This window comes from uncultured Zoogloea sp., from assembly GCF_937894855.1.
In the GTDB taxonomy this organism is placed as follows: Bacteria; Pseudomonadota; Gammaproteobacteria; order Burkholderiales; family Rhodocyclaceae; genus Zoogloea; species Zoogloea oryzae.
In genome coordinates, this window is the sequence record NZ_CALAYQ010000009.1 from 1 (window position 1) to 41750 (window position 41750).

60 protein-coding genes and 1 pseudogene are annotated in these 41750 nt (G+C 67.9%); 44 read left to right on the forward strand and 17 right to left on the reverse strand.

What is annotated here, in order from left to right; all coding sequences use genetic code 11:
• Positions 1–74 precede the first annotated feature (74 nt).
• The 13 genes from Q0672_RS00390 to Q0672_RS00450 all read left to right on the forward strand — a co-directional run bounded on the left by Q0672_RS00390 (position 75) and on the right by Q0672_RS00450 (position 9054).
• Positions 75–518, forward strand: a complete 444-nt coding sequence (locus Q0672_RS00390) for a hypothetical protein (RefSeq protein WP_298618631.1) — start codon at positions 75–77, stop codon at positions 516–518.
• On the forward strand, positions 518–2221 hold the full coding sequence (locus Q0672_RS00395; protein ID WP_298618633.1) for a terminase TerL endonuclease subunit: 1704 nt from the start codon (positions 518–520) through the stop codon (positions 2219–2221). The genes Q0672_RS00390 and Q0672_RS00395 overlap by 1 nt, the downstream gene beginning before the upstream one ends.
• Positions 2222–3502: a phage portal protein gene (locus tag Q0672_RS00400; protein ID WP_298618635.1), complete on the forward strand. Its 1281-nt coding sequence runs from the start codon at positions 2222–2224 to the stop codon at positions 3500–3502.
• Positions 3480–4343 (forward strand): head maturation protease, ClpP-related, encoded by an 864-nt coding sequence (locus tag Q0672_RS00405; protein WP_298618637.1) that lies wholly within the window; start codon positions 3480–3482, stop codon positions 4341–4343. Before Q0672_RS00400 ends, Q0672_RS00405 begins: the two co-directional genes overlap by 23 nt.
• A 12-nt stretch (positions 4344–4355) precedes the next feature.
• A complete protein-coding gene (locus Q0672_RS00410) occupies positions 4356–5678 on the forward strand; it encodes a phage major capsid protein (protein ID WP_298618639.1) in 1323 nt (440 codons plus the stop codon).
• Between the two features lie 76 nt (positions 5679–5754).
• Complete coding sequence (locus tag Q0672_RS00415; protein WP_298618642.1) at positions 5755–6144, forward strand: hypothetical protein; 390 nt, start codon at positions 5755–5757, stop codon at positions 6142–6144.
• Positions 6145–6151: 7 nt separating this feature from the next.
• Entirely contained in the window at positions 6152–6685 is a 534-nt protein-coding gene (locus Q0672_RS00420; protein WP_298618644.1) for a hypothetical protein, read from the forward strand.
• A 19-nt stretch (positions 6686–6704) separates the two neighbouring features.
• Positions 6705–6950: a hypothetical protein gene (locus Q0672_RS00425; RefSeq protein ID WP_298618646.1), complete on the forward strand. Its 246-nt coding sequence runs from the start codon at positions 6705–6707 to the stop codon at positions 6948–6950.
• 8 nt (positions 6951–6958) lie between these two features.
• The gene (locus Q0672_RS00430) at positions 6959–7300 is read left to right on the forward strand and encodes a phage head closure protein (RefSeq protein ID WP_298618648.1); all 342 of its coding nucleotides are present in this window, start codon (positions 6959–6961) and stop codon (positions 7298–7300) included.
• On the forward strand, positions 7297–7818 hold the full coding sequence (locus tag Q0672_RS00435) for a hypothetical protein (protein WP_298618650.1): 522 nt from the start codon (positions 7297–7299) through the stop codon (positions 7816–7818). Before Q0672_RS00430 ends, Q0672_RS00435 begins: the two co-directional genes overlap by 4 nt.
• Positions 7818–8234: a DUF3168 domain-containing protein gene (locus tag Q0672_RS00440; RefSeq protein ID WP_298618652.1), complete on the forward strand. Its 417-nt coding sequence runs from the start codon at positions 7818–7820 to the stop codon at positions 8232–8234. The genes Q0672_RS00435 and Q0672_RS00440 overlap by 1 nt, the downstream gene beginning before the upstream one ends.
• Positions 8231–8674, forward strand: a complete 444-nt coding sequence (locus Q0672_RS00445; RefSeq protein WP_298618654.1) for a phage tail tube protein — start codon at positions 8231–8233, stop codon at positions 8672–8674. The genes Q0672_RS00440 and Q0672_RS00445 overlap by 4 nt, the downstream gene beginning before the upstream one ends.
• Entirely contained in the window at positions 8674–9054 is a 381-nt protein-coding gene (locus Q0672_RS00450; protein WP_298618656.1) for a hypothetical protein, read from the forward strand. Before Q0672_RS00445 ends, Q0672_RS00450 begins: the two co-directional genes overlap by 1 nt.
• On the opposite strand, the gene Q0672_RS00455 is transcribed toward Q0672_RS00450, so the two are convergent.
• On the reverse strand, positions 9051–9275 hold the full coding sequence (locus Q0672_RS00455) for a hypothetical protein (RefSeq protein WP_298618658.1): 225 nt from the start codon (positions 9273–9275) through the stop codon (positions 9051–9053). The genes Q0672_RS00450 and Q0672_RS00455 overlap by 4 nt on opposite strands.
• Before the next feature lie 184 nt (positions 9276–9459).
• On the opposite strand from Q0672_RS00455, the gene Q0672_RS00460 reads away from it, so the two are divergent.
• The 16 genes from Q0672_RS00460 (at position 9460) to Q0672_RS00535 (ending at position 26475) form a co-directional block, all read left to right on the forward strand.
• A complete protein-coding gene (locus Q0672_RS00460; RefSeq protein WP_298618660.1) occupies positions 9460–11880 on the forward strand; it encodes a phage tail tape measure protein in 2421 nt (806 codons plus the stop codon).
• Between the two features lie 90 nt (positions 11881–11970).
• Positions 11971–12240 carry a hypothetical protein gene (locus Q0672_RS00465; RefSeq protein ID WP_298618662.1) on the forward strand — a complete coding sequence of 90 codons (270 nt, stop codon included), beginning with the start codon at positions 11971–11973 and terminating at the stop codon, positions 12238–12240.
• Positions 12241–12690, forward strand: a complete 450-nt coding sequence (locus Q0672_RS00470; RefSeq protein WP_298618664.1) for a hypothetical protein — start codon at positions 12241–12243, stop codon at positions 12688–12690.
• Complete coding sequence (locus Q0672_RS00475; RefSeq protein WP_298618666.1) at positions 12687–13097, forward strand: NlpC/P60 family protein; 411 nt, start codon at positions 12687–12689, stop codon at positions 13095–13097. The genes Q0672_RS00470 and Q0672_RS00475 overlap by 4 nt, the downstream gene beginning before the upstream one ends.
• On the forward strand, positions 13094–16855 hold the full coding sequence (locus Q0672_RS00480; RefSeq protein ID WP_298618668.1) for a host specificity factor TipJ family phage tail protein: 3762 nt from the start codon (positions 13094–13096) through the stop codon (positions 16853–16855). Before Q0672_RS00475 ends, Q0672_RS00480 begins: the two co-directional genes overlap by 4 nt.
• The gene (locus tag Q0672_RS00485; RefSeq protein WP_298618670.1) at positions 16852–17712 is read left to right on the forward strand and encodes a pyocin knob domain-containing protein; all 861 of its coding nucleotides are present in this window, start codon (positions 16852–16854) and stop codon (positions 17710–17712) included. The genes Q0672_RS00480 and Q0672_RS00485 overlap by 4 nt, the downstream gene beginning before the upstream one ends.
• Positions 17709–18020, forward strand: coding sequence for a hypothetical protein (locus tag Q0672_RS00490; RefSeq protein WP_298618672.1), 312 nt, complete (start codon positions 17709–17711; stop codon positions 18018–18020). Before Q0672_RS00485 ends, Q0672_RS00490 begins: the two co-directional genes overlap by 4 nt.
• Positions 18021–18033: 13 nt before the next feature.
• Entirely contained in the window at positions 18034–18234 is a 201-nt protein-coding gene (locus tag Q0672_RS00495; RefSeq protein ID WP_298618674.1) for a hypothetical protein, read from the forward strand.
• Positions 18227–18631, forward strand: a complete 405-nt coding sequence (locus Q0672_RS00500) for a hypothetical protein (RefSeq protein ID WP_298618676.1) — start codon at positions 18227–18229, stop codon at positions 18629–18631. Before Q0672_RS00495 ends, Q0672_RS00500 begins: the two co-directional genes overlap by 8 nt.
• Complete coding sequence (locus Q0672_RS00505; protein ID WP_298618678.1) at positions 18628–19836, forward strand: hypothetical protein; 1209 nt, start codon at positions 18628–18630, stop codon at positions 19834–19836. Before Q0672_RS00500 ends, Q0672_RS00505 begins: the two co-directional genes overlap by 4 nt.
• Positions 19837–19838: 2 nt before the next feature.
• Positions 19839–20471 (forward strand): hypothetical protein, encoded by a 633-nt coding sequence (locus tag Q0672_RS00510; protein ID WP_298618680.1) that lies wholly within the window; start codon positions 19839–19841, stop codon positions 20469–20471.
• On the forward strand, positions 20471–20962 hold the full coding sequence (locus tag Q0672_RS00515) for a hypothetical protein (RefSeq protein ID WP_298618682.1): 492 nt from the start codon (positions 20471–20473) through the stop codon (positions 20960–20962). Before Q0672_RS00510 ends, Q0672_RS00515 begins: the two co-directional genes overlap by 1 nt.
• Positions 20962–24888, forward strand: coding sequence for a hypothetical protein (locus Q0672_RS00520; RefSeq protein WP_298618684.1), 3927 nt, complete (start codon positions 20962–20964; stop codon positions 24886–24888). Before Q0672_RS00515 ends, Q0672_RS00520 begins: the two co-directional genes overlap by 1 nt.
• Positions 24889–24995: 107 nt before the next feature.
• Positions 24996–25292, forward strand: coding sequence for a hypothetical protein (locus tag Q0672_RS00525; protein ID WP_298618686.1), 297 nt, complete (start codon positions 24996–24998; stop codon positions 25290–25292).
• Complete coding sequence (locus Q0672_RS00530; protein WP_298618688.1) at positions 25289–26032, forward strand: glycoside hydrolase family 19 protein; 744 nt, start codon at positions 25289–25291, stop codon at positions 26030–26032. The genes Q0672_RS00525 and Q0672_RS00530 overlap by 4 nt, the downstream gene beginning before the upstream one ends.
• Positions 26029–26475 carry a hypothetical protein gene (locus Q0672_RS00535; protein ID WP_298618690.1) on the forward strand — a complete coding sequence of 149 codons (447 nt, stop codon included), beginning with the start codon at positions 26029–26031 and terminating at the stop codon, positions 26473–26475. The genes Q0672_RS00530 and Q0672_RS00535 overlap by 4 nt, the downstream gene beginning before the upstream one ends.
• Positions 26476–26798: 323 nt before the next feature.
• On the opposite strand, the gene Q0672_RS00540 is transcribed toward Q0672_RS00535, so the two are convergent.
• From Q0672_RS00540 to Q0672_RS00545, 3 genes and pseudogenes are all read right to left on the reverse strand, one after another.
• Entirely contained in the window at positions 26799–27851 is a 1053-nt protein-coding gene (locus tag Q0672_RS00540) for a site-specific integrase (RefSeq protein ID WP_298618692.1), read from the reverse strand.
• A 17-nt stretch (positions 27852–27868) separates the two neighbouring features.
• Positions 27869–28033: pseudogene (locus tag Q0672_RS23465) on the reverse strand (helix-turn-helix domain-containing protein); the annotation flags it as partial.
• A 153-nt stretch (positions 28034–28186) separates the two neighbouring features.
• Entirely contained in the window at positions 28187–28612 is a 426-nt protein-coding gene (locus tag Q0672_RS00545) for a DUF4326 domain-containing protein (protein ID WP_298618694.1), read from the reverse strand.
• Between the two features lie 30 nt (positions 28613–28642).
• Here Q0672_RS00545 and Q0672_RS00550 point away from each other — a divergent pair, with 30 nt between their 5' ends.
• Positions 28643–28810, forward strand: coding sequence for a hypothetical protein (locus Q0672_RS00550; protein WP_298618696.1), 168 nt, complete (start codon positions 28643–28645; stop codon positions 28808–28810).
• Positions 28807–29025, forward strand: a complete 219-nt coding sequence (locus tag Q0672_RS00555) for a helix-turn-helix domain-containing protein (RefSeq protein WP_298618698.1) — start codon at positions 28807–28809, stop codon at positions 29023–29025. The genes Q0672_RS00550 and Q0672_RS00555 overlap by 4 nt, the downstream gene beginning before the upstream one ends.
• Positions 29026–29078: 53 nt before the next feature.
• Here Q0672_RS00555 and Q0672_RS00560 read toward each other — a convergent pair whose 3' ends face one another.
• From Q0672_RS00560 to Q0672_RS00610, 11 genes are all read right to left on the reverse strand, one after another.
• Complete coding sequence (locus tag Q0672_RS00560) at positions 29079–29315, reverse strand: hypothetical protein (RefSeq protein ID WP_298618700.1); 237 nt, start codon at positions 29313–29315, stop codon at positions 29079–29081.
• Entirely contained in the window at positions 29312–29596 is a 285-nt protein-coding gene (locus Q0672_RS00565; RefSeq protein ID WP_298618702.1) for a hypothetical protein, read from the reverse strand. Before Q0672_RS00565 ends, Q0672_RS00560 begins: the two co-directional genes overlap by 4 nt.
• Positions 29596–29892, reverse strand: a complete 297-nt coding sequence (locus Q0672_RS00570) for a hypothetical protein (protein WP_298618704.1) — start codon at positions 29890–29892, stop codon at positions 29596–29598. The genes Q0672_RS00565 and Q0672_RS00570 overlap by 1 nt, the downstream gene beginning before the upstream one ends.
• Positions 29886–30116: a hypothetical protein gene (locus Q0672_RS00575; RefSeq protein WP_298618706.1), complete on the reverse strand. Its 231-nt coding sequence runs from the start codon at positions 30114–30116 to the stop codon at positions 29886–29888. Before Q0672_RS00575 ends, Q0672_RS00570 begins: the two co-directional genes overlap by 7 nt.
• A gap of 103 nt (positions 30117–30219) precedes the next feature.
• Complete coding sequence (locus Q0672_RS00580) at positions 30220–30417, reverse strand: hypothetical protein (RefSeq protein WP_298618708.1); 198 nt, start codon at positions 30415–30417, stop codon at positions 30220–30222.
• A gap of 177 nt (positions 30418–30594) precedes the next feature.
• The gene (locus tag Q0672_RS00585) at positions 30595–30906 is read right to left on the reverse strand and encodes a hypothetical protein (RefSeq protein ID WP_298618710.1); all 312 of its coding nucleotides are present in this window, start codon (positions 30904–30906) and stop codon (positions 30595–30597) included.
• Positions 30893–31126, reverse strand: a complete 234-nt coding sequence (locus Q0672_RS00590; protein ID WP_298618712.1) for a hypothetical protein — start codon at positions 31124–31126, stop codon at positions 30893–30895. Before Q0672_RS00590 ends, Q0672_RS00585 begins: the two co-directional genes overlap by 14 nt.
• The gene (locus Q0672_RS00595) at positions 31123–31356 is read right to left on the reverse strand and encodes a hypothetical protein (RefSeq protein WP_298618714.1); all 234 of its coding nucleotides are present in this window, start codon (positions 31354–31356) and stop codon (positions 31123–31125) included. Before Q0672_RS00595 ends, Q0672_RS00590 begins: the two co-directional genes overlap by 4 nt.
• Positions 31357–31652: 296 nt before the next feature.
• The gene (locus Q0672_RS00600; protein ID WP_298618716.1) at positions 31653–31991 is read right to left on the reverse strand and encodes a hypothetical protein; all 339 of its coding nucleotides are present in this window, start codon (positions 31989–31991) and stop codon (positions 31653–31655) included.
• Positions 31966–32409 carry a Panacea domain-containing protein gene (locus Q0672_RS00605; protein ID WP_298618718.1) on the reverse strand — a complete coding sequence of 148 codons (444 nt, stop codon included), beginning with the start codon at positions 32407–32409 and terminating at the stop codon, positions 31966–31968. The genes Q0672_RS00600 and Q0672_RS00605 overlap by 26 nt, the downstream gene beginning before the upstream one ends.
• Before the next feature lie 82 nt (positions 32410–32491).
• Positions 32492–32887: a type II toxin-antitoxin system HicB family antitoxin gene (locus tag Q0672_RS00610; RefSeq protein WP_298618720.1), complete on the reverse strand. Its 396-nt coding sequence runs from the start codon at positions 32885–32887 to the stop codon at positions 32492–32494.
• 170 nt (positions 32888–33057) lie between these two features.
• Between Q0672_RS00610 and Q0672_RS00615 the strand changes: the two genes are divergently transcribed.
• Positions 33058–33702, forward strand: a complete 645-nt coding sequence (locus Q0672_RS00615; RefSeq protein WP_298618722.1) for a hypothetical protein — start codon at positions 33058–33060, stop codon at positions 33700–33702.
• Here Q0672_RS00615 and Q0672_RS00620 read toward each other — a convergent pair.
• A complete protein-coding gene (locus Q0672_RS00620; protein WP_298618724.1) occupies positions 33660–34052 on the reverse strand; it encodes a hypothetical protein in 393 nt (130 codons plus the stop codon). The genes Q0672_RS00615 and Q0672_RS00620 overlap by 43 nt on opposite strands.
• Before the next feature lie 75 nt (positions 34053–34127).
• On the opposite strand from Q0672_RS00620, the gene Q0672_RS00625 reads away from it, so the two are divergent.
• On the forward strand, positions 34128–34316 hold the full coding sequence (locus tag Q0672_RS00625) for a helix-turn-helix transcriptional regulator (RefSeq protein ID WP_298618726.1): 189 nt from the start codon (positions 34128–34130) through the stop codon (positions 34314–34316).
• A complete protein-coding gene (locus Q0672_RS00630; protein ID WP_298618728.1) occupies positions 34313–34543 on the forward strand; it encodes a hypothetical protein in 231 nt (76 codons plus the stop codon). Before Q0672_RS00625 ends, Q0672_RS00630 begins: the two co-directional genes overlap by 4 nt.
• A gap of 77 nt (positions 34544–34620) precedes the next feature.
• On the opposite strand, the gene Q0672_RS00635 is transcribed toward Q0672_RS00630, so the two are convergent.
• Positions 34621–34842 (reverse strand): hypothetical protein, encoded by a 222-nt coding sequence (locus Q0672_RS00635; protein WP_298618730.1) that lies wholly within the window; start codon positions 34840–34842, stop codon positions 34621–34623.
• Positions 34843–35300: 458 nt separating this feature from the next.
• Here Q0672_RS00635 and Q0672_RS00640 point away from each other — a divergent pair, with 458 nt between their 5' ends.
• The 10 genes from Q0672_RS00640 to Q0672_RS00685 all read left to right on the forward strand — a co-directional run bounded on the left by Q0672_RS00640 (position 35301) and on the right by Q0672_RS00685 (position 41641).
• The gene (locus Q0672_RS00640; RefSeq protein ID WP_298618731.1) at positions 35301–36602 is read left to right on the forward strand and encodes a DUF6378 domain-containing protein; all 1302 of its coding nucleotides are present in this window, start codon (positions 35301–35303) and stop codon (positions 36600–36602) included.
• A complete protein-coding gene (locus Q0672_RS00645; RefSeq protein ID WP_298618733.1) occupies positions 36599–36799 on the forward strand; it encodes a hypothetical protein in 201 nt (66 codons plus the stop codon). Before Q0672_RS00640 ends, Q0672_RS00645 begins: the two co-directional genes overlap by 4 nt.
• Positions 36796–37041 carry a hypothetical protein gene (locus tag Q0672_RS00650; RefSeq protein ID WP_298618735.1) on the forward strand — a complete coding sequence of 82 codons (246 nt, stop codon included), beginning with the start codon at positions 36796–36798 and terminating at the stop codon, positions 37039–37041. The genes Q0672_RS00645 and Q0672_RS00650 overlap by 4 nt, the downstream gene beginning before the upstream one ends.
• Positions 37042–37044: 3 nt before the next feature.
• A complete protein-coding gene (locus Q0672_RS00655; protein ID WP_298618737.1) occupies positions 37045–37569 on the forward strand; it encodes a DUF2312 domain-containing protein in 525 nt (174 codons plus the stop codon).
• A complete protein-coding gene (locus Q0672_RS00660; RefSeq protein ID WP_298618739.1) occupies positions 37569–38258 on the forward strand; it encodes a hypothetical protein in 690 nt (229 codons plus the stop codon). Before Q0672_RS00655 ends, Q0672_RS00660 begins: the two co-directional genes overlap by 1 nt.
• Positions 38258–38557: a hypothetical protein gene (locus tag Q0672_RS00665; RefSeq protein WP_298618741.1), complete on the forward strand. Its 300-nt coding sequence runs from the start codon at positions 38258–38260 to the stop codon at positions 38555–38557. The genes Q0672_RS00660 and Q0672_RS00665 overlap by 1 nt, the downstream gene beginning before the upstream one ends.
• A 4-nt stretch (positions 38558–38561) precedes the next feature.
• Complete coding sequence (locus tag Q0672_RS00670; protein ID WP_298618743.1) at positions 38562–39167, forward strand: hypothetical protein; 606 nt, start codon at positions 38562–38564, stop codon at positions 39165–39167.
• A 229-nt stretch (positions 39168–39396) separates the two neighbouring features.
• A complete protein-coding gene (locus Q0672_RS00675; protein ID WP_298618745.1) occupies positions 39397–39972 on the forward strand; it encodes a hypothetical protein in 576 nt (191 codons plus the stop codon).
• Complete coding sequence (locus tag Q0672_RS00680; protein ID WP_298618747.1) at positions 39969–40649, forward strand: transcription termination/antitermination NusG family protein; 681 nt, start codon at positions 39969–39971, stop codon at positions 40647–40649. Before Q0672_RS00675 ends, Q0672_RS00680 begins: the two co-directional genes overlap by 4 nt.
• A gap of 245 nt (positions 40650–40894) precedes the next feature.
• Positions 40895–41641: an AAA family ATPase gene (locus tag Q0672_RS00685; protein ID WP_298618749.1), complete on the forward strand. Its 747-nt coding sequence runs from the start codon at positions 40895–40897 to the stop codon at positions 41639–41641.
• Positions 41642–41750 lie beyond the last annotated feature (109 nt).

A 41750-nucleotide genomic window follows, 5' to 3' on the forward strand; every position in this document is an offset into this window, starting at 1 on the left:
CGGGGGGCGCACCAAAAGTCTGAAATCGTGGCTGCCGACGTCACCGGCGCTCATCTCACGCGGAGAATTTTTTCTTGGGGGACGAGATTCCGGAGCTTGATCTGCTGGGGGAGCCGTATCGGGAGCCCGCCGATCCGCGCGGGCGGCCGAAACATCGGGTCACGAGAGAAAAGCGTAAGGATGTCAGTGCCTTGCGCGCGGCTGGTCTGTCGCGGGACGATATCGCCCTGGTGCTCGGGGTGTCGAAGCCGACGCTGGCGAAGTATTATTTCGCCGAGCTGAACGAAGGCGTCGCGCAGGAGCGCGCGCGGGCGCTGCTCTGGCTGCGGGCGAGCGCCGAGGGCGGCAATGTCTCGGCGCAGAAAGCCTGGATCAGGGTGCTGGCCGATGGTCAGGGCGCGCCGGCGGTGCCGCGGGAGATCGATCCGGACCTCGAGCTCGGCAAGAAGGAGAAGGCGCTGCGCGACGCGAAGGCGGCCGATCAGGGATCGGCCTGGGGCGAGCTGGTCAGGCACTGATGCTGGACGGCGACGGCTGGGACTTCGCCTCGCCCGACTGGGAGGCGCGGCTGCGGGACGGGCGGTCCCTGGTGCCGGACCTGCCGCTCGATGAGGTCGAGGCGGCGCGGGCGATCGCGATCTTCAACCGCCTGCGGCTGCCCGACGTGCCGGGCAAGCCGGCGATGGCCGAGGCGGCGGGCGACTGGTTCCGCGATATCGTCGGGTCGGTCTTCGGCTCGATCGACGCGCGCGGCCGCCGGCGGGTGCGCGAGATATTCGGCCTGGTGCCGAAGAAGAACAACAAGACCACGGGCGGCGCCGCCGTCATGCTGACCGCCCTCCTGATGAACGAGCGGCCGCGCGCCGAGTTCCTGCTGGTCGGGCCGACGCAGGACATCGCCGACCTCGCCTTCCAGCAGGTGAGCGGCATGATCGAGGCCGATCCGGACGGCTATCTCGGGAAACGGTTCAAGGTGCAGGAGCATCTGAAGACCATCCGGGACCTGCTGAACGGCGCGTTCCTCAGGATCAAGACCTTCGACATGAAGGTGATGACCGGGTCGAAGCCGGTCGGGATCCTGATCGACGAGCTGCATGTGATGTCGCTCCTGTCCTATGCCAGCCGGGTCATGGGCCAGATGCGCGGTGGCCTGCTGGCCAATCCCGAGGGCTTCCTGATCGTCATCACCACCCAGAGCGACCAGCCGCCGGCCGGTGTGTTCCGGGCCGAGCTGCAATATGCCCGGGCGGTGCGCGACGGGCGGATCAAGGACTCGCGCCTGCTGCCGATCCTCTACGAGTTTCCGGAGGCGATGCAGACGGCGCCGGACGCGCCGTGGCGCGATCCGAAGAACTGGTCGATGGTCAACCCGAACCTCGGGCTGTCGATCGATCTCGAGACGCTGACCGCCGACTATCGCGACGCCCGGGACAAGGGCGCCGAGGAGGAGCGCCGCTGGGCGTCGCAGCATCTGAATGTCGAGATCGGCCTCGCCCTGCATTCCGAACGCTGGCGCGGAGCAGACTACTGGCTGGGCGCGGCCGAGGCCGGGCTGACGCTCGAGGCGCTGCTCGAGCGGTCGGAGGTGGTCACCGTCGGGATCGATGGTGGCGGCCTGGATGATCTGCTCGGGATCGCAGTGCTCGGACGATGCCGGGTAACCAAGCGGTGGCTTCTGTGGTGTCACGCCTGGTGCCAGGCCGACGTGCTGGAACTTCGCAAGGACATCGCCGAGCGGCTGCGAGACTTCGAGGCCTCCGGCGATCTGACGTTGTGCCACGAGGTGACCGACGATGTGATCGGTGTCGCCGAGATCGTCGAGAGGATCAAGATCGCCGGCCTTCTGCCGGAGAAATACGCGGTCGGGTTCGACCCGATCGGCGTCGCCGCCATGGTCGACGAGCTGGCGGGCCGGGGCATCGGCGGGGACCAGGTCTCGTCGGTGATCCAGGGCTTTCGATTGTCCGGGTCGGTCTGGGGCGCGGAGCGGAAGCTGAAGGACGGCACGCTGATGCATTGCGGTCAGCCGCTGATGGCATGGTGCGTCGGCAATGCGAAGGCCGAGCAGAGAGGGAACGCGGTGCTGATCACGAAGGAAACGGCGGGCAAGGCGAAGATCGACCCCCTGGTGGCCGCGTTCAACGCCATCAGCCTGATGAGCCGGAACCCGGAAGCGGTCGGACTGTCGGTTTATGACAGCCGGGGGATCCTGGCACTCTAAATGGCCAACAAGAAGCGCAAGGGCGCCAGATCAGCAAAGGCCAGCGCGAGTTCGGGCAGCTTGGATCTGACCAGCATGACGCCGGAGCTAGTCGCGGAGTTCCTGAGGCTCGGCGGGACCATGCAGACCGCGTCCGGCGCGGCGGTAACCGAGACCTCGGCGATGCGGGTCGCCGCGGCGTGGCGGTGCATCAACATCATCTCCGGCACGGTCGGGTCGCTGCCCATGGATCTGATCCGGCGCGAGGGCGAGCGCATCCGGCGGCCGGCGGTCGGCCACCCCCTGCGTCGCCTGCTGACGGTCAAGCCTAACCCGTGGCAGACACCCAGCGAGTTCCGGCGGATGCTGCAGGCGCACCTGCTGCTGCGCGGAAACGGATATGCGATGAAAATCAGGGTCGGCCGGGATGTGGCCGGTCTGATCCCGATCCTTCCCAACCGGGTCGAGGTTGAGCAGCGGTCCGAGGATCTGAGCCTGAGATACAAGGTCTCCCGATCGGACGGCTCGAAGTTGACACTTGGACAGGCCGACATGCTGCATTTGCGGGGCATGTCGCTCGACGGAGTCCGGGGCCTGTCGGTGCTCAACCACATGCGCGAGAGCATCGGCCTCGCGCTGCAGGGCGAGGCCGCCGGCGCGCATCTGATGCGGAACGGCCAGTTCGTCAGGGGCGTTCTGAAACACCCGAACAAGCTCAGCCAGGAAGCTCGGGCCTTTCTGAAGGATTCTCTGGCAGAACACAGCGGGCCAACCGGATCAGGAGGAACCCTGGTTCTCGAGGAAGGGATGGACTACAGCCCCGTCAGCCTGTCACCGACCGACCTGCAGTTCCTCGAGCAGCGCGATTTCCAGCGTTACGACATTGCCATGTTCTTCGGGGTCCCGCCCCACATGCTCGGGGCGACCGAAAAGGAGACGAGCTGGGGATCCGGAATCGAGCAGCAGGGTATCGGGTTCGTGACCTACACACTGAACGACTGGCTGGTGACCTGGCAGGAGGCCCTGAAGCGCGACTTGATCCACGAGAGCGAGTGGGACGTGCTCGATTTCAGGTTCAACACCCAGGCGCTTCTGAAGGGCGACACTAAGGCCCAGTGGGACGCCTTCACGCGCGGGCGGCAGTGGGGCGTCTACAGCGCCAACGACGTCCGCGAGAAGCTGGACCTGAATCCACGAGACGACGAGGCCGGCGACGAATACGCCGCGCCGCCAAACCAGACGCTCGCCCCGCCTCCCGCGGCGCCAGAAGGAGACCCGGATGACCCTGCGCGAACTGCCTGACGCCCGCGCGGCCTCGCGACCCAAGGGGTACGACTGGGACTCGCCGCCGGTGGCGCTGACCGAATGGGTGGAGCGGCCGATGGCGGCTGAGGCCGACGATCCGAATACCGTGTCGATCTATGGTGTGATCGGAGAGGATTTCTGGTCCGGGGAGGGATTCACCGCCAAGCGCATGGCAGCCGCGCTGCGGTTGATCGGCAAGAACGCGGTCACGGTCAACGTAAATTCCCCCGGCGGCGACATGTTCGAAGGAATGGCGATCTACAATCTGCTGCGCGAACATCGCGCCGAGGTAACGGTCAAGATCATGGGGATCGCGGCCTCGGCGGCGTCGGTCATCGCGATGGCCGGTGACCAGGTGCTGATGGGCACGGGTTCGATGATGATGATCCATAATGCTTGGGGGCTCGTCGTCGGCAACCGCCACGACTACCTCGACGCGGCCGAAGTGTTCGGGCAATTCGACGCGTCGATGGCCGACATCTACGCGGCCCGCACCGGCATGGATGCGAAGGATGTGCTGGCAATGCTCGACGGTCCTTCCAAGGCGTCGGACGGGACGTTCATGTCGGCGGCCGAGGCGATCGAAAAGGGGTTCGCCGACGCGACGTTCGAAGCCGCCAGCTCCGAGGCGGCGAAGGCCGCCGGTGGCCCCTCGGACCTGATCGCCCGGCGCCGCCTCGAGGCAAAGCTGGCGACCGCCGGCATGGGGCGCCGGGAGCGCTTCGACCTGATCAACGCAATTTCGTCGGGCCCGCGCGATGCAACCCGACCCGCCGAGCGCGATGCAGGCGATCTGACCGCCGACCTGATGTCGGCAATCACAACGCTTCGATCCTAGAAAGGACCGATCATGAAGATGCTCACCCCGGCGGCGTTCAAGCCCGCGCGCGGGATCGCGACCGTGCGCGCGGACGCGACAGACCCGAAGGCCGTTCTGGCCGAACTGCAGAAGGCCTGGACCGAGTTCCAGGCGAAGAACGACGCAAGGCTCGCGGCGGTCGAAAAGGGTCGCGCGGACGCGGTATCGACCGAAGAGGTCGATCGGATCAACGCGGCGCTCACCGAGATGCAGGGAAAGCTGACGGATGTCGCGACGCGCGCCGCCGGCGCGTTGCTTGGCGGTGGCGACGGCGCCGTCACCGACATCTCGATGGCGCAGGCCTTCGGCCGCGAACGCGGCCAGGACGTCGGTATCGAGGAGTATCAAGCCTATCGTTCCGCGCTCAACACCTACATGCGCCGGGGCGGCAACACGCCACGCGAAGCGCTGGCGGCGATGTCCGTCGGCTCCGATCCGGACGGCGGCTTCGCAGTCACGCCGGACACCTCCGGTCGGATCGTGAAGAAGCTGTTCGAGACTTCGCCGATGCGACAGGTAGCGTCGGTCGACACGATCGGAACGGACCGCCTGGAGGGTTTCAACGATCTCGGTGAGGGCACAGCCGGCTGGGTCGGCGAGACCGCGCCCCGCCCCGCCACGGGCACGCCGCAGCTCGGCAAGTGGGATATCCCGGTGCACGAGCTCTACGCCTTCCCGCAGGCCACCCAGAAGGTCCTCGACGACGCGATGTTCGATATCGAGGCCTGGCTCGCCGCGAAAACGTCGGACAAGTTCATCCGGACCGAGAACGCCGCGTTTCTGAATGGCGACGGCGCGCTGAAACCGCGCGGACTCCTGACCTACCCCACGGCGTTGACGGCGGACGCGACCCGGGCCTGGGGCATCTTCCAGCACGTCCTCACCGGCACGGATGCCAGTTTCGGCGCGACGAACGGCAGCGACAAGCTGATCGACCTCGTCTATTCCGTGAAGGCGGGATACCGCGCGGGCGCGAATTTCATGGCAGCGCGGTCGACGGTCGCCGAAGTCCGGAAGTTGAAGGATGGGCAGGGCAACTACATCTGGGCGCCTTCGCTGCAGGCGTTGTCCGGCGGCACGATCCTCGGCTTCAACATCGTCGAGGCCGAGGACATGCCGGTGATCGCCGCGGACAGCCTTTCGCTGGCGTTCGGAGATTTCAGCGAGGCGTACCAGATCGTCGATCGCGTCGGCATCCGCGTTCTGCGGGATCCGCTGACCAACAAGCCCTATGTCGGGTTCTATACCACGAAGCGGGTCGGCGGCGACGCGATCAACTTCGAAGCGGTGAAGTTCCTCAAGTTCGGCGACTAAGCCGATCGCCTCGACCCCGGCGGGATGATCCGCCGGGCCTTCCCCATTCCATTAGGACATACAGGAGACGCGCGGGATGCGTGACCTTTACTCCAATCTGGGCGTCGTGTCGGCGGTCGTTCCGCAGGTGCTGGCGGCGACCGACACGTCGGCGGCGATCGATCTGCGGGGCTTCGACAGCATGGTCGGGCTCGTCAATACCGGCGCGATCGGCGGCGCCGGCGACTATACTCTGAAGCTGCAGCATTCCGACACGACCACCTCCGGCGACTTCGTGGACGTGACGTCGTCGAACGGCTTGATCGGCACGCTGCCCGCGTCGCTGGCCGCGTCGACCGCCTACAAGTTCGGCTATAGTGGCGGCAAGCGGTACGTCCGGACGGTCACCACCAAGAACGGCGGGACGTCGATCGCCGTGTCGGTACAGATCGCCAAGGGCAAAGCCTCCCAGAGGCCGGTGGCCTGATCCTGACATGCCCACGCCCATCCTGGTCACTTCGCCGGCGACATCACCGCTGTCGCTGGCGGAGGCAAAGCAATACTGCAACGTCGCCCTTTCTCACGACGACCAGCTGATCGAGGACCTGATCCTGGGTGCCGTGTCGCGCCTGGACGGCTGGGGCGGTCTGCTCGGCCGCGCCCTCGAGGCGCAGACCTGGGAGCTGATGATGGATGGGCTGCCGGCGACGATCCGGCTGCCGCTCGGCCCGGCGGTGAGCGTGGAGAGCATCGTCTACATCGACGTCGCCGGCGACGAGCAAACCATCGGCCCGGACGATTTCGTGCTGGCAGCGGACAGGATTGTGCCAGCGCCCGGCGTTGCTTGGCCTCCGACCAGGGCAATGCCCGGCGCCGCGCGCGTGCGCTGGGTCGCAGGCAATGGGTGTCCGCCGGGAATCAAGGACGTGATCCGCCGGATGGTCCGGCACGAATACGACCACCGCGATGCCATGGACGAGAAGATCGTCGTCGCCCAGATCACGCCGTGGCGCCGGATTGCCGTCTGATCGGTAGGAGAAATTTCACATGGCCCCCAACTTCCTGTCCTCGTCGACCGCCCTGGTCTACGTCCCCGTCACCAAGGCCGACGCTGCTTTGCCCGGCGGGCCTTGCCGCGCGCTTCTCGTCGGGACGGCCGGCACCGCGAACCTCAGGCAGGTCGATGGCACGGATCGTGCCAATGTCCCGTTGCAGCAGGGGTTCAATCCCTTGGCCGCTTCGCAGGTCCGGCTCGGCGGTACGGCCTCCGATATCTGGGCGATTTACGACTGAGGTCCGCCATGCCCTCTCGTATTCTCGAGGCCGGTGACCTCGACCGTCTCGTCACGATCGAGCGCTTCAGCGCGACGGTCGACGCCTTCGGTGGCGAGGTGAAAGCCTGGTCGCCGCTGGCGACGATCAGCGCTCAAGTTCGGCCTGTCAGCGACGGGGAGCGCTGGCGCGCCGGCGAGCTCGGCGCCGAGGCGACGGTCCGGTTCCGAATTCGCTGGGGCCTTGGGGTCACCGTCTTCGATCGCGTAGTCTGGGAGGGGCGCGCACACACGATCAGCGCCGTCAAGGAACTCGGCCGCCAGGAAGGTCAGGAGATCACCGCCGCCGCCCGGGTCGACGCGGCGCCATGAAGGTCCAGCTGGAAGGATGGCGGGAGACCGAGGCGGCGCTGGCCGATCTCGGCAAGAGCCTCGGCAAGAGCGTGCTGCGGCGGGTCGGCATCCGCGCTCTGGGCCCCATGGCCGAGGATGCGCGGGCCAAGGCGCCGAACGATCCGGAGACTCCCGAGAGCATCGCCGGGACGATAATCGTTACAACGCGCCGGCCGGCGGGGGCGAAGAGCGCCGCCGCCCGTGCCTACGCCGCCACGATCGGCGCCGGCGGCGGCGTCGCCGCCGCGCGCGCCGCGGCCAAGGGCGCCGGGGCGGGCGCCGTCGAGGTCTTCATGGGGCCGAACCGCGACCCGAAGGCGGTCCAGCAGGAGTTCGGCAATTCGCGTCACGGGCCGCAGCCCTTCATGCGGCCGGCGTTCGCCGCGGGTGCCGAGGGTGCGCTCGACGCCGTGGCCACCGATCTCGGCGCCGAGATCGAGAAGACCGCGCGGCGGCGGGCGGCGCGGCTCGCCAGGGCGGCGGCGAAGGCCGGGTGATGGAGGAGGATCTGCGGAGCCTGCTGCTCGCCGCGCCCGGCGTCGCGGCGCTGGCCGGGGCGCGAGTGAGCTGGGGCGGACGGCCGCAGGGCGAGGGTTTTCCGGCGGTGCTGCTGCATCTGGTTTCCGAGCGCCGGGGTCATGGCCTGGCCGGGCCGGAGGCACTGGCCGATGCACGGGTGCAGGTCGATTGCTGGGCGCTGGTCTATCGCGAGGCGAAGGCGCTCGGCCGCGCCGTGTCGGCCGCGCTCGACGGCTATGCGGGGATTGTCGGGGCGACCCGCTTTCAGGGCGTCTTCCAGGAGAATGGCCGCGACACCAGCGAGGTGCGCGCGGCGGACGGCGGCGACGTGGTGGAACAGCTGTTCCGGACGTCGCTCGATTTCAGGGTCAGGCATCAGCAGGAGGAGCCGTGAGCAACCAGATCATTTCCTATGGCGCGGGCGTCGAGCGATCGACGAACGGCACCACCGGCTGGGCGGACATTCCGGAGGCGAAGGGCGTGGCCGTGCCCTCGACCACGCAGGAATATCCCGAGGTCACCAGTCTCGACAGTCCGAACGGGTTCCGCGAATATATCAAGGGCCTGAAGGACGCCGGCGAGATCGAGCTCGAATGCGGCTATACCGCCGCCGGCTACGAGCAGCAGGTGGCCGACAACGCCGCCGCCGGCGCGATCTATTATCGCGTCACGCTGAAACCCGCGCCGAACCAGTCGAGCGGCGACATCTTCGCGTTTCGCGGCTTTCCGACGCCTGCCCTCGTCGACAACGGCATCGGCGAGCCCCTGGGCATGAACGTGCGCATCCGGATCACCGGCGATGTAACCTGGACCAAGGGCGCGGCGGCGGCCTGATGGATAGTCTCCAGAAAGAGGGGGAGGACCCGGCGAGCGGCGTCCTGTTTACCGCGCTCGGCCGTGACTACCGGCTGCGCTTCGGGTTCGCGGCGATGCGGGCATATCCCCGGCTGCCAGGCGCGACCGGCGAGGGGTTCCTCGCCGCCGTTCGGGAGCTCCGGAAAATCGAAGAGGATCCCGACGGGTTCGACCGGGTGCATCGGCTGTTCCTCGCCGGACTGTCGCCGACGCCCGCGCCCGAGGCGGTGGATGAGATCATCGACGCGCTCGGGATCGTGCCGGCGGTGGCGCTGCTCGGCCGCGCGATCCGCGCGGCGTTGCCGGAAAGCAAGGCGGGGGATTCCGAGGCGGGAGACGGCGCCTCGGGGGAACCCTAGGCGTCGAGCCGGATGATCCGGACGCCGGCGGCGATCCGGACATCGATGGCTGGCTGCGCGGCTGGCTCGGCGCCGGGCTCGGTTTCGCGGAATTCTGGGCGCGCACGCCGCGTGAGGCCGAGCTGATCCTGGAGGCGGCGCTGACGCGTGCCCGTTCCGCGCATGACCGGGCGCGGGCGATCGCGCACGAGACGGCGCAGCTGATCGCCTTCGCAGTGCATTCGCCGCGCAAAATGCCTGCCTTCCGACCGTCTGAACCGGCTGGCTCCGGGGGAGGCGCGCGACCCTCGCCGAGAGCCGCCGGTTCCGGCGGGTCGAGCGCCGCCGACGACGCCCGGGTGCGGGCATTCTTCATCGGGCTGGCCCTGAGCGGCCAGTCGTCCGACCAGCAACAGGAGTAGAGCCATGTCCTCGGCAGTCGTCGGTGCGTTGCGCGTCGTGCTCGGCATCGATACCGCCGCGTTCAGCCAGGGCCTCGACGGCGCGACTGCCAAGTTGAAGGTCGCCGGGCGCGACCTCGGCCGGCTTGGCAGTGAGTTGTCGTTGAAGGTTACCGCGCCGCTGACCCTGGCTGGGGGCCTGATCCTGAATACCGCCGGCCAGTTTGAGGCGGCGATGAACCGGATCGGCGCCGCGACCGGCGCCGGTGCCGGTGACATGGCGGCGTTCGAAAAGCTGGCGCGTGACCTCGGGAAAAGCACGACCTTCTCCGCCGGCGAGGCGGCGGAAGCGATCGAAATGCTGGCCAAGAACGGCGTGTCGACCGCCGACATCCTTGGCGGGGCGCTGACCGCTTCGCTCGACCTCGCGGCCGCCTCCGGTTCCGACCTCGCCTCCGCCGCCGATCTTTCCACCGATGTGATGCTTAACTTCGGCAAGGGTGCCGCCGACCTCGGCTCCGTGGTCGACGGCGTCTCTGGTGTGCTGCTGGCCTCGAAGTTCGGCTTCGACGACTATCGCCTGGCACTGGCACAAGCCGGCGGCGTCGCCGGCGGCCTCGGCGTCACGCTCGAGGATTTCAACGCGGTGATCGCCGCGACCAGCGCGCGGTTCGCCAGCGGCTCGGACGCCGGCACCAGCTTCAAGACCTTCCTGCAGCGGCTGGTCCCGACTTCGAAGGCGGCCGCCGCCGCGATGGACCGGCTCGGCCTCGAATTCTTCGACGCCTCCGGCGGCTTGAAGCCGATGGCAGACGTGGCCGAGGAGCTGCGCACCGCGCTCGGCAATCTGAGCGACGAGGCGAAGTCCGAGGCGCTGACCGACATTTTCGGCACGGACGCCATGCGCACCGCGATCGGCCTGATGGAGGCCGGCGCGAAAGGGGTGGCCGAGCTCGACGCGGCGATCGGCTCGGCGGACGCGGCCGAGCAGGCAGCGGCACGCACCAAGGGCTGGGCCGGGGCGATGGAGCAACTGGGCGGGGCGATCGACGAGCTGGCGCTGGCGGTCGCCGACGCCGGCCTGATCGACATGGCGACCGATCTGGCGCGAGGAGTGACCGACCTTATCGACTCGGTATCGGAGGCCGATCCGGCGCTGCTGCGCTTCGGCGTCGCCGCCGGCGCCTGCGCCGCGGCGATTGGGCCGCTGCTGGTGGCAGCCGGCCTGGTGGCCACCGGCATCGCCGCGGTGGCCAGTCCGGTTGGCCTCGCCGTCACAGCGATCGCCGCGCTGACCGCCGCGGGTATCGCGCTTTACCAGAACTGGGATCTGGTCGCGGAGAAATTTCCCGTCGTCGCGGGCGCGGTCGAGGGATTCGGGCGCGCGATGGGCGTCGTTGCGTCCGGCATGGGTGAGCAGCTGGTGCTGAGCGCCCAGGCGCTAAGCCAGACGCTGCGAGGCGACTTCGCCGGCGCTCTCGACTCGGTCGGTCAGCAGGCGATCGCTTTCGGTACGACGGTGCTCAACCTCGCCGACGTAGCATTTCCGGGCGCTCGGGCGGCGGCGGAGGCCTTTGCTTCGGATATCGGGACGCGGTTGGTCGAAGGTGTCGACGCGGCGATCGCCGCCTTCGGCGAGCTCGACGCCTATCTAGCCGGGGTACGCGAGCAGCTGCTCCAGGCTGGCCGGCAGATGATTGACGGGCTGCTTCAGGGGTTAGTGGAGAAGTGGGAAAACGTGAAAGCGTGGTTCGGATCGCTGGCCGAGAGCATTCCGGGCTGGATCCGCGATCCGCTTGGCATTCATTCACCGTCAACCGTCTTCGCCGAGATCGGCCAGAATATCATGCAGGGCCTGGTTGCCGGCCTCGATGCTGGCCGGGTGGGTGTCTCTTCGCAGCTGACGTCCGTGGCCGACGGCATCCCCGGGGTGTTCCAGCAGGTCGGACAGGCCGCCGCTGGCCAGTTCTCCGGCCTCGTCGACGCGCTCGTCGACGGCTCGGCTCGCGGCGGCGACGCGCTGCGCGGCCTCGAGGAGGATCTGAAGCGCCTGGTCCTCAACAAGGCGTTCAACAGCGTGCTGGGCAGCCTGTTCGGCCAGACGGGCTATTTCCCGATCCCCGGATTCGCGGCGGGAACGCGGTCGGCGCCGGGCGGTCTCGCACTGGTCGGCGAGCGGGGGCCCGAGCTCGTCAACCTGCCGCGCGGATCGCAGGTCATTCCCAATCACGCGCTCGGCGGGCTGGGTGGCGGGGCTGCGAAAGTGGAAGTCATCATCCACAACGCGCCGGCCGGAACGCAGGTCGAGGAAAAGACCGGGCCGGGCGGCACGCGCCAGATCGAGATTTTCCTGCGGGATCAGGTCCGGAACATGATCGGCCAGGGCGCCCTCGATGGCGCCATGCGCGACAATTTCGGCGTCGGCCGGCGGCCGAGAGGCGTCTGACCGACGATGCCGTCGTTCCCGATCTCACGCGCCCCCCTTTATGGGAGCTACCAGCGCGGCGGGCTGAAGCCGAGCGTGGCTCGCACGGCCATGGAAGTCGGGCCCCCGAAGGTCCGGCGGCGGTCGAGCCGCGCGACGCGGAGCCTGTCCGCGAGATACGCGATCACCAACGCCGAAGCCGCGACGTTCGAAACCTGGGTGCGCGTGCACATCGGCCTGGGGGCGGAGCTCTTCGACTGGCCCGATCCGATCACCGACGCGGTCCGGACCGTCCGGTTCGCCGAGGATGGCGGGTTCGCCATGGCGCAGCTCGCCCCCGGATGGATCGAGCTGAGCATCAATATCGAGGAATGGTCGTAGATGGACCGCGCGCGCCTCTATGCGACCGAGATCGACGATGCCTACATCGCGCTGTTCACGCTGCGCGGGGATGGCACCACGGTGCGGGTGACCGACTGGGACGCCGACGTGGTCAGTCGGGGTATCACATACCGCGCGCAAGCGTTCGCGGTGACCCTGCCCGAGGCGAGCGATGCCAGCCCTCCCCGGGCGCGCATCCGGATCGACAATGCGTCGCTGATGTTCGTCGAGGCGATCCGGTCGGTCAACGAGGTGCTGACCGCGACGCTGGCGATCGTGCCGGTCAGCGACCCCGACCAGGTCGACCTCGGCCCGTTCGATTTCGAATGCCGTGTCGCGCGGTATGACGGCGCGGTCGTCGAGATGGACCTGACCTACGAGCCGATCCTCGACATGGCCGTTCCGCACCATCTGTTCACGCCGGGCAATTTTCCGGGGCTTTTCCGATGATCTCCGCGCCTATTCCGGCTTGGGTGGCGGACTATCTGGGGCTGCCGTTCCGCGAGCTCGGCCGGGATCGGGACGGCCTCGACTGCTGGGGTCTCTATCGGCTCGTCCGGGGCGAGCGGTGGGGCGAGTGGCTGGACGGCTACGACGGGTGCTACGGCACGGCCGCCGGCCGCGAGGAGCATGCGGGCGTGATCCGCGGGCACATTGGGTTCGCGCAGGTCGTCGAGCCCGGCTCGGAGATTCCGGGCGACGGGGTGTTCCTGCGGACCGCCGGGGTGGTCTGCCACATAGGGATGGTGGTCGGCGGCGGGATGATGCTGCACACCCGTGTCGGCCTCGGCGCGGCCGTCGAATCCTATCGCGCCGGATCATGGGCCCGGCGGGTCGAGGCCTTTCGCCGGCCATGATCCAGGTAGGCTCCGCCGAGGTCCTCCGCCCGCTCGAGGGCGCCGTCCACCTGATCGGCCGCCCGCATCCGCTGCGGAGCGACATCGCCGAGCATCACCTGCCGGCCGGCTTGTCGATCGCCGAGATGCTCGCCGTGGCGATCCCGGACGCCGGAGCCCGTCGCTACGTCAATGTCTATATCGCCGGCGCCCCGGTGCCCGCCGAATGGCACGAGCGCGTGCGGCCGAAGCCAGGATCGCGCGTTGAATTCCGGGCCTGGGTGCAAGGCGGCGACACGTTCCGGACGCTGCTCTCCATCGCCGTTCTGGTCGTCGCGGCCTGGGCCGGTCCCGCCGCCGCCTTGGCCTTTGGCATGACCGGCACGGCCGCGACGCTGGCCGCCGGCCTGATCACCGCCGGCGCCTCGATCGTCGGCTCGCTGCTCGTCAATGCCATCGCCCCGCCGCCGGCGCCAGGCCGTGACGCGCTGGGGGCGCGCGGGCGGCAGGAGCTGCTGCCCGGGATCCGCGGATCGCAGAACCGCGCCGATCCGTATGGGCCGATCCCCCTGATCCTCGGCCGGCACCTGGTCGTGCCGCTGCTCGGCGCCGAGCATTATGTCGAGCGGAGCGGCGACGAGCAGTACCTGCGCAGCCTGTTCGTCGTGGGGTACGGGCCGCTGACGATCGCCGACATCAAGATCGGCGATACGCCGATCGACGAGTACGACGATATCGAGATCGAGATCCGCGAGGGATGGGACCACGATGATCCGATCACGCTCTATCCCGGACAGGTGTTCCAGGAGGACCTGAGCATCGAGCTGCCGAAGAGCGCGGGGTGGCAGTCGCGCAGGACGGCGCCGGACATCGACGAGGTCTATGTCGACACCGTGGCGCCGAACGGCGTCGGCCGTCTGACCGGGAGGTATGGCTGGGTCGTTCGCAAGATCAAGTTTCAGACGATGTTCCGACGGGTGGGGACAACCGCCTGGTTCGACGGCGGGATCATCGTCTACGAGGAGCGCTTGCCCCGGACCCGCCGCCGGTCGCGCCGGATCAAGTTCCCGGCACGGGGGCAGTACGAGGTTCGCATCCGGCGCGTGAGCGGCGATGCCGAAGAGGACCCCGAGCACACGGTGCAGTTCCTGGACCTTGTCGTCTGGGCGTCGCTGCGGAGCATCCGAAACGACCCGCCTGTCGGCATGCGCGGTCTCGCGATGATCGCCGTCCGGATCCGGGCCACCGACCAGCTGAGCAACGTGATCGACGATCTCAACTGCGTTGCGACATCGCTGATCCCGGACTGGAACGGGTCGGAGTGGGTCACGCGCGCCACGCGCAACCCGGCCTCGATCTATCGGCACCTGCTGCGCGGTCCGCACCTGAAGCGGCGGATTTCCCTGTCGCGCCTCGATCTGCCGAGCCTGCAAGCCTGGCATACGGAAAACCGCCAGGCGGATCGGCGCTGCGACGCGGTGATCCAGGGCCAGCGAACGCTCTTCGACGCGCTGAAGGACGTCGCGGCCGCCGGCCGCGCTGCGTTTCTGATGAAGGATGGGCTCTACAGCATCAAGCGCGACATCGCGCAGGATGTGCCGGTGCAGATGCTGACTCCACGCAACATCATCAGCCTGGCCGGCGAGCGGACCTTTCCTGACCCGCCGGACGCGTTCCGCGTGCAATTCGTCTCGGCCGCCGCCGGCTACCAGCCCGACGAGCTGATCGTTTACGCCGACGGCAAGAACAAGGGAAACGCCGCGACCTTCGACCGCCTCGATCTCTGGGGAGTCACGGAGGCCGATCAGGCATTCCGGGACGCGCGATATCACATGGCCGTCGCAAAGCTGCGGCCGGAGCGGCTGACCGTGCGCATGGATATGGAACACCTTGTCGCGCGGCCCGGCGACATGGTGCGTGTCGCGCACGACGTGATGCTCGTCGGTCTTGTCCAGGGGCGCATCGTTTCGCGCGAGATCGACGGCGGGCAGTGCGTTTCGATCGAGCTCGACGAGGACTGCCTGATGGAGACTGGCAAGGAATATTCGGTCTTCATCCGCAGGTCGGCGGGCGTTTCCAACCTGGAAGTCAGTCGGCTGCTCGTGACGGTGCCAGGCATTCGCCGCTCTCTCGTCTTCCGCACACCGATCGGTTCCGGCGAGATACCATTTCCGGATGACCTCGTTGCGTTCGGAGAGGCGGGAAGGACTGTCACCGACTGGATTGTCAACACTGTCGATCCCGACGAAGACCTGCATGCGACGCTGATCCTGGTCCCCCACGCTCCGGCGGTGCATTCGGCGGATACCGGGAGAATCCCCGACTATCAGCCGCGCACCACGGTGCCGGTCTGGATGCGCCAGCCGTCGGCGCCGGCCATCGCCGACATTCAGGCGGCCGACGCCGCGCTCGAGCGTTTGCCGAATGGCGATCTGATGCCGCGGATCATTGCCACTCTGCGGCTGCGGGAAGGGTCGAGGGAGCCGCCGATCGCCCGGCTGATCGCCCAGGTGCGGCGGGCGGCGGGTGGCGCCTGGGACGACGACGGCGTGACCGTCGAGGGGCTGCGCCGCGTGGTGGTCCGCGAGGTTGAGCCGGGCGACCGGTACGACATGCGGTTCAGGGTAGTCTCCGAATACGGCCGTGCCAGTCGCTGGGTTGAGGCGAGTTCGATTTCCGTGGTCGGGGCAACCGATCGTCCGGCGGAGATGTCCGACCTTAGCATCGAGATCACCGGCGGGAATGCCACGCTCTCGTGGCTCGAACCGCCGGACATCGATGTGTCGTACTACCTGGTGCGCCATTCCAAGGTGGAGAGCGGAGCGCTATGGGCCACGGCGCAGAACGTCCGGCGGGTGCCGGCCCCGGCGACGAGCGTCGAGGTGCCGCTGAGGGTCGGAACCTATCTGGTCAAGTCGGTCGATCATCAGGGTCGCACCAGCGAAATCGCCGCGGCCGTGACAACCACCATCCCGCGCGTGCGGGGTCTCAATTTCATTTTCGATCTGGAGGCCGATCCGGAATTCGCCGGCGTTCGGTCGAACACCGTCGTGGATAGCGGCCTTGGTGGGTTGAGGCTCCGCAAGACGGATGGCGCGGAATTCTACGTGGCGGTCCAGAGTTTCGCACCCGTGCATATTCAGGCGGGAGTTCCGCTGCTGATCCAGCGAACGCCGTCCACCTTCGAGGCGACTGGCCAGTGGGAGTCGGCCGCGTACATCGACCTCGGCGGCCGCTTTACCTGCCGGGTCAGCGCCGAGGTCGAGATCAACGCGGCACGGATCGACGACGATGTCTTCGCCTGGACCGACGTCTTCGCCGTCGAGGATGTCTATGGCGGTGTCGAGGATGGTGTCGCGGTCCGCGCCTATCTGCAGACCACGAACTCAAATCCGGCCGGCAGCCCCACCTGGAGCGCCTGGCGGGAGTTCGCGGTCGGTGATTACACCGCGCGAGCCTTCCGATTTCGCCTCGAGCTCGTCTCGACGAGTCCCGGTGCGACACCGGTCGTCCGCGCGGCGCGCTTTGTCGTCGATATGCCGGATCGCGTCTACAGCAAGAGGCTGACGGTGCCGGCGGCCGGCCGGCGCGTCGATTTCGACCCGGGGTTCTACGCGCGGCCCGACGTTGGCCTGACGATCCAGGACGGCGCCGCCGGAGACCGCCCGATCTACACGGCCGACAGAGACGGCATTGATATCCAGATCCGAAATTCCGCCGGCGCCGGGGTCGAGCGCGTCGTGGAGATTTTGGCCAGAGCCTATGGGGAACGCGAATGAGCCATCCGGCCAACCTGATCCGGTCGTCCTCGCCGCTCGCGGGCGCAGCCATGGTCAATGGCATCAACGACTGGCTGACTGCCCTGAAGTCGTCCTGGCAGGGGGCGTCGGCGCCGCCGAATCCCGTCGAGGGTCAGCTTTGGCTCGACACTGGCGCCTCGGCCTATGGGACACGGTTGAGGGTGCGGATCGACGGGTTGTGGCGGGTTCTGACCAGCGATATCGGTCCCGTGGTTCAGGATTTCGACGATGAGATCACCGATGGATTCCGTCGCTGGTCGAGCGGCGCGCTGAACGCGCCGGCGGCCGGCAACGGCTCCCTGATCGTCGCCGCCCGCGCCAACGCGGTCACGCAGATCGCCTTCGTCCAGAGCTCCGCCGAGGCGGACCTGATCTCGATCAGGGTCTCGCTCAACGCCGAGGGCACGTCCTGGAAGCCTTGGCGGCGCGTTTTCACGCAGCGCGACATTGTCGGTGACGTCTCCATGGCGGGCGGGGTCCCCGGCGGCGCGATAATCGAGAGCGGCGTCCTGTCGAGCGGCGAGTATGTGCGCCTGGCCGATGGCACGCAGAAGTGCTGGGGGCCGATGACGCTCAACCGCCTCGATGTCGCGACGCTCGGTGGCACCTGGGTGTTCCCGCGGCCGTTCGCGAATTCGATCTGGCGCGGATCGGCGCTGTTGCGGCTGGTCAGCGCCGCGCCTGCCGTCTCGATGCTCGGCACGCTGAGGATCAGCGCCAGCCCGACGCCAACCGAGATGTCCCTGGAACTGGTCAGGATCGCGGGGATGACGAACTTCGGGGCAGGAGACACCGCGACGTGCCACGTCAAGGCGGTCGGGAGATGGGTCGCATGATCCTCGATTTTACTTGCGTCCGGCGAGACGAGCAGCTGCGCATCGAGGTGAGCGGCGACATCCTGCTGCTCAACGGCGCGCGGCTGGATTTCGGACCACTTCCCGAGGGCGGAATGCTGCCCAGGGATGCGATCGCCAGCGAATGGATCGGATCCGGGGCACGCCGGGAACAGGGGCACGTCCGGGTCACAGTGGTGTTGCCATGTGGGCCGGAGGCGCCGGCCGAGCGACGTTTCGCGAAAACAATGACCATCACCGACGATGGCCCGGTCGCCCTGCCGCCCTATGGCGACGCTGAGATCGTCTAGAGGACCCCAACATATGCTGAACTGGAGCCTGCTGCGCACCCCGGAGGGTGAGCGCCGCGAAGACGCGCGTGCACTCGCGCGGGCGTATCTCGATGCCACGGATTGGTATGTCACGCGGGCGGTCGATCCGTCAGATGGCCGACCGCTGCCCGAGGATGTGATCGATCGTCGGCGGGCGGCGCGTACCGTCCTGAACGGAGGCACGGATGCCTGATCCAAACCCGCTCGGGCCGAAGCCGGCGCGCGAATGGACGCCGGGCCTGCAGCTCATCGTCTACGACCCGGAGGACGAGGGGAACGCCGAGCTGGACAAGGTCGAGCTCGATGCCCAGGCGGGCGCGCGCATCGCGGAGGTCCTCGACGCCGCGCTGGAAACCGACGTCTGGCGCACGGGCGGTGGCGACTTCGGCGAAGCCGCCGCCCTGGCCCTCTCCGCGCTTCAGCCCGACAGCGTCGGCGGCGCGGCGTTCGAGAACGCCGAGGCCTATGTCCGCGTCGGCGTGCTGCCTGCGCTCTTCGCGCGGATCGCGGTGCTGGAGACCCTGCTCGGGGCCGGCGGAATAATCACCTTTGAGCCAGGCGTTTTCGAAAGCGGGGTATTCGTCGAATGACCATAGTCAAGCGCACATCCAAAGGCAGTCCGCTGACTGCTCTGGAGTACGATGGGAACCTCGACCATTTTACCGACGCGGTCGCGGGGCGCGCGCCGCTCGCGCATACCCATCCGATCAGCGACGTAACCGGGCTGGCAACGGCGCTGGCGGGGAAAGCGGAAGCGGCCGGGACCACGGCGGCGCTGGCGGGGAAGCTCGGCGCGGCTCCGGCGGCGATCGTCGGCGGCATCACAGCGGCAGGTGCCGACCCCGCCGCCGCGCCGGCGCTCGCCGACAGTCTTGTTGCAATCATCCTCGACGAAGGAAGTCACGAGGATCCGGCCGCGTCCGTCGCACGGGCGAACGCCATTCTGAACAAGGCGTCGGCCGATGCACCCGAGGTGCCCAACCTGGCGGTCTTCGCGACAGACGAGGACGGTGAGTTCGTAGGGCTGACGTCGAGCGGTCTCTTTGCGCGGCTGGCGCCTCTGATCGGCTCCGCGTCGTCGTGGAAGGGGAGTGTTCGGGCCGCGACGACCGCCAACGGAACCTTGGCCTCCGCCTACGCGGCCGGCCAGACGGTCGACGGTGTCGTGCTCGCCGTCGACGACGACATCCTGATCAAGAACCAGACCAGCGGGGTGGAGCGAGGGATCTACAGGGTCAATGCGAGCGGTGCCCCGACGCGGCGTCCTGACGCGGATACGGGCGTCGCGCTGCTTGGCGCGACCGTTGTCGTGCGCGAAGGCACCGTCAACGCCGATACCATCTGGGCCTGCTCTACCAACGGTCCGATCACAATCGGCGCGACCTCTCTGGACTTCATTCAGTTTGGCGCCATCGCTGCGGATGCGGCGGATGTCTGGGCCGGTAGCGCGTCCAACAAATGGATCAGTCCGGACGTGAGCCGCGCCTCTCAGGCGCCGATCAGCGTTTCGGACGCTGCAACGATCACCCTGAACCTGGCCGCTGGTATCAATTTCGAGGTGGGGGCGCTGACCGCGACGCGGGTTCTCGCCTTCTCGAACTACACCGGCAAGGCGGGGCGAAGCGGGCATATCGTGGTCCTGCAGAATGGCACGGGGGGCTGGGGCCTGACGGCCGGGACAGACGTTCTGCCGTCCGACGCCACGGCAGGGGTCATAGCCCTGAACGATGGGGCCAATGAGCGCACCGTGATCCCGTACCTCGTGACATCTGGCAACAAAGTATTGCTCGGCTGACCATGAGCTTCTGGTTCAAGAAACCGCCCAGGCCGCGAATAATCGCCGCCAGTCCGGAAGGTGCGTCCAGCACTCCGACGCTCACCACCTACAAGGCCAAGGATATGATCCTGGGCATTGGCATCCGATCCGGCACCGCCAGCGCGCCGACAATTCCGTCTGGCGTGGGGTACACGGCGATCAACGCCGGGCTCGGCGCGGATTCGATGGGCACCGCCTGGGCCCATCGGCAGTGTACCTCGGACGGCGCCGATGGCGGCCTCGGCAGCTGGACCAACGCACACGGCGCGTATCTCGTGTCGATCCGCAACGTCGATTGGAAGCATCCGATCGGGACGATCACCGGCCCAGCGGCGAACGCGTCCAATGCGAACATCACCCATGGCGCCTGTGCTCCTGCGAACCGCAACAGCGCGATTATTTCCGGCGCCGCGGTTACTTCTGGCGCGGCCCCCGGACTCCGCGCCGATGCGACGCTGCTCAAAGAAAATGTCAGTGCGACGCCAAGGATGCGGTGGGGGCGCTCGACGGTCATCCCGGTGAAGTCGTGGGCGGCGCAGGTGGTCGGAAACGACGGCGCGACCGCCGCCGCCGCCCATCATTTCGCAGTCGAGATCAGAGGACGGAGACGATGATGTATGTGCAGCTCGTCGGCGAGGCATGGGTTCCGGCGCGGCATCCATATCAGGATGCCGAAGGCAACAAGTACGACAAGATCGACCAGTTGAACGAAAAGCCGGGTCGATTGGCAGCGGCGGGCATCCATCCGGCGGCTTTCGAAACCCCGGACGATGAGGACGTGACGGCATGGGACACGGGCACCCTCGCGGCCGGAACGGTGACCTTCCGGCCAGTGGAGAGCCTCCCTAGGGAGCCTGACGTGAGTGTCGATCAGATGGCGCGGGCGCTTCAGAAAACGAGCCTGCCCGAGGCCATCGCCGCGCTCGAGGCGGCATCGCCCGGATTGCTCGCGGCCGCTCTCATGCTGCGGCTGCTTGGTCTCTCGGAGGCGACCGCGATGCTCAGCGATCTTGGGGCGGTCGATGTTCCCGCGGCCGCGCAGATCCGGCAGGTCGCGGTCGCCGAGAAGGCCGCCGACGCGCCGCCGGTCAAGGGGACCCGCTGATGCCGATGGTCTTTCGCACGGTCTCCGGCGCCAAGGCGATCAAATGCGCCGACGGTTTCGTCAGTTTTCCGCCCGCCCAGGCTGAGCTCAATGGGCCCGTCCCCGTTGTTCCTCCAGCGCTGACCGGGACCGGCAAGATCGGCGCGGCCGTGGTCGTGACGCCCGGCACGTACGACAATACCGCCGGGGCGACGACGGTCGTAACCGATATCATGCGAGGCGAAGTCGTCTACATCGCCGCCGTCGGCGGCAGCTTCACACCCGGTGCTGACGTCGATCGCGCGACCCTGTGGGTTCGCGACAGCGCGACAAGGGACGGAATCACCCGGCGATATCCCGGGAATTCCCTCGGGGTCACGCGGGTCGCACCGGTCTGGACCTCGTCGATCGGGCCTCGGAGCTATGCTCAGAATGACGGAATAAAGGTCATCGACCTGACCGGCTATGTCACCGGACAGGTGGACGCCTGGACGCTGCTCGGAGCGCCGCCCGCTACGATCGATCTGTCGGACGGCCAGCTCTACATTTCAACCGGCACCGTCCAAACCGGGCTGTTGATCGCAGTCCGCGCCGCCAACTCGGGCGGACATGCCGATGGCGATTTTCTCCTGACGGTCGCGATCGCTGCGCCGGCTCTCTCCGGGGTAGCCCTTGCTGCGCAGTCCTATGTCCAGGGCAGCAATCCGCAGCCGGTCGACGTCTCGGTGGCTTTCACCCCCGGCCCCTGGACGTTCTCACTCGTCTCTCCACCGGCCGGCGTGACGATCAGCGGCCAATTGGTGGCCACGAGCACGCTCGCCCTGCTCTCGAGCTCGACGGTCACAGTCCGGGCAACGAACGCCGCCAGCGCCCACATCGATGCCACATTCTCGGTGGCCGTGGTTTCAAGCGCGGGAGCGGCGCCGGCTGCCTCGGGAACTCCGATCCCGAACCGATTGAACATGATCCGCGGCGCCGGCGCCCTCGTGGCCCCCGCGACCGATGTGCTGACCGCGTTCTCGGGCACGATCAATTCCTGGTCGATCTCGCCGGTGGTCGCCGGGGTCAGCATCAATGCCGCTACCGGCGCGCTCACATTCTCGCGGGCGGCTACCCAGGCGCAACAGCCGGTCACGGTACGCGGCACCAACACCACCTCCGGAAACTACGCCGAGGTGACGTTCCAGATGTCGGTGGTCATCAAGCCGATCTCCCTCGCCGACGTGACTCTTTCGATCCGTATGGATGCGACCGGCCAGTCCGGCAGCGGGGTTCCGGCTGGATTCGGCACCTGGCACATCGACCTGAATGAAGCGGCCTATCCCGAGGCGATCACCGCCGTCTGGTGGCGTGGCGACGCCCATGTGGCGGGCAGTGGCCCCGGCACCGGCTATTACCCGATGATCCGGCATCCGAGCGTAGCGAACCGCTGGATCGCCCGCGCGGTCACGCCGGTGACCGGGGCACCGCAAATCCGGCCGTTCCTCTGGGCCAACGACCCGACCGTGGGATCGACCGCGAACGTCCTCGGCCAGTCCAAGGCGCACCATTTCATCTACACGACCGACGCCGCCATGCTGAACCCGTTGACCGCGATGGAGTTCAGCGCGCCGAGCTCGGCGCTGATCCAGCTGCTCCAGATGGCGTCGGACCCAGGGGTGAGCGAACCGCCGGCGCGGCTGATGCCGGTGGTCGAGGCGGCGGAGTTCGGGGTGGCGGACTATGTCCCGGGAGAGGGCTATCAGCTGCCCCAGGTGTTCCGTAACAGCCCGGCCGCCCCCGCGATCATCTATGGCGGCGGCGACAGCCATCCGATCTGGCGCTCGCCTGACATGGGCCTGTCGTGGCGTCGGCCGACGCAGTTCGGGATGAAGTCGCAGAACTGCATGGGCCTCGCGGTCGATCCGCTCAATGCGAACCATGTCCTCGCCAGCATGGGGAACAATTTCACCCCGAACGACGGCGGCCTCTTTCGTACGCTCGACGGGTTCGAGACGGTCGCCGAGGTGACGGCCGGCGGCGTCCAACTGCCCTATACGACCTTGGATGACACTGCGAAATGCAGCCATGGCGACCTGATGGCGGTTTGCTTCTCGGGCGCGCTTTCCGGCCGTTCGCAGAACATCCTCGCCTTCATCTGCTCGGACAAGAACGACGCGAGCATCACCGCGCGGTCGCTCGATGGCGGGGCGACCTGGACTCGGCTGACGACGAATAACTGGAACGTGGCGACCCTCGGCAAGTGTCGCGTGGCGATGGCCGCCGGCGCCGGCAACACAGGTCGCTTCTGGGTCTCGACCACGAAGGGCCTCGTCCTGGTCAATAACGCATGGGGGACACCGACCTATTCCATCGCGCGGTCGGGCAACGTCAAGGCGCCGGCTTATGTCTCGGCCGACGGCGCCACCGTGATCTGCGGCGTCGACGGGGTCGGGATCTTCCGCAGCGTGAACGGGCTCGCGACGACGCCGACCTTCGCCCAGGTGGGAACCTTCGCCGCCTTCGATGCGCTCTATATCTCGCCGGCCGATCCGAACTTCATGCTGGCGATCATCGACGATGGCACATTCCCGAACCTGCCGCGGATCAGTCTGAACGGCACAGGCTTATCGACCTTCACCCGCTACGGAGTTGATCGCTTCCAGGTGCGGCCTGGCAGCCCGGGCCGCACCGCCGGTGGGTACGGCAGCGTCAGCAGCAACCCGAATATCTGCAACGTCACCCAGACGGCCTGCCTTTTCGATCCGGGCGATGTGAACAAAGTGGTGCTGACCGGCAAGATGGGGAGCGGGCCGACCGCGAACAATTTCTTTCGAACTGTCAACAAGGGTACGACCTGGCAGCTCGCCAACGCCGGCTATAGCGGCAAGCACCAGAAGTCCTGGGGTTGCCCGCAGGGAAATTTCGACATCTCCGACAAGAACCGGATGCTGCTCAACGTTTATGACTCTGGCGCCTGGTTGACCGAGAACGGCTGCAAGTCTTTCGAATCCTTCCCGGTCGACGTGCTGAAGTCGGTGCGAAACGCCGCCGCCTGGTGGTCGACCGCGCTGAATGCGCAGAACCTCGTCTCCTGCGGCGGCGCGCTGCATCCGAACGGTGACGTGATCATCGTGGCGATGGGGGGCTACAACAGCAATTTCGGCTTGCTGCGCCGGAGCGGATCGAACTGGAGCGCGATCGCGAACTCACAGTCGATCAAAACCGGCGTCTTCTGCTACAATTACGCGGCGCCCGGAAACATCATGTGGGGACGGATGCGCTCGATCGATGGCGCCTGGGCCACCTGGTCGGCGATGAGCGGCCTGACAGACGATGACATGATCGCCGGCATGACCTGCAAGCGGTCAGGCACCAACCACTTCTTCACCGTCAGCCGCTTCTCTTCATCGACTGCTCAGCTCATCGTCAAACGGTCTTCGAACAATGGCGCGAGCTGGAGCACGGTTCTGACGCTGACCTACAAGCCGACATCCGCCAATGCCATGGTTGTCTTCTGCGCCGACCCATTCGATGAGAACGTGATCTATGTCCGGGACACCACCGCCTACCGGATCCGCAAGTACGACCTGGCGGCCGGGACCTATGTTACGCTGAACCTGTTCGGCTCGGCGGGGGCGACACCGCCCTCGGCCCGCTATCCGCGCACGCCCAGCATCTCCAACATCCAGGTCGACCCGCGCTATGCGAACGTGATTTGGGCGACCTGCGACGGACGGGCGCAGAATGCTCTCTTCGTTTCGACCGATACCGGCGCGACCTGGGAGGAAATGGGCCAGCGCCGCGGGTTCGGGACGGCGATCGCCAGCACGAGCGTGCATCCGCTGACCGGCGAATGCTTTACCTCGTCGGACCAGGGCTGCCTGATCATTCCGCCGCCATACGCGCAGCCTGGGCGGCTCTTCGATGGCCTGCCCTACGACAACTACGTCGGGCTAGCTGCCTGACCTGGGACGCTTCTCTCTGACCGGGGCGCTGGCCCAGATGCCGCGCCCCATCGCGGCCTCCTTCCAACCAATACTAATCGCATCACGCGCAAGGAGGCGCGCCGAAAATGGCAGAGTTCCTGTCCATCGTAGAGCGGGTCTGGCCGTTTCTGGCGATCTTCTCCGCGGCGATCTTCGGGCACGCACGGCTGACTTCATCCATTTCAGACCTCAAGGAGGACGTTTCGGATATGAGTTCGCGCTTGCAGACCGCCGAGAAGCGCCTTTCTGAGAGCGAACTGCTGACCGCTCGCATTCTCGAGCAGGAAGCCGCGTTGCGTGAGTGGTTGGCCCGCACCGAAAAGACGATGGATGGCATTGACGAAAAGGTCGGCCGCCTGATCGAGCGGAGTACCAAATCGTGAATGATGCAGCGTTCTTCGAGGCGCTTCGTCAGAGTGCGCTCTTCGGCGGCCGGCTGTCGAGCGTCCAGGTGCGCGGTATCACTGGACTCCTGGACGGCTTTCGCACCGCCGGCGACGGGCGAGCCAAAACGTTGGCATATGGGCTCGCCACCGCGCGGCGCGAGGTCGGGGCGGCCATGGTGCCGGTCCGGGAGGGGTTCAAGGCGACCGACGCCGAAGCCCGCGCCTACGTGCGTCGGAAGGGGTATCGGTATGCCGAGCCTGTCGGGGGGCAGGTCTACTATGGGCGCGGCTATCCCCAACTGACCTGGCACGCCAACTACCGGGCGAGCTCGGCGGATGTCGGGGTCGATCTCGTCGCCAACCCGGACGCCTTGCTCGAACCGGAGATCGGCGCCCGCCTCCTGTTCCGCGGACTGCTCGACGGCCGCTGGAACGCCGCCGGCAAGGGTCTCGGTGCCTACCTGCCCGATGCCGGACCCGACGATCTCATGAATGCCCGCCGCACCGTCAACGTCCTCGATCACTGGCAGGACGTCGCGGGGTACTACCGCGTGTTCCTGGACGCGATCGCCGCCGCCGGCGGCACGGAAACCCTTCGCGACGTTCGAATGGACCTGACGGGCGCCGAGGCCGACGCGCTGAAGGCGGTGCTCGCCTGGCGCGCCAACTGCCCGCCCCCCAAGGACTTCGCCGCGCACGAGCGCGTGGCACGCTGGTACAAGGAGATGCCCGCATGAACTGGCAGGATCTGGCGAAGAAGGTCGCGCCGCTCGCCCCGGCGATCGGCACCGCGCTCGCGGGGCCCGCCGGCGCGGTCGCTGGGGGGCTCGTAGCGTCGAGGCTCGGGGTGGCCCCCACGCCGACGGCGATCGCCAACGCCATCGCCGGCGATCCCGCCGCCGAGGAGAAGCTGGCCGCCGCCGAGCTCGAGCTCGCGCGCCTGATCACGGCCGACGTCCAGGACGCCCGGGCCGCGCACCGCGAACATTGGATGCCCGCCGCTCTGACAATCCTGCTGACGCTCATGATGGGCGCGTTCGTCGGGGCGCTGCTCTTCGTTGCGATCCCTGATGGTAACCTGCGCGTCGTCGACACAGCGTTCGGGGCGATGCTGGGAGCTTTCACGACGGCGATTGCGTTCTGGCTGGGATCGAGCCGAAGCTCGGTCCTCAAGTCCTGAGCGCTCGGCATCGGATCTTCCCTCTCGCCCCCGCGCCACGATACGCCGCGCGCCGTCTGACAGGGGTCGCTGCAGGCCAAGGCGCCGAGAGCCATGTCTCCCACTCTTCCGCCGCCGGTCAGGATCACCGGCGAGTCTGGCCAGATTCTGGCTGGATTGGTGCGGTCACGTTCGGCCCCCTGCGGCTTGTTGCGGGATCGAGTTCCGTTAACCGTTTGGGATGACGCTGATATTTCAAGGATTTGTTGGAGCGGGTGAAGGGAATCGAACCCTCGTATTCAGCTTGGAAGGCTGAGCGTCGATACTGACTTTATTGACATATTTCAGGCTTTTCCTTGTCGTCTGGCCAGATTCTGGCTGGATTCTTCCATAGCCTCACGCAGATCATCAATCTCTAGGTGGGCGTATCGGCCGGTGGTGGCAATCGACGCATGCGCGGCCAGCTTCTGAGCGGCGCGAATCCCGTGCGTCCTGGTCAGCCGGGAAAGCGCCGTGTGGCGCAGATCGTGGCGGCGGAAGTCCTCGATCTTGGCGGTGTCTACCGCCGCGCGCCAATAGCGCATCCAGCCTGCGACGGTGAAGGGCTTCATTTCTGGCCCCCGCGCACCCTGCTTCATCCAGACGAATACCCTCGGCCCGATTCGCCACTGGTTTCCCAGCAACTCGGCGAGGCTGGTGATCATGGGGATCACGTGATCCCCTGCCCCGCCCTTCATGTGGCGAAATGTGATGGTTCGGGCATCGAAATCACAGTCCCGCCATTCCAGCGCGCAGGCGGAACCGACACGGCATCCCGACAGCAGTAGGAACCGCACCAGCGCCAGCACATCCACGCGGAGCGCCGCGACGAGCCGGTTTTCCTCGGCGGCGGACAATTGCCGGACGCGCCCCGCCGGCTCGGTCAGATGGAGTAGGCGCCAGTCGATCCGCGGCGCCGTCAGATCGAGTTTCCCGGCGACATAGCGCATGGCCCGCTTCAGTAAGCCAAGCTCGCGATTAACGGTCCCGGAGGAAACCTTTGCGCGTCGGCGCGCCACGTATCCGGTGAGCGTGTCCGTGGTTAGCGCGGCCGAGCTCGAATTCGGGTCAAGGTGCGCGAGCAGGTTCTTGGCTTGGCTTTTCGTGGTGCGCCAGCTCGGTTGGTGGCGCGCTACCGCGTCGCAGTAGGTTCCGAGCGTTTGGTCGATGGTTGGCCACGGCCGGCGCGCAGGTGCCTCAAGGCCGGCCTTGTAGGCCGCCACTGCCTCAGCTTCTATTCGGTCGGCTTCCCGTTTCGAGCGCGTGCCAGTGCTTCCCCGAACCCGATGACGGTAGCCGTCGATGACGAAGGTCCGGTTATACTGCCAGTACGGGCTGGCCGGGGTCTTGAAGGGCATTGGCTCTCAACGAACTCGCGCAAATCATCTTCGCGGAACCGAACAAGCCGCTTGCCGAGACGCACCGATCGCAGCAAGCCCTGCGCGTGCCATGATTGCAGCGAGCGCACTGAGACCTTCAGCAGATCGGCGGCCTCAACGTAGGTCAGCAGGATCGGCGCCGAAGCGCGAGGTTGCTTCACCAGCGTCTCCGGTCAAGCGCCCTGTCTGGCAGTTGGTTAACGCCCATCACTCCAACGCCCTCGCATTATCGGCCCTCGCGTCCGCCTGTGCCAAGGCCCTGACCAGCTCGAGGAGGAGCGGGTCCAGCGGATCGGCGGGGCGCGGCCAGTACATCATGCGTTCGCGATCTCGAGCAGAACGTCGGCGTGGCAGGGGTGTCCCGCGCGGCACCAGCAGCCGAGGTTCCTGCCGCGCAGACCCTCGATGTGGTCGAGCACGTGGCGTCGCGCGGCGCGCTGGACGCCGAAGTCGGGCGCGGCCGTGAGTTCGAAATAGCCGGCGAGCATCAGGCGGTACATCTCGACGGCGCGGGCGGCGTCGCGCCGGGGTCCGACGACGAACGGGTTGCCCCAGGGCGTCGGCCGCGCCACCACCACCGTGTCCGGCGGCAGGCGCCAGCCTTTGGCGCGGCTGAGCTGGATGCGCGCCGGGGTCATCGCGGCGCCTCGCCCGCGGGCTCGATCCGTCCCGGCCGCGCGCCGCTTTTCCGCTTGACGAATAGCGCCATTGGCGCTACATCTGTCCTTGTCGAAGGGCAATGAAGCCCGCCGGACCAAGGAGAAATCGACATGACCGCCGCCGAACAGACCCTCGCCGACGACAAGATGCGCGCCGAGATCGCGAAGCTTCTCGCCGAGACGAAACAGATCAGCCTCAACACCTTCCTCTCCCCGTTCCTCGCGGCCGCCGGCGTGATGGGCGCCACGGCGGCGCTGGTGAAACTCCTCCTCGGATGAGCCCCGAGGAATTCAAGGAGGCCCGGCGCGCGCTGGGCCTCACCCAGTCGGAACTCGGCGCGGTGCTCGACACGGCGCCGCAGACGATCCGCAAGTGGGAAATGTCGGACGTCCGATCCACGGCGCGCGGCGTCAATCCGGTCGCGGCGCGGGCGATGCGCTGGTTCCTTGGCGGGTTCCGCCCGCCGGAATGGCCCCGCCGGCCCGTTGGCTGACGCCGAGGGCGAGACGCGGTCGCGCCGCCGATAGGTCGGGCCAGCGGATTTCATCAGATCAGCCCCTTCTCGATCAGCAGCCACTCCGGCGCGGTAATCTCGACCGGGTCGCCGCGCGCGGGGGTGGCGCCGGCGAACAGCGCGCGGGTGAGGGGCGTGACGGTGACCTGCGACAGCGGCAGCCAGATGTCCGGCGCGCCTTCGTCCTCGGTTGCGCGGACGCAGACCGCCGCCGCCGTCTCGGTCTGGTAGACCGCGGCGACCGTGAAGAAGGGGGCGCGGCCGCTCATCGCGGCGCCGGACCGGACGGGCCGGGCGCGCGGTCCGCGAGCGACCCGGCCGCGAGATTCTCGGCAGAAACGGCGGCTTCGCGCAGGATGCCGGCGAGCGCGTCAATCTCGGCTTGGGACAGGTTGGTAAGGCAATCGAGACCGTCCGCGTCGGCCCGATCAACAAGCAGGACCCAGACCTTTCGCGGGAAGAGTGCGCGCAGCGCGGCCGTCGCCACGTTCAGCCGCGGATCGGCCTCCGCCATCGGCCCCGAGCGGTCTTCCTCTGAGAGTGCCTGCATCAGAACCCCTCGGAGAATGGCCAGCGGCCGGTGAAAAGGAGCCAGTCGTAGATGAGCGAGCTGGCGAGGATGCCGAGGCCGACGCCCAGGGCGAGGCGTGTGATCCGGCCGAGCTCGGCCAGGACGGTGCGCGCCAGTCCCGGAAGCGACCGGCGCCGGCGCTCGGCGCGCCAGTCGATCAGGCGCAAGCCGTGGTTCACCATCGGGTCGGGCCAGTCGGGATCCTCGAATTCCGCCGGGTCGAATTTCCATCCCGCCGCGCATCTGGCCCATGACCCGGGAATCATCGTCACCACGGCAGCAGCCAGAGCACGGTGCCGAGCACCAGGGCGGCACTGACGGCGAGGGCGGCGAGAACGACCAGGCCGGCGACCCGTATAGCGCGGGACGCCTCCTCACGGGCGTCTAGCGAGATGATCCGGATGCGGATCATCTCGGGACCCGTTTCGAACTCGGGCGGTTCGGCATCCGGCCGCACGAAGCCGTCCGGGGGTGGCGGGAAGTGGATGATCTTGCTCACGGCATTTCCTGTTCGAGGGAGGGGAGCGAGGCCGCGACGCGGGCCCCATCGAGGGCGGCGCCGGCGAGCCAGATGGCCGCCAGCGCCGCGAGAACCGCGCGGATCACGCGGAAGCGGAACGCTTGGCGCGTTCCCGCGCGGCCGCGTTCAACGCGGCGCGGAACAGGTCTTCTTCGATCTCGAAGACGCGGTTGCGCGCGGCGAGAGCGGCGGCCTCGGTTCTGGCGAGCTCGGCGCGCAGGCGCCCGCCGGTCCGCGCCAGTGTCTGATATTCAAGGTTGGCGCGCTGCAGCGGGGTCATTACCCGTACCCGTGCCCGTACCCGTACCCGGACCCGTACCCGTGCCCGTACCCGGACCCGTACCCGGACCCGTGCCCGTCCCCGTCCCCGGACCCGGACCCGGACCCGTCCCCGTGCCCGGACCCGTCCCCGTACCCGTCCCCGTGCCCGGACCCGTCCCCGTGCCCGTACCCGGCCTTACTTTGCTCGGTAGACATCGGCGGTCTCGATGCTGTCGCGCGCCGTGGTGGTGGCGGGAATGATCTCGATCGCGCCGAGCAGATCGATCCGCTCGAGCGCCGCGCAGATCTTCGACTTCGCGGCGTTGATGCCGCCGACGGCGACGTCGCTGAGGCTGATGCCCTTGTCGGCCGTGACCCAGTACCAGAGCCGGCGGGCGCCGAGCAGGGTCACGGCGCCGTCGTCGCGGCCGCCGAGGATGCCGGCGTGGACGCCGGCGCTGATGGTGCGGACAATCACATATTGTCCGGTCAGGTCAGGCATGGTCATGGCCAGGAATTCTCCTCTGGCTGGTTGAAAAAGGCAGGTGGGCACCCGCCGCGCGGTGGTTGGCGGCGGCGTCGGCGAGCTGGGCCCGGGCGGCGCGCAGGTGGTCCTCGGCGGCGGCCAGGGCGAAGCGGGCGTCGGTGACGACGCGTTGTGCCTCGGCACAGGCGGACTGGGCGCGGGTCAGCTCGACCCTGGCGATGGCGCGGATCGGGCGGTTCACGGGGCGGGCTCCGCCAGACGGTCGATGTGTTCCACGGTCAGCTCGACGGTGGGTTCCGCGTCGGCGGCGGCCTTGTCGAACTTGACCTGCTGGAGGACCCAGCGCTCGACGGCGGGCGAGCAGGCGCCGCCGGCGGCGTCGATCAGGTCGGCGACGACGTCGCTGACCGCGATGTCGAGCGTCCGCGCCTCGTGCGTCGAGCGCAGGAGCCTGATCCGAAATCCGGCCATGGCCGGATCAGCCGCGCGCCGCGCGGGCGCGCAGGATCGACGCGGCGAGGATGAGGAAGATATGGACGCGGCGGATGGTGGTCATGCGGTGCTCCCATGTGGTTGGAAGCAATATGTGCATAACGCACAGCGCGAGGCAAGCATTCACTGTGCGTTATGCACGACTAATTTGACCAGCAGGACGTGACTCGCTAGAATCACGCCAGCGCCACCCCGGCGCGGAACGCAGAAGCCCGGCGCGAGGCCGGGCTTCAGGAGGCTGAAAATGTCAGAGGATCAGGCGGCGCGGTTCGGGGCTAGTCGCTTTTGGGTTTGGGAAGATAGCCGGCCAAGCGATCGATCAGCGGCATGACCACGTTCACCTTGAGCTTGTCGCCCAGGACGACGAGGCCGATGAGCTGGATCACCCCGATCACGATCGCGCCGGCCCAGTTGTCCATCTGGATGAATGCCAAGACGTCGAAGAGCACCACGCAGGCGAGAATCCAGAGGAATCGCTCTTCCGTGAGGCGCTCCTGGAGCTCCTGCGCCTTGGCCTCCAGCGCGGCGATCGTCTCGTCTTTCGGCCCGGGCGCGTCGCCCGCGCCGAGGATCGTCTTTTCATTTTGCTCAGGCGATGGTGCGTCGCTCTTCATATTCCTGCGCGATCAAGTGGTTCGGGATCGTGATTCCCGTCGTATTCGGCTGGTAGACCTTCGACCAGGCGCCTTGCGGCCAATGTGTGATCGCCACGAGCGTTCCCGCCGTCATCCCCCTCGTGAGATCAACGGTTCGCCGCAACGTGTCGAGCTCGGGCCCGGGCGGCACGGACGGGACCCAGTTGAACACGTTGCGAATCGGACCGCTGCCAAATCCCTTCACTTGCCGGTAGACTTGAGGCACGACCGGACCGTAGTCCCACGCCTGAAATGACTCCGCGACCAGCGGCGCCTGGGCCTCGCCCAACCGGAACATGTGGGCGATGTAGAGCAGCTTCTGCAATTCGAGGTTGGAAACTGTCCAGTCCTTGAGTTCGCAGACCGAACGGGCCGCCGACAGAGCTGGTACCACCATTTGAACACCCTCTCTTCGCTGACGTCGGCAATATATAACATTCCGGATCGGCACTAACGAGACGATAAGGCCAAAAAAAGCCTCAGCGATGCGCGCCGCGGATTTCGTTGGCGGTGGCGAGCGCGATGAAGGCCGAGCGGGTGAGGCGCATGTCCTTCGCGGCCTGGTCGATGGCGTCGAGCGTGCCGGTGTCGAGGCTGATGTTCACGCGGCGCTGGGTGGTGGTGCGGCGCACGTAGGGCACGGCGAGCAGGAAGGCGCCGTCGCGCAGGTCGGCGGCGACCGCCTCGCGGATCGCGGCGAGGTCGCGCGGCTCGACCGGGTCGGCATCCTCGAACCAGAGGGCCAGCGCCTCGGCCGCGTTGGCGAGCAGATCGCCGAAGTCGTCCGCCGCCGAGTGGCAGCCCGGAAGATCGGGAAAGGACACGCCCCAGGCGCTGTCCGGATCCTTGTGCACCAGGGCGAGGTAGGTCTTCATCGTTCGATCTCTTGCTGTCCCGTTGCGTGTGTAATTATTTACACAAAGTCGGAATGCCGGCCAAGAGAATCGCGCAAATATGTGCGCAATAGCTTCGCGCGGCCGCGCCTTGCACGCCGCGTCCGTCCGTGATTCGCTGGCGGCCTGTCCATGACGAAGGATGACATCCGATGATCCGCGACGACCTTCTGAACCTGCCTCTTGAAATTCAGGTCGCGCTGGGCGGCGGCTATCTGGCCTATGTGCTGGCGTATTCCGGGCTGCGGCGCGGGCACGGCGCGACGGACACGGCGATGATCTCGCTCGCCTTCGGGTTGATCGGCGTGCTGGTCTTCCGGTCGATGCCCGGCGGCGACTGGGCGCGTGTGGCGGGCGGCCTGCTGGCCATGCTGGTGGCGGCGGCGGTCTGGCGGGCGCGGGTGCGCGCGCTGATCGCGCGCGCGACAGCCGGGTTCGGCGTGCACGCGGACGACGGGCTGATCAGCGGCTGGGACAGCCTGATCCAGGAGCCCGGTCTTCAGGTGACGCAGGCACGCGTCGTGCTGACCGACGGGACCGACCTGTTCTGCGCCGACACGGGAAAGTACAGCGACGGTCCGCATCGCGGCCTCGTGCTCGGCGGCGACGGATCCGTGACAATGGTTGTGGAGACCGAGGAACGCGCCGGCGGGGAAGAAACCCCGCGAGGCGACATCCGCACCGACTGGGGCACACGCGTTACCTACGTCCCGGCGGACAGGATCCAGCGCGTCGAACTGCGCTGCCATGGCCATCATCCAACGGCTTCGGGCTCAGGATCTGATTGCTTTGCTTGATGTTGCGATAGAGCTTCGGCGGCGAGCCGGGCTGTCTTTGCTGCTTGAAGAAGCCCATCACGAAGGTCGTCAAAAGAATCGAGCAGACGATACGTCTCAGACAGATACGCAATAGCTTGAGCGTCCTCGCCCGGCCCCGGTCCGTCGCCGGACAGAAGCCATCCCGCACTGACTTTGTAGGCCGCAGCGTACTTTTTGGCCGCGCGCACTAGACCGCGCGTTCCATTCTCGTGCTGCGCATAGGTGTCTGGCGACCAACCGAACCGCTCGACGGCTGCGGCTTGACTATCGAAGCCTGCGTGCCGGCGGGCAATCTCAAGTCTCTTTGCTGGTTCAGGGCGTGTGTCCATGGCGTGCATTATGCACATAATAACTGTGCGTTTCGACTTGACGGAGCACCGTGCGTTATGCACAGTTAAAGGATCATGAACCGGATCAAATCCCTTCGAGACGCGCGCGGCTGGAGCCAGGCACAGATGGCGGAGCATCTCGGCCTTGACCGGTCGAGCGTGTCACGACTGGAGCGCGATGCGCAGCCGATGAAAAAGGCGACGCTGCTGTTGCTGGAACAACTGGAAGCCCCGCAACCCCCCGCCGATCAGGCCGCGTCATGACCTGGTTTCAGGACTTCGCGGTGATGGCCTCGTCGCTGATCTCGCTGGTCACGACGGCGATGGCCTTCCGGTTCACGCGCTCGATGCTGGAGAGGGAGAAGCGGACCGACAAGTGGTGGGCGGAAGTGGCCCTGGCCGAGCGGGGGAGCCGCCTCGAGGCGGCTGAGGAAGCATTGCGGGCCGTCAGGAAGGCGGCGGGCAGCGACACGAAGAGCTCGTCCCGATGAGTGCTCCCGGGACCATGGCCGGACCCGCGATCACCGCCGGCGGGTGGCGGCGGCGCCGGAGCGCCGCGCCGATGCCCTCAGACCTGGGCGGCGGCGAGCGCCCGGGCCTCCGGATGCCGTTCGCCGCGGAACACCTCGCCGAGGCGGTGGGTATTCGTGCCGAGACGCGCCGCGATGATATGGTACTTCTCGCCATCGCGTCGCATGATGCAGGCCGCGACCGCCTCCTCGAGCGTGAGGGCGGCGCGCATGTAGAGAATGGGGTTCAACGGAACCCCGTAGACGGCTTCAGCGTCCATTCTGGTCTTCTCCAAAAGTCGAGCCGGATGCTGAAATTCGGGGGGGTGCTTGCAGGCGCTCCCCCGAGCACCCGCGATCATGGTGCGGGGATGCCGGACACCGCGCAAGCGGAACAAAGCGGGGTAAGCCCTACATCCGCCGCGCCGAAACTTCGTCGCCCACCATATCTTGACTTCATGGGTTTCCGCGCGATCGGACGCGCGGTGCCACGATTCCCGCGCGCCAAGTATCTGTTCCCCCGGTTCCCGTTCGCGCGCGGTGCCTGCCAGGAGCCGGGATCGCGGCCCTCACGGTCGTTTCCTCCCAGAGACTTGGCGCGGGCTTCGGCCCGCGCCCTTTTGCGCCGGTCTCCGGTGGCGGCCTCGTGCGCCGCCCACCACCCCCCCACCTCGCTCACAGGTGCCCGGGGCCGCCTCCCGAGATCGGAAACCGTCCAGCAGCCATGGAGGATCCTGACATGAACCGCGCGGAAATCCTGGCGGCGGCGGCCGACTGCGTAACCCGCGACCGGGCGGCGACGCACGGCCAGGCGGAGGACAATCTCGGCCGGATCGCCGCGCTCTGGTCGGTCGATCTCGGGGTTCCGATCGGCGCCGCCGACGTCGCGCGGCTGATGGTGCTGATGAAGGTGGCGCGGGCGCGGGGCAATCCCGGGCATCTCGACAGTTGGGTCGATATCGCGGGATACGCGGCGATCGGCGGCGAGGTGGCCGCGCCGGCGGCGCGGCGGGAGCGCGCGCCAACCACGAACCCGGGACGCGTGCCCGACGGGTTCGAGATCACGCCGGCCGGCACGATCCGGTCGACGGTGGCCGTGCGCGCGGATTTTTACGACCAACCGGTCGGGCCGAAAAATCCGCACGGGCCGGTCGAGGCGCCGCTGCCAGGCGCGAGCCCGGACACCGATCCGGCGCCGATCGCGCCGGTCGAGGTTCCGGCGATTCCGGATGACTTCACCCCGCCGGCGGCGCCGGTGGGTCCTGTCGAGGACGCGGACGGTCAGCAACCCCAATCCGAGCCGCGTCCATCAACCCCGGCAGGGTCCACCAGCGCCGCCGGCCAGCGCAAATGGTCCAGGAGGCGCGCCTCGGCCGACGCGGATGAAACGGACTGGCCCGCGCTGATCGCGCGCGTGACCCAGGGGGAGAGCGCGCGCGAGGTCGCGCAGGAAACGGGATGCAATTTCAACCGGCTGATCGGCAAGATGGGCGCGCTGGCGCGAGCGGAACAAAAATCGCACTCCGATCCGGTCGCCCCCGCGCCGGTTGTGCCGGTGGAGCAGCCGAGCGTGACCGCGCCGGCGGTCGGACATTCGGCGATGGGACCTCTGAAAGGTGAGGCGCCCGTGACCGGCGCGGCGCCGCCAGACCAGCCGCGCGGCGCCGCCAGACCGCTTGCCGACTTGTCGGCGCTCGATCCGAAGCGCGGCTGGACGCTCGACGATCGGCGGCGCGCGCTGGAGATGCGGGGCGGCGGGGCGTATCCCTCGGCGATCGCCGAAGTGCTCGGCCGAGACCTGAGGCAGGTCCAGAATTTCTTGAATAATGTCCGCCTCGGCCGCTCGTCCGTGATGGCGGGATCCCCGCGAACGAACCAGCTCGTGCCGGTCAAGGCGCGGCCGGAGAACCTGATCCCGACCGTGAACGGGCATCGGGCGATCAAACCGATCATTCGTGACCAATGGGACCGCGATCGCGAGGACGCGGGCATCGCCGGCTTTGTTCGCCGCGAACTCTATGACGCCGAGCATGGTCAATGACGACGATCGTCCCCAAGCCGACGCACGCCCTCTCGCAGGACATCATCAGGATGATCCACGAAGGCTTTGGCATGGATGACATCAAGGTCATGACCGGTGCGTCGTGGCTGACGCTCGATCGCTCCCTGGCGCTCCTCGGCAAGGCTCGGCCGCGCCTCGCCGCCTATCACCAGATGGTCCGGCGGAGGATCAAATGAGCCAGTCGGTCCTGAAACGAGTGGGCGAGGATTGCCCGTTCCGGGCGGACCGGGCGCCGCTGTCGGCGCTGAGCCCGGGCGAGCTGGCCGATTATCGGTTCGCGCGGAAATCCGGCTTGTCGCGCGACGAAGCCCTGTCGGCGGCGGGGCGGCGCGACCTCACAGGCCAGATCGCCGCCAATCGGCGCCGCGCCGCCGCCGCGCGGGCGACCAGGGCGGCGGCGCGAGAGGAGCGTGTCTGAAGCATGGCCAAGAAGAAGCGGGTCAATCAGCTGATCGCCGGCGAGCTGCGCGGGTTCATCGAGCGCTACGAGCGGCTGTCGGCCGAGATGGCGGATATCGCGGACCAGCGCAAGGAGGTGATGGCCGAGGCGAAGGGCCGCGGCTACGACACCAAGGTGCTGCGCCTGCTGATCCGCGAGCGGGGGCGCGATCCGGACGAACTGGCCGAGGAACGGGCGATCGCCGCGCTCTACCGCGACGCGATCGGCATGGAAGGCACGCCGCTCGACGACTGGGCCGCCGGCTCGGCGCCGGAGGTGGTCGCGGCCGAGCAGGCCCAGCGGGCAAGCGCCGCCCGGGTAGAAGAAATCGTCGAGGCGGCCGCGCGCTGCTGGCGCAAGGGAAAGCCCGCCGTTGAGGGCACTCCGGCAGCGAAAAACCGCGATGATGTGCGCGAAGCCCCGCCCGAGATCCGGCTGACGCTCAAGCCTCGGACCTACAGGGCAGCCCGGCCGGATGACGAGCCGCCACCGCCGGAGGCCGCGTGATGGGGCAGAACATGTCTCCGGCGGTGATGGCGCGGCGGGTCGAGCCGCATGACAGCCTCGACTATTTCCCGACGCCGCCCTGGGCGACGCGGGCGCTCTGCGAGTGGCTGGTCGCCAACGAACTGATCGAGCCGGGCCTCGGCACCGTCTGGGAGCCGGCCTGCGGCGAGGGGCACATGGCGCGGCCGCTCGGCGAGTATTTCGGCGAGGTCTGGGCGAGCGACGTGCACGACCACGGCATCGGCATGCCCGTGGCCGATTTCCTGATCGCCAATACCGGGCCGTGCGATCCGCGCCGGCCGGACTGGGTGATCACCAATCCGCCCTTCAACCTCGGCGAGGCCTTCGTCCAGCGCGCGGCGCGGGTGGCGCTGGAAGGCTGCGCCATGTTCGTGCGGACCGCGTTCCTGGAAAGCGTCGGGCGGTATCAGGCGCTGTTCCAGGCGCGGCCGCCGAGCGCGATCCTGCAGTTCGCCGAGCGCGTGGTGCTGGCCAAAGGTGTCTGCCGCGATCCGGCGGTCGCCTATCTCGACGAGATCACCGGGCGGATGAAAAAGCCGAGCACGGCCACCGCCTATTGCTGGATCGTCTGGCTGTTCCCGTCGCCCGGGCAATGCGCCTTTGGCTGGATCGGGCCGCGACGGGCGCGGCTTACGCGAGCCGGCGACTATGACCGGGTGCGGTCGTGATGCTGGCGACGGAGACGGTCGATTCGATGCCGGGCGCCGAGCAGTCGCTTTGGGCCGAGGTGCTGCGCCAGCAACTGCGCGACCTCGGCGACGCCAACCAGCATTGCCGTATGGCGGCCGAGGTCTGGGTCGGCGGGCGGCCCAGCCGGAATTTCGAGATGGTTTGCGCGCTGGCCGGCATAGAGGCGAGCGCGGCGCACCGGTTCATGCGCGCCGTCGCCGAGGAGCCGGTGGAGGTCCGGCGCAAGCTTCTGTTCGACGATCAACGAAAGCGGCGCGGGGTGCGCGCGGATGGCTGAGGTCTTGAGCATTGTACCCGGCACGGACGCGTTGCCAGTCTACCCGCTGCCGGCCGGCGCGGCGCTGTCGAGCCTCGACTATTTCCCGTTCTATCACAGTCGGTTCTTCGGGTCGCACATGTACGCGGCCGCCACGAACGAGGAGATCGGGGCGGCGCTGGCGCTCTGGGCCTATGCCCTGGGCACACAAAGCCCCGGAGGGACGCTGCCACTGCTGGAGACGGACCTCGCCCACGCGGCGCGCTGCTGGCGCGACATGGGCGCCTGGGAGAGGGTGCGTGGGGCGGCGCTGCGCGGCTGGAGCCGCTATCGCGTCGAGACGGAGAAGGGTGAGCCCGCAGGCGAGCGCCTGGGGCATCCGGTGGTCACCGAGATCGCGGTCGAGATGTGGCGCATCAAGGACCAGGCGCGGCGCGGGCGCGAGGTTGATCTCGCCCGCAAGCAGCTGGGGCGGCTCCGGGCGATGCTGCGCGAGCTCGGGTTTGAGCGGCAGGCCAAAGACGACGCGGTGGTCTACGCCGTGCGGGCGCGCCTGCAGGAGCGTGGCCTGCCCCAGAGCAAGCCGGACGTGCGTGAGGCGATACTTGCATTGCGTCCAGCAAATGACTGATTTACGACGCAAATCAGGTGTCCGCCTACTGTCCCGCGGGACAGTCCGGGACAGTCCCGGGACAGTGACCGGACAGTCCCGGGACAGTCGTTTTCCCGCGCGCGCCCTCATTTTGCCCCGCAGGTGTCACGGTCCTAATTAAAACTAAACGGATACCCCTAAATCCCCATGACAGTGCCCCCCTGTGAATAACGGGGATATGTGGATAAGTGCTGAGAAAGGAATAACGTTGACTGCACGGTCGGAAAGCGCGGTTCGGCGGATCGTCATCGATCCCCTGCTCGGCATGGGTCTTCGAAAGCCGAAGTCGCGTAGCGTCGTTGATCAGGCCGAGTTCCTGGCACGGCTGGAACGCCGTCTCGGCTATCTCGAGGAGGCGCAGCTCGGCGCGCTGGCCGAGGTCATCCAGCGCGCCGCCGGAGGCGATGCGCGCAACGTCTGGCCGGACGAGGTCTCGATCCTCAACTGGGCCTCGGCGATGGAGCCGCCGCCGGACGGCGACAGTCGCCTCGTCACGAGCTATCTCGCCAGCGCCGCTGGGCGGCGTGCCTGGGAGGAGGCGCCAGAGGTCGCCGTGGCGCTTCGCGCGCATCTGCGGCGGGTCGGGCGGCCGCCGATCGGGGATTACGACTGGGAAAAGATTCGCGGGAAGGCGGTCGGGTGGCATCGCGAGCTGGCACGCATCGCTCGCCTGGAGGAGGAGGGCGGTCTGCTCGAGGAGCATCGCGCGTTTCGAACCGGCATCCTCGCGGCGATCGATCTCGTCCGCGGGCTCGTGTTCGCCAAGGCGGAGGACGCGCATTGATCGCCGTCGCCCTGGCCGAGCCCGTGGTCGCCGAGCTCCCTGCGCCGGCGGAGTGGTTTATGCTGCGTGTCGATCCGCGCCGGCCGTCCCTCGGGGCTTGCCATGCGCGGCCGCTGCGGGCTGTGCCGCGCGCGGATGTCACGCGGGCGCCCGTGGGTGGCATTCCGGCGATTGCGAGCACGCCGACGCGGGCCGAGTTCGTGGTCGAGGCCGCGCTGCGCCGCCGAGGGCTCGACGCCTGGGTGCCCGTCGAGAGCCGGTTCCACCGCCACAACCGTTACCACCGGGGCGCGAAGAAGCTGGTCGTGGTGCCAATCCTGACGGGCTACGTGCTGGCGCGCGTGCGGCGCGCGCTGGACTGGCTCGCGGTGCTCGACTGCCCGATGGTGCGCGGCGTGATGGGGTTCGGTGGGGTGCCGGCCCGGTTGCCCGCCGCCGCGATAGGGCGCCTGCGCGAGATCGAGGATTTGAGCCAGGCGCGGGCCTATCACCGGCTGATGCCGACGCGCCGCGCATACGAGGTGGGCGAGCTGGTCGAGGTCCTGGACGGGCCGATGGAGGGCTTTCACGTCGAGGTTCTCGCCATCACCAGCCAGGCGGCGCGAGTGCTCTTCCACCTCTTCGGTCGCGAGACCGAGGCGATCTTAGGGCTAGACAAGATCGGATCGCTGGAATAAATGCGATTCGCAGGAGCCTGATGGATCCGTCTTCAGCCCGGGGGCAAGTGCCCTCGCGATTGCCGAGAAGCGCATCAGCCCGGCCCGCGAGAACATCAGCGGGCGCGACAGCGAAGCTATGGCCGAACGATCCGAGGCGCGGGAGACCGCGCCTTTTGCGTTCTTAGGGCATGGCTCGATTGTCATCCTTGCCGCCCATGCTGGCGTCCGCGCCGCCCAGGATGCGGCCGCCTCCGAAGGTGGTGGTGCCGTTCTATCAGTCGCCCGAGTGGCGCGGCTTGGTGACCCGGATCAAGCGGGAACGGGGCGCGCGCTGCCAGCGCTGCGGCTCGGGCCATCGGGTGATCGCCGACCACGTGATCGAGCTCCGGGACGGCGGCGCGCCGCTCGACGCGAGCAACATCGAGCTGCTGTGCCAGGCCTGCCACAACGCGAAGACCGCCGATGCGCGGGCGGCGCGGGCGGGTCTCGGCGGGCGGACCGGGGGAGGGGCGGACGGGCCGATGGCGCATCCGTCCTGGTTCCGGCCGGCGCGGGTGCCGCTGACCGTGGTCTGCGGGCCTCCGGGCGCCGGCAAGTCGACCTGGACGCGGCGCCACGCGGGACCGGCCGATCTCGTGATCTGCATGGACACGCTGGCGCGCGCGCATCTCGGGGCGGACCGGCGGGTGGCCCTGTCAGGCGGACAGGTGGGCGACGTGCTGCGCCTGCGCAACGAGCTGCTGGGCGACCTGATGCGGCCCGCCGCCCGCCGCCGCTGGCCCCGTGCCTGGCTGATCGCCTCGGAGCCCGAGGCACGGTGGCGCGCCTGGTGGCGCGACGTGGTGGGGGCCGAGCGCGTGGTGGTGCTGGCGACGCCGGCCGAGGAGTGCAAGCGCCGGGTGGCGGCGGACGCGGCCGCCGGTGACGCGCGCTCGGACGCGGCGCCGGCGCTGATCGACCGCTGGTGGTCGAGCTACGCGCCGGGCCCGGGCGACACGCTCGTCGCCTGACCCCATGCGGCCGGGGCCAGGCGGGGGGCGCACCAAAAGTCTGAAATCGTGGCTGCCGACGTCACAGATCGGAAGAGCACACGTCTGAACTCCAGTCACCTTGTACTAT

Bases quoted from the DNA above. Each gene is read 5' to 3' on its own strand.
- Q0672_RS00615 (WP_298618722.1), top strand. From the start codon at position 33,058: ATGATCCGCGACGACCTTCTGAACCTGCCTCTTGAAATTCAGGTCGCG.
- Q0672_RS00470 (WP_298618664.1), top strand. From the start codon at position 12,241: ATGGACCGCGCGCGCCTCTATGCGACCGAGATCGACGATGCCTACATC.
- Q0672_RS00490 (WP_298618672.1), top strand. From the start codon at position 17,709: ATGATCCTCGATTTTACTTGCGTCCGGCGAGACGAGCAGCTGCGCATC.
- Q0672_RS00450 (WP_298618656.1), top strand. From the start codon at position 8,674: ATGGATAGTCTCCAGAAAGAGGGGGAGGACCCGGCGAGCGGCGTCCTG.
- Q0672_RS00560 (WP_298618700.1), bottom strand. From the start codon at position 29,315: ATGAGCGGCCGCGCCCCCTTCTTCACGGTCGCCGCGGTCTACCAGACC.
- Q0672_RS00440 (WP_298618652.1), top strand. From the start codon at position 7,818: ATGGAGGAGGATCTGCGGAGCCTGCTGCTCGCCGCGCCCGGCGTCGCG.
- Q0672_RS00425 (WP_298618646.1), top strand. From the start codon at position 6,705: ATGGCCCCCAACTTCCTGTCCTCGTCGACCGCCCTGGTCTACGTCCCC.
- Q0672_RS00405 (WP_298618637.1), top strand. From the start codon at position 3,480: ATGACCCTGCGCGAACTGCCTGACGCCCGCGCGGCCTCGCGACCCAAG.
- Q0672_RS00525 (WP_298618686.1), top strand. From the start codon at position 24,996: ATGGCAGAGTTCCTGTCCATCGTAGAGCGGGTCTGGCCGTTTCTGGCG.
- Q0672_RS00635 (WP_298618730.1), bottom strand. From the start codon at position 34,842: ATGGACGCTGAAGCCGTCTACGGGGTTCCGTTGAACCCCATTCTCTAC.
- Q0672_RS00580 (WP_298618708.1), bottom strand. From the start codon at position 30,417: ATGACCCCGCTGCAGCGCGCCAACCTTGAATATCAGACACTGGCGCGG.
- Q0672_RS00655 (WP_298618737.1), top strand. From the start codon at position 37,045: ATGGCCAAGAAGAAGCGGGTCAATCAGCTGATCGCCGGCGAGCTGCGC.
- Q0672_RS00455 (WP_298618658.1), bottom strand. From the start codon at position 9,275: ATGCACTGCGAAGGCGATCAGCTGCGCCGTCTCGTGCGCGATCGCCCG.
- Q0672_RS00540 (WP_298618692.1), bottom strand. From the start codon at position 27,851: ATGCCCTTCAAGACCCCGGCCAGCCCGTACTGGCAGTATAACCGGACC.
- Q0672_RS00475 (WP_298618666.1), top strand. From the start codon at position 12,687: ATGATCTCCGCGCCTATTCCGGCTTGGGTGGCGGACTATCTGGGGCTG.
- Q0672_RS00535 (WP_298618690.1), top strand. From the start codon at position 26,029: ATGAACTGGCAGGATCTGGCGAAGAAGGTCGCGCCGCTCGCCCCGGCG.
- Q0672_RS00520 (WP_298618684.1), top strand. From the start codon at position 20,962: ATGCCGATGGTCTTTCGCACGGTCTCCGGCGCCAAGGCGATCAAATGC.
- Q0672_RS00565 (WP_298618702.1), bottom strand. From the start codon at position 29,596: ATGCAGGCACTCTCAGAGGAAGACCGCTCGGGGCCGATGGCGGAGGCC.
- Q0672_RS00660 (WP_298618739.1), top strand. From the start codon at position 37,569: ATGGGGCAGAACATGTCTCCGGCGGTGATGGCGCGGCGGGTCGAGCCG.
- Q0672_RS00630 (WP_298618728.1), top strand. From the start codon at position 34,313: ATGACCTGGTTTCAGGACTTCGCGGTGATGGCCTCGTCGCTGATCTCG.
- Q0672_RS00465 (WP_298618662.1), top strand. From the start codon at position 11,971: ATGGAAGTCGGGCCCCCGAAGGTCCGGCGGCGGTCGAGCCGCGCGACG.
- Q0672_RS00420 (WP_298618644.1), top strand. From the start codon at position 6,152: ATGCCCACGCCCATCCTGGTCACTTCGCCGGCGACATCACCGCTGTCG.
- Q0672_RS00665 (WP_298618741.1), top strand. From the start codon at position 38,258: ATGCTGGCGACGGAGACGGTCGATTCGATGCCGGGCGCCGAGCAGTCG.
- Q0672_RS00505 (WP_298618678.1), top strand. From the start codon at position 18,628: ATGACCATAGTCAAGCGCACATCCAAAGGCAGTCCGCTGACTGCTCTG.
- Q0672_RS00600 (WP_298618716.1), bottom strand. From the start codon at position 31,991: ATGAAGAGCGACGCACCATCGCCTGAGCAAAATGAAAAGACGATCCTC.
- Q0672_RS00650 (WP_298618735.1), top strand. From the start codon at position 36,796: ATGAGCCAGTCGGTCCTGAAACGAGTGGGCGAGGATTGCCCGTTCCGG.
- Q0672_RS00400 (WP_298618635.1), top strand. From the start codon at position 2,222: ATGGCCAACAAGAAGCGCAAGGGCGCCAGATCAGCAAAGGCCAGCGCG.
- Q0672_RS00555 (WP_298618698.1), top strand. From the start codon at position 28,807: ATGAGCCCCGAGGAATTCAAGGAGGCCCGGCGCGCGCTGGGCCTCACC.
- Q0672_RS00395 (WP_298618633.1), top strand. From the start codon at position 518: ATGCTGGACGGCGACGGCTGGGACTTCGCCTCGCCCGACTGGGAGGCG.
- Q0672_RS00585 (WP_298618710.1), bottom strand. From the start codon at position 30,906: ATGACCATGCCTGACCTGACCGGACAATATGTGATTGTCCGCACCATC.
- Q0672_RS00640 (WP_298618731.1), top strand. From the start codon at position 35,301: ATGAACCGCGCGGAAATCCTGGCGGCGGCGGCCGACTGCGTAACCCGC.
- Q0672_RS00500 (WP_298618676.1), top strand. From the start codon at position 18,227: ATGCCTGATCCAAACCCGCTCGGGCCGAAGCCGGCGCGCGAATGGACG.
- Q0672_RS00620 (WP_298618724.1), bottom strand. From the start codon at position 34,052: ATGGACACACGCCCTGAACCAGCAAAGAGACTTGAGATTGCCCGCCGG.
- Q0672_RS00605 (WP_298618718.1), bottom strand. From the start codon at position 32,409: ATGGTGGTACCAGCTCTGTCGGCGGCCCGTTCGGTCTGCGAACTCAAG.
- Q0672_RS00460 (WP_298618660.1), top strand. From the start codon at position 9,460: ATGTCCTCGGCAGTCGTCGGTGCGTTGCGCGTCGTGCTCGGCATCGAT.
- Q0672_RS00645 (WP_298618733.1), top strand. From the start codon at position 36,599: ATGACGACGATCGTCCCCAAGCCGACGCACGCCCTCTCGCAGGACATC.
- Q0672_RS00495 (WP_298618674.1), top strand. From the start codon at position 18,034: ATGCTGAACTGGAGCCTGCTGCGCACCCCGGAGGGTGAGCGCCGCGAA.
- Q0672_RS00435 (WP_298618650.1), top strand. From the start codon at position 7,297: ATGAAGGTCCAGCTGGAAGGATGGCGGGAGACCGAGGCGGCGCTGGCC.
- Q0672_RS00515 (WP_298618682.1), top strand. From the start codon at position 20,471: ATGTATGTGCAGCTCGTCGGCGAGGCATGGGTTCCGGCGCGGCATCCA.
- Q0672_RS00595 (WP_298618714.1), bottom strand. From the start codon at position 31,356: ATGGCCGGATTTCGGATCAGGCTCCTGCGCTCGACGCACGAGGCGCGG.
- Q0672_RS00625 (WP_298618726.1), top strand. From the start codon at position 34,128: ATGAACCGGATCAAATCCCTTCGAGACGCGCGCGGCTGGAGCCAGGCA.
- Q0672_RS00610 (WP_298618720.1), bottom strand. From the start codon at position 32,887: ATGAAGACCTACCTCGCCCTGGTGCACAAGGATCCGGACAGCGCCTGG.
- Q0672_RS00510 (WP_298618680.1), top strand. From the start codon at position 19,839: ATGAGCTTCTGGTTCAAGAAACCGCCCAGGCCGCGAATAATCGCCGCC.
- Q0672_RS00485 (WP_298618670.1), top strand. From the start codon at position 16,852: ATGAGCCATCCGGCCAACCTGATCCGGTCGTCCTCGCCGCTCGCGGGC.
- Q0672_RS00480 (WP_298618668.1), top strand. From the start codon at position 13,094: ATGATCCAGGTAGGCTCCGCCGAGGTCCTCCGCCCGCTCGAGGGCGCC.
- Q0672_RS00410 (WP_298618639.1), top strand. From the start codon at position 4,356: ATGAAGATGCTCACCCCGGCGGCGTTCAAGCCCGCGCGCGGGATCGCG.
- Q0672_RS00430 (WP_298618648.1), top strand. From the start codon at position 6,959: ATGCCCTCTCGTATTCTCGAGGCCGGTGACCTCGACCGTCTCGTCACG.
- Q0672_RS00550 (WP_298618696.1), top strand. From the start codon at position 28,643: ATGACCGCCGCCGAACAGACCCTCGCCGACGACAAGATGCGCGCCGAG.
- Q0672_RS00415 (WP_298618642.1), top strand. From the start codon at position 5,755: ATGCGTGACCTTTACTCCAATCTGGGCGTCGTGTCGGCGGTCGTTCCG.